Raw genomic sequence first — 54,291 nt, 5'->3', positions numbered from 1 at the left:
GCTGGTGACCCAGTCGACGATCTTGCGCTCGCCGGTGCTGGTCTTCTGAAGCGCCGGGTGGCCGAGGTCGACGCCCGAGTCGAGGACGCCGATGGTGATGCCGCGGCCGTCGGCCTTCGGGTGGTCCTTGACGAAGTCCACCGCGCCCGTCTCGAAGGCGGGCTGGTAGGGGTTCTTCGCCGGGGTCTTCGCATCGGGACCGGGGTACGTGGTGGAGCCGTGGCCGGGGCCCTGGCCGGGGCCGTGACCCGGACCGTGACCCGGGCCCGCCGGGGAGCCCTTGCCGCCGCCGGGCGCCGGGGACGGGTCGTCGAGGACGATCTCCTGCTTGAGGTCGATCGCCTGCACCGACGTCAGCTTCTGCGCCGCCGCGATCGCCGCGTCCGCCGTGCCGATGGGGACCGTGGCGCGGACGTAGCCGAGGCTGTCGTAGGTCCGGTCCACCGACGCGCCCTTGAGGGCGTCGAGCGCGTCCGAGATCTGCTCGGTGGAGCCCTTCTCGGTGGCGATCATGAAGGTGACGGTCTTGTCGCCGCCGGCCTTGGCCTCGGCGAGCAGTCTGGCGTCGGCCGCTCCGAGCTTGTCGTGAGCGGTCTTCACCGCCGCGTCCGCCGGGTCGCCGGCGGTGTCGGCGAATGCGCTGGAGGCCGAGATTCCGGTCGTCGTCAGCGCGGCCACCAGGCCCGCCGCGAGGGCGACTCGGACCACGCGCCCCTTCCCGCGTATGTGGTCGAAGGACATGGGCTTCCTGTTCACGTTGTCGGTGCTGAGAGTTCGACCACTGTGCAACAGAAGGCGGAGTTCTTTACAGGCAGCACAAGTTGGGCGTTCGGGAAACAGCGCCCCTACGGCGTAAATGGACGGCGCCGGGCGTGCCGAAAGGGGGGAAGTGCGGGGAAGCGCCCGATGTGATCACGCCGAGAATTTACAGTTCCGCAACAGTGCCAGATGTGTTCCAAAATTCGGATATCGCCCCACACGCGTCGCGAACGGCGTGCGTCGACGCGGCACTTCACTCCGACTCCGCGAACCGCACACAGGTGCTGCCGCGAACGGCCCCGCGAGCAGGGACGCAGCCCGGTCCGTCCTGCCCGCGGCTTCGTCCGCAAACCTGCCCCGCCGCAAGCGACCGCGCCCTCATCGCAGGCGCCGCAACCGGGGGCCGCTCCACCGTTCTCACTGAACCCCGGACCGGTTTTGCGGTCTCCGCGAGAACAACCACCGCTGATGTGCGCCGTTTGCCGCCAGGTCCGCCCGGAACACGCGTGGACACGACTCCCAACACCCTCCCGGCGCATTCCGTTCGCCACTGAACTCTCATATTCGCGGCGGGAGTTGTGTGCCGATCCGGGCGAGCGACAACCGGCCACCGCCTGGCCGGGCGCGACGCCGAGCCGGCCGCTTGCGGCCGGTTCACGCGCTGTGCGTGCGCGCGGACGGCTCGGACGCCATCCGGGCGCTCCGCACGGCGAACTGACCGACGGTTCGGACCGGGCACCCGTAGGGCCGGCAGTCGGCGGGGAGGGGGACGGTTGCGCACCGGGGTACGTGTCCGGCGACAACCGCCCCGGGAGCGGCGGACGCGAGTCGGCGGTGTCTTGATGGTGTGCGGCCGCCGTGCGGGCCGTCAGGCCACGCTCCGGCGCATCGCGCCGCCACGCCGGGTGAGCAGGCCGCCCTCGGGGAGGCGGCCCCGGATCCTCGGGACGCCGGTGGCCGATCGTCCCGGATCCGAGGGCGGCGACCTCGTCGTGCTCCGGTGGGGCGGGTGGGACTCGAACCCACGACCGACGGATTATGAGTCCGCTGCTCTAACCGGCTGAGCTACCGCCCCGTACGGCGTGCCGTCACCATCTCGTGCACGCCGTCTGCCGCAGCATAGCTGCTCATACGATCTGTCGCCCTCGCGGGTGGCATTCGCACCACCCGGTGGACGCCGCGCGCCACGCGATCGGTTCCCCGGGGTACGAAAAAGGGCCCCCGCGGGGGCCCTTGACCGCTGCTCCCCCGACTGGACTCGAACCAGTAACCTGCCGGTTAACAGCCGGCTGCTCTGCCAATTGAGCTACAGGGGATAGAGGAGCGCGAGCTCCCCCGACTGGACTCGAACCAGTAACCTGCCGGTTAACAGCCGGCTGCTCTGCCAATTGAGCTACAGGGGATCGCTCCGCTTGCACCGAATGCACCCGTTTCCGGCATCCCGGACGGCGTGCGCTCGCTGCGACACATACATTAGCGCAAGGTGGGGGGTGCTCCGCCAACCGGTATCTGCGTGGTTGTCCGCAGGCCACCACGGGTAGGCGCGGAGCACAGCCCCGAGACGAGGAGAGGGTGGAGCCATGCGCTACCGGCTGACGTTCATCAGCGGGGTCGCCGTCGGTTACGTGCTCGGGGCGCGGGCCGGCCGCGACCGGTACGAGCAGCTGCGCAAGAGCGCCCAGCGCCTCGCGCAGAACCCGGCGGTGCGGAACTCCGTGGAGTCCGCGGGGCAGGCGGGGCGCGGGGCGGCCGTCAAGGCCGTGGACGCGGTGACCGCCAAGGTCGGGGACCGGCTGCCACACGCGGTCACGGAGCGGCTGCGCCGGGTGCGCGGCAACGGCTCGGCCGTCGAGGACGACTGGGGCACCAGCAACACCTGACCTCGATCCGGCCCCGGTCCGGCGCGGGCGGGCTTCGGTGCGGACGCCCGGTTTTCCGCCCTCCGCGCCGGGTGCGGCATGATGCCCGCATGGCGATTGTGGCGGGCATCGACAGCTCGGGCACCGGCACGACGGTGGTCGTGTGCGACACCGGCAGCGGAGCCGTGCTCCGTCAGACGCATGCCCCGCACCCCCTGCCGGGCGGTGAGGGCGGCGCCCTGCCGACCGAGATCGACCCCGAGGCGTGGCTGCTGTCGCTGGGGGAGGCGGCCAAGGGCGGGATGCTCGAGGGCGTGGAGGCCATCGGTGTCTCAGGGCAGCAGCACGGGGTGCTGGCGCTGGACGCCGGCGGGGCGCTGGTGCGGCCCGCACTGCTGTGGAACGACAAGCGGGCGCAGATCCAGGCCGCCGACCTGACCGCGGAGCTGGGCGGGCCCGGCGCCTGGGCGGAGGCGGTCGGGGCGGTGCCGCAGGCCGCGTACCCGGTGGCGAAGCTGCGCTGGCTCGCCCGGCACGAACCGGCCTCGGCGCAGCGCACCGCCCAGGTGCTGCTGCCGCACGACTGGCTGGTCTGGCAGCTGATGGGCCGCCCGTCACGGCGTACGACGGACCGCGGCGACGCCTCGGGCACGGGCTACTGGTCGGCGGCGGCGGGCCGGTGGCGCACGGACATCGTGGAGCTGGCCCTCGGCCACCCGGTGCAGCTGCCCGAGGTGCTGGCCCCCGCCGAGGCGGCCGGCCGGACCCCGGAGGGGCTGCTGATCTCGGCCGGCACCGGGGACAACATGGCGGCCGCGCTCGGTCTGGGCGTGGGGCCCGGCGACGCGGTGGTGTCGCTGGGCACGGCCGGGACGGTCTTCGCGGTGCACCACCACGCGCTGAGCGACCCGACCGGCACCATCACCTCCTTCGCCGACGCGACCGGCCGCCATCTGCCGGTGGTGCACACCCGCAACGCCGTGCGGGTGCTGCGCGGCACCGCCGAGCTGCTCGGCACCGACCTGGCCGGCCTGTCGGAGCTGGCGATGCGCTCCACGCCGGGTTCGTACGGCCTGGTGCTGCTGCCGTACCTGGAGGGCGAGCGCACGCCGGACCTCCCGCACACCGCGGGGACGCTGCACGGGCTGCGGCGCGAGAGCATGAAGCCCGAGCACCTGGCGCGAGCGGCGTTCGAGGGGATGCTGTGCGGGCTGGCGGACGCGCTGGACGTGCTGCGGGGGCGCGGGGTGGAGGTGCGCCGGATCTTCCTGCTGGGCCCCGCGGGTGATCTGCCCGCCGTACGGGCCATGGCCCCGGCCCTGCTGGGCGCCAGGATCGTGGTGCCGCCGCCGGGCGAGTACGCGGCGCTTGGCGCGGCGCGGCAGGCTGCGTGGTCGCTGGGTGTGGTGAACGGCACGGCCGGGCCTGACCAGCCGCCGCAGTGGCATCCCGCGGACTTCACCGTCGTCGATCCCGGGCCGGACGACGGGCCGATCGGGCACTCGGTGCGGCAGCAGTACATCGCGGTGCGTGAGCAGACGCATCCGGCGGCTTTCCCAGGTTGAGCCTGGGGTCGGCCATGAGCCGGTAAATCATATGCCTGGGGCAACCATCGGACTATATGCTCGCCCGTTGTGCTGATCCGTCTGCTCCGCCCCCATCTGCTGCCCTACCGGCGCGCCGTGTACGCGCTCGTCGTGCTGCAGCTCGTGGCCACCCTCGCCATGCTCTACCTGCCCACCCTGAACGCCGACATCATCGACGAGGGGGTGGTGAAGGGGGACACCGGCTACATCTTCCGGACCGGCGGCATCATGCTCGCCGTGACCCTGGTCCAGCTCGCCTGCTCGGTGGGCGCCGTCTACCACGGGGCCCGCACCTCGATGGCCGTCGGCCGGGACATCCGCGCCTCCGTCTTCGACCGGGTGCAGCGCTTCTCCACACGCGAGGTCGGACAGTTCGGCGCGCCCTCGCTGATCACCCGGACGACCAACGACGTCCAGCAGGTGCAGATGCTGGTGCTGATGACCTTCACGCTGATGGTCTCGGCGCCGATCATGTGCTTCGGCGGGATCATCATGGCGCTCGGCCAGGACGTGCCGCTGTCCTCGCTGCTGCTCGCGGTGGTGCCGGTGCTGGGCGTGCTGGTGCTGCTGCTGGTGCGCAGGCTGCGTCCGCTCTTCCGTTCCATGCAGACGAAGCTGGACGCGGTGAACCGGGTGCTGCGCGAGCAGATCACCGGCATCAGGGTCATCCGTGCCTTCGTCAAGGACGACTTCGAGCAGGAACGCTTCCGCCGGGCCAACGACGACCTGACGGACGTCGCGCTGCGCGCCGGGCGGACGATGACGCTGCTGTTCCCGGTCGCGATGGCCGTGGTGAACATCACGAGCGTGGCCGTGCTGTGGTTCGGCGCCCACCGCATCGACAGCGGCGGCATGCAGATCGGCGCGCTGACCGCCTTCATCAGCTATCTGATGCAGATCCTGATGTCGATCATGATGGCCACCTTCATGGTGATGATGGTGCCGCGCGCCGAGGTCTGCGCCGAGCGCATCGAGGAGGTGCTGGGCACCGACCCCAGCGTCACCCCGCCCACCGCGCCGGTACGGCTGCCGGCGCGGCGCGGCGAGCTGGAACTGCGCGCCGCGGACTTCGCCTACCCGGGAGCCGAGGCGGAAGTGCTGCGCGGCGTCGACCTGCTCGCCCGGCCCGGTGAGACCACGGCGGTGATCGGCTCGACCGGCAGCGGCAAGACGACCCTGCTGGGCCTGGTGCCGCGCCTGTTCGACGCCACCGGGGGCCAGGTGCTGATCGACGGCACCGACGTCCGCGAACTGGACCCGGTGCACCTCGCCGAGACGGTCGCCCTGGTCCCGCAGAAGCCGTACCTGTTCTCCGGGACGGTCGCCTCCAACCTGCGCTACGGCAACCCCGAGGCCACCGACGAGGACCTCTGGCACGCCCTGGAGATCGCGCAGGCCCGGGACTTCGTGGAGCGGCTCGCCGAGGAGGGCGGCGGCTCCGGACTGGACGCCCCGATCGCCCAGGGCGGCACCAACGTCTCCGGCGGCCAGCGCCAGCGCCTCGCCATCGCGCGGGCCCTGGTGCGCAGGCCCTCGATCTACCTCTTCGACGACTCCTTCTCCGCGCTGGACTACGCCACCGACGCCGCGCTGCGCCGGGCGCTGGCCCGGGAGACGGCGGACGCGACGGTCGTGATCGTCGCGCAGCGGGTCAGCACCATCCGCGACGCCGACCGGATCGTGGTCCTCGACGAGGGCCGTGTGGTGGGCACCGGCACCCACCTCGAACTGATGGACAGCAGTCCCACGTACCGGGAGATCGTGCTCTCCCAGCTCACCGAGCAGGAGGCGGCATGAGCGTCCCCGCGCCCCGGAGGGGGCCAGGACCCGCGGCGGGTCCGATGCGTTTCATGAACGGCCAGCCCACCGAGCGGTCCATGGACTTCAAGGGCTCCGGCAAGCGGCTGCTGGGGCTGATGCGTCCCGAAGGCGCCCTGGTCGTCGCCATGCTGGCCTGCACGACGGTGGGCGTCGCCCTCAACGTCATCGGGCCGAAGGTGCTCGGCAAGGCCACCGACCTGATCTTCGCCGGGGTCCTCGGTCGCTCGCTGCCCGCCGGCACCGACAAGGCCCAGGCGATCGAGCACCTGCGGCAGCAGGGCAGCGGCACCCTCGCCGACCTGCTGCAGTCCGCCGACTTCACCCCGGGCGCCGGGATCGACTTCGACGCCGTGGCCCACGTGCTGCTGACCGCCCTCGCGATCTACGTGGCCGCGGCGGTCTTCGCGATCGTCCAGGGCCGGCTCGCGACGACGGTCATCCAGCGCACCGTGTTCCGGCTGCGCCAGGACGTCGAGGAGAAGCTGGCCCGGCTGCCGCTGTCGTACTTCGACCGGCAGCCGCGCGGCGAGGTGCTGAGCCGGGCCACCAACGACATCGACAACATAGGCCAGACGCTGCAGCAGACGATGGGGCAGATCATCTTCGCGCTGCTGTCGATCGTGGGCGTGCTGGTGATGATGTTCTCGATCTCCTGGCTGCTGGCGCTGGTGGCGCTGGTCACCGTGCCGCTGTCGGTGTTCGTCGCCACCGCGGTGGGCAAGCGCGCCCAGCCGCAGTTCGTGCGGCAATGGGCGACGACGGGCAGGCTCAACGCCCACATCGAGGAGATGTACACCGGGCACACCCTGGTGAAGGTCTTCGGCCGCCAGGAGGAGTCCGCGCAGGCGTTCCGCGAGCAGAACGAGGCGCTCTACCAGTCGGGCTTCCGGGCGCAGTTCATCTCGGGCGTCATCCAGCCCGCGATGATGTTCATCGGAAACGTCAACTACATCCTGGTCGCCGTGGTGGGCGGGCTGCGGGTGGCGAGCGGCGCGCTGTCCATCGGCGACGTCCAGGCCTTCATCCAGTACAGCCGGCAGTTCAGCCAGCCGCTGACCCAGGTGGCGAGCATGTCGAACCTGGTGCAGTCCGGGGTCGCCTCCGCCGAGCGCGTCTTCGAACTGCTCGACGCGCAGGAGCAGAGCCCGGAGCCGAAGTCCCTCGGCCCGCGCGGGGAGCGGCGCGGCGAGGTCCGCTTCGAGGACGTGGCGTTCCGCTACGAGCCGGACAAGCCGCTCATCGAGGACCTGTCGCTGGCCGTCGAACCGGGCCACACCGTGGCCATCGTCGGCCCCACGGGCGCGGGCAAGACCACCCTGGTCAACCTGCTCATGCGCTTCTACGAGGTCACCGGCGGGCGGATCACCCTCGACGGCACCGACATCGCGGCCATGCCGCGGGAGGAACTGCGCTCCGGTATCGGCATGGTGCTGCAGGACACCTGGCTGTTCGGCGGCACGATCGCGGAGAACATCGCGTACGGAACGGAGGGGGCCACCCGCGAGCAGATCGAGGAGGCCGCGCGCGCCGCGCACGCGGACCGCTTCATCCGCACCCTGCCGGACGGCTACGACACCGTCATCGACGACGAGGGCACAGGTGTCAGCGCCGGCGAGAAGCAGCTGATCACCATCGCGCGGGCGTTCCTGTCGGACCCGGTGATCCTCGTCCTCGACGAGGCCACCAGCTCGGTCGACACCCGCACCGAGGTACTGATCCAGCGGGCCATGGCGCAGCTCAGCCACGGCCGGACCAGTTTCGTCATCGCGCACCGCCTGTCCACGATCCGCGACGCCGACGTCATCCTGGTGATGGAGAGCGGCGCCATCGTCGAGCAGGGCGCGCACGAGGAGCTGCTGGCCAAGGGCGGTGCCTACGCCCGGCTGTACGCGGCGCAGTTCGCCCAGGCGGTCGCGGAGGTCGACTGACCGCCCGCCCGGCCACGACGCGAGCCCCCGCCGGCCCGGCCGGCGGGGGCTCGCGTGCTCAGTCCAGGTAGCCGCGCAGCTGGTCGGCGAAGGCGTGGTCGCGCAGCTTGCCGAGGGTCTTGGACTCGATCTGCCGGATGCGCTCGCGGGTGACGCCGAAGATCCGGCCGATCTCCTCCAGGGTGCGCGGCCGCCCGTCGACCAGGCCGTAGCGCAGCTGGACGACCTTGCCCTCGCGTTCGCCGAGGGTGGACAGCACCGCCTCCAGGTGCTCGCGCAGCAGCAGGAAGGAGGCGGTCTCCATGGGCGAGGCGGCGTCGCCGTCCTCGATGAGGTCGCCGAGGGCGACGTCGTCCTCCTCGCCCACCGGGGCGTGCAGGCTCACCGGCTCCTGCGCCAGGCGCAGCACCTCGGTCACCCGCTCCGGGGAGATCTCCAGGTGGGCGCCGACCTCCTCGGCGGTGGGCTCGTACCCGCGTTCCTGCAGCAGGCGGCGCTGGACGCGGACGACGCGGTTGATCAGCTCCACGACGTGGACCGGGACCCGGATGGTGCGGGCCTGGTCGGCCAGGGCGCGGCTCATGGCCTGGCGGATCCACCAGGTCGCGTACGTGGAGAACTTGAAGCCACGGGCGTAGTCGAACTTCTCCACGGCGCGGATCAGCCCGAGGTTGCCCTCCTGGACCAGGTCGAGCATGGTCAGGCCGCGGCCCACGTAGCGCTTGGCGACGGAGACGACCAGGCGGAGATTGGCCTCGATCAGGCGGCGCTTGGCCATCCGGCCGAGGACGACCAGCCGGTCGAGGTCGACGGCCAGTTCGGAGTCGGGGTCGGCGGCGCTGTTCAGCTTCTCCTCGGCGAAGAGGCCGGCCTCGACCCGGCGGGCGAGCTCGACCTCCTCCTCGGCGGTGAGCAGGGGTATCCGGCCGATCTCGCGCAGGTACTGGCGGAACAGGTCGGCGGACGGGCCGGTGACCTCACCGCCGGGCTGCCGCCGCAAGGGGCCCGGGCCGGGATCCGACACGTCGGGATCGGCGTCCGGGTCGGGAGCGGGCACGGGGCCGGAGAGCGCCTCGGCTTCGGCCTCGATGTCGGGCTCGATGTCGGGCTCGGCTTCGGCCTCGATGTCGGGCTCGATGTCGGGCTCGGCTTCGGCCTCGATGTCGGGCTCGGGCGCCGCCTCGGGGTGCACAGCCGCGTGGTTCTGCGCCGGCACGCGCTCCAGCAGGTCGTCGGCCGGGGTCGCCGGGGTCGCCGGGGACGTCAGGGTCCGGATGTGCACGGGAGCGACCTCCACGGTGAGCACGGCCACGGATTCGGAGACGCGCGCCGACGGAACGGTCGCGGCGCCCTCGCCGCGGCCCGTCCGGGAGTTCGCCGTCAGCGGTACCCCGGTGGCGTCACCGTCGACACCGCTCCGCAGCCCGCGCTCCGAGGACTCTTGCACCGCCCCCAGTGTGGCGTACGGCACACCGCGCCCACGAGGGGCGTGCGCGGCTTTTCTGTGACCGAGGGCGGCCTTCTGGTCACCCTCCCGTCGACGGCCGCCCCGCGCGGGCCGGCTCAGAGGGCGGCGGCGCCCTGTTCACGCAGGCGCTGGCCGTACTGCTGGAGCGCCCACAGCTCGCCCTGGACGGCGGAGAGCTGCGCCTCGTCCGCGTGGGGGCCGAGCCGGGCGAGGGAGGCCCGGACCTCGGCGATGCGGCGGTCGACCGCGAGCAGGCGGACCCGGACCAGGACCTCGCCCGCGTAGATGTCGGGGGCCTTGTGCATCACGGCCTCGACGGCGAGTTCGGTCACCATGCTGCGGACCGTGTCGTCCGGCGCGACGTCCCGCACCCGGGCCAGGTAGCCCTCGTCCGCGGACTCGGCGCCGCCCGCGTCGGCGATGGCACGGCGCACGGCGGTGTAGGGCGGGGCGGTGAACTCGTCCTCCCCGTAGGCGTCGAAGGCCGGGGAGACCAGCCCGGGGTGCTGCAGGGCCAGCTTGAGCAGCTCGCGCTCGACGCGGTGTGCCGGGCTGCGCAGGTCCAGCCGGGGGCCGCGCGGCGCCGCGGGTCCGGCGGGGGCCTCCGGCCGGGCCTGCGGCGGACCGCCGCGGCCGACCGGGGCGGCGGGGCCCGTCGGGCCGCCGGACTGGCGGCGTTCGCGTTGCCAGCGGGCGAGCTGGGCGACCCGGCGCACCACGAACTGCGAGTCGAGGATGCCGAGCATGCCGGCGAGCTGCACCGCGTACTCGTGCTGGATGGCGGCGTTCTTGATGCCCGCGACGATGGGCGCGCCGGCCTCCAGCGCGGAGGCGCGGCCCTCGGCGGTGTCCAGGTTGTAGCGCGCGACGGCCGACCGCAGCGCGAAGGCGAACAGCGGAGTGCGGGTGTCCATCAGCCGCTGCACGGCCGCGTCGCCCTCCGCCAGGCGCAGTTCGCAGGGGTCCATGCCGCCGGGAGTGATGGCGATGGAGGTCTCGGCGGCGAACTTCTGGTCGTCCTCGAAGGCGCGCAGGGCGGCCTTCTGGCCGGCCTCGTCACCGTCGAAGGTGAAGACGACCTCGGCGGCCGCGTTGTCCATCAGCAGACGGCGGAGGATCTTGATGTGATCGCCGCCGAAAGCGGTGCCGCAGGTGGCGATGGCGGTGGTGACGCCCGCGAGGTGGCAGGCCATGACGTCGGTGTAGCCCTCGACGACCACAGCGCGGCTGGTGCGGGCGATCTCCTTCTTGGCCAGGTCGATGCCGTACAGGACCTGGGACTTCTTGTAGATCGGCGTTTCGGGGGTGTTGAGGTACTTCGGTCCCTGGTCGTCCTCGCGCAGCTTGCGCGCGCCGAAGCCGATCACTTCGCCGGTGATGTCGCGGATGGGCCAGATGAGCCGGCCGCGGAAGCGGTCGATGGCGCCGCCCCGGCGGCTCTCGCTGGCCAGCCCGGAGACGATCAGCTCGCGGTCGGTGAAGCCCCTGCCCCGCAGGAAGCGGACGAGGTGGTCCCAGCCCGCCGGGGCGTAGCCGACGCCGAAGTGCTCGGCGGCGGCCTGGTCGAAGCCGCGCTCGGCGAGGAACTTCCGGCCGATCTCGGCCTCGGCGCCGCCGAGCTGCTCGACGTAGAACTGCGCGGCCGCCTTGTGCGCCTCGACCAGCCGGATCCGCTCGCCCTGCTGGCGGCCCGGGGTGTAGCCGCCCTCCTCGTAGCGCAGGGTGATGCCCGCCACGGCGGCCAGCCGCTCGACGGCCTCGGAGAAGGACAGGTGGTCGACCTTCATCACGAAGTCGAGGGTGTCGCCGCCCTCCTGGCAGCCGAAGCAGTGGTAGAGCCCCTTGCTCGGGCTCACGTGGAAGGACGGGGACTTCTCGTCGTGGAAGGGGCACAGCCCCTTCAGATTGCCGCCGCCCGCGCTCCTGAGCTGCAGGTACTCGGAGACGACGGCGTCGATCGGGACCGCGTCCCGCACCGCCTTGACGTCCTCGTCCCTGATCCGCCCAGCCACGGAAGGATTCTACGGCGCGGGCCGCGGAGGGTCAGACCGGCTTGGCGACGAAGAGGTAGTGCGGCCCGGCCGGCTCCAGCACGAACTCCTCGCCCACCGCCGTGAAGCCCTGCCCCTCCCAGAAGCCGCGCGCCGAGGTGCGGCCGTTGCACCACACCAGCTCGGCCCCGCGCTGCCGGGCCTGCTCCAGGGCTGCGTGCAGCAGCGCCGAGCCGTAGCCGCGGCCGCGCACCTCGGGTGCGCTGGCCATGCCGCGGATCCGGTAGGCGATCGCGGCATCGCCGGGCAGCTGCTCGGGGAAGAGGGTGACGCACGCCACGACCTCGTCGCCGCCACCGTAGGCCGCCATGTGGAAGGCGAGCGGGTGGCCGTCCTCCAGGAAGATCGCCGACTCCCGCGGGAGCCCCGGCCGCAGCACCCTCCACCGCAGATCGAAGATCTCCTCGACGGGTACGACGGCGGTCCTGGGCTTCATGGCAGTCATGCTAGGCGGTCGCCCCGGCGCTCACTCCAGCAGGGAGGCCAGCGGCACCGTCGGGTCGGCCAGCGCGTCGGTGTCGACCCGGCGGCCGGAGCGGATCAGTTTCTGGACGGTGTCGGTGACGTCCCAGACGTTGACGTTCATCCCGGCCAGCACCCGGCCTTCGCGCAGCCAGAAGGCGATGAACTGCCGCTTGCCCATGTCGCCCCGGGCCAGTACCTGGTCGTAGGTGCCGGGGGCGGCGTGCCCGGAGAACTCCATGCCCAGGTCGTACTGGTCGGTGAAGAAGTACGGGACCCGGTCGTGGACGACGTCCCGGCCGAGCATGGCGCGTGCCGCCGCCGGGCCGCCGTTCAGCGCGTTCGCCCAGTGCTCGACCCGCAACCGGCCGCCCATCAGGGGGTGTTCGGCGTTCGCCACGTCACCGGCGGCGAAGATGTCGGGGTCCGAGGTGCGCAGGGACGCGTCCACCGCGATGCCCCCGCCCGCCGCGTCGTCGGCGAGGGCGAGTCCGGAGGCCTCGGCGAGGGCCGTGCGCGGAGCCGCCCCGATCGCGGCGAGCACGCCGTGGGCGGGGTGCTCCTCGCCGTCGTCGGTGAGCACCGACAGCACCATGCCGTCCTGGCCGGTGATCTCGGTGAGCCGTGCGCCGAAGTGGAACCGCACCCCGTGCTCGCGGTGCAGGTCGGCGAAGACCTCCCCCAGTTCGGGGCCGAGCACCGAGAACAGCGGGCAGGGCTGCGGCTCCACGACCGTCACCTCGACGCCGTAGGTGCGGGCGGCCGCCGCGACCTCCAGGCCGATCCACCCCGCCCCGGCGATGACCAGATGGCCGTTCTCGCGCCCGAGGGAGGTCAGCACGTACTTCAACCGCTCGGCGTGCGCCAGGCGGCGCAGGTGGTGCACCCCCGCCAGATCGGTGCCGGGGATGTCCAGCCGGCGCGGCTCGGCGCCGGTGGCCAGCAGCAGTCTGTCGTACGGGAGCACCGTGCCGTCGCCGAGGATGATCCGCTTGGCGGCCCTGTCCAGGCCGGTGACAGGCTGCCCGAGATGGAGTTCGACGTCGTGCTCGGCGTACCAGGCGGCGGGGTGGACGAAGAGCGAGTCGCGGTCCTCGTTGCCCAGCAGGAAGCCCTTGGAGAGCGCGGGCCGCTCGTAGGGGTGGTCGCGTTCGTCCCCGATCAGTATCACGCGGCCGGTGAAGCCCTCGGAGCGCAGCGTCTCCGCCGCCTTCGCCCCGGCGAGCCCCGCCCCGACGATGACGAATGTGTGGTCTGCGTCCACCACTGTGCGCCTCCTGGTGTCCTCGGGTGCCCTGTGGCCCCTCCCTCTGGCACATGCCAGTCATGTGAGCGTCCCGCACGGCGGGGCCGACGTGAAGAGTGCCGCGCCGACCGGGAGCCGGGGCCGAGCGGCTCGCGGGGGCGGGCGGGGGTCCACCGGGGGCTCACCTCGGGCACACCCGGGAGCTCACCGGGGGGCGGTGAGCCGGGCGTGGAGGGCCGTCGCGGCGGCGTCGGTGAGCGAGGCGATCTGGTCGACGACGGCCCGCTTCCGGGCCCGGTCGTCCTTCGCCGCGTCGAAGATCCCGCGGAACTGCGGGTCCAGTCCCTCCGGCGCCCGCGCCATCAGGGCCTCGGCGAGCTCCCCGATGACCACGCGCTGCTGGGCGCGCCGCCGCTCCTGCGCCGCGCGCTGCATGACGTACCGGTCGGCGACCGCCTTCAGCACGGCGCACTCCAGGCGCTGGTCGCGCGGGACGACCAGTTGGGCGCGGTAGCGGGTGAGCCGGCCCGTGCCGTAGGCGTCGCGGGTGGCGCGCTCGGCGGCCAGGCAGAAGCGGCCGATCAGCTGCGAGGCGGCGTCCTTCAGCCGGGCCTGGGCGATGGCGGAGCCGTCGTAGCCGTGCGGCCACCACTCCATCCCCAGCAGGCGGTCCAGGGCCTCGGCGAGCTCGTCCTCGGCCGCCCCGGGGGCGTAGCGGGCGGCGGCGACGGCGAAGATCTCACGGCGCTCGGGCTGGGCGCGCAGCACCGCCGGGTCCAGATGGCCCGCGTGCAGCCCGTCCTCGACGTCGTGGACGGAGTACGCCACGTCGTCGGACCAGTCCATGACCTGTGCCTCGAAGCACTGCAGATGCGGGCGGCCGGCGGGGGCCGTGCGGCGCAGCCACTCGAAGACGGGCAGGTCGTCCTCGTACACGCCGAACTTCGGGCTGTGGGGGTCGGTGGGGTGTCCGCCGCGCGGCCACGGGTACTTCGTCGCGGCGTCCAGCGCCGCCCGGGTCAGGTTGAGGCCGACGCTGACGAGGGCGCCGTCGTCGGCGTGGGCGAAGCGCTTGGGCTCCAGCCGGGTCAGGATGCGCAGGCTCTGGGCGTTGCCCTCGAAGCCGCCGCAGCCGGCGGCGACTTCGGAGAGCACCATCTCGCCGTTGTGGCCGAAGGGCGGATGGCCGAGGTCGTGGGCCAGGCACGCCGTCTCGACGAGGTCCGGGTCGCAGCCCAGGGCCGCCCCGAGCTCCCGGCCGACCTGCGCGCACTCCAGGCTGTGCGTCAGCCGTGTCCGCGGGCTGACGCCCATCGCCCGGGCGTCGTCGACCGGGTCCACCACCTGGGTCTTCCCGGCCAGCCTGCGCAGTCCCGCGGAGTGCAGCATGCGGGCCCGGTCCCGCTGGAACGACGTGCGGCCCGGCCTCTTGTCAGGCTCGGGCACATAGCGCTCGGTGTCGGCTTCGCTGTAGGGGGCGTGGTCGGCCGCCGCGGGGTGGTTCGCGTCCATACCGCGACGGTAGCGGGCGCGACCGGGCAGCGGCGGCTACACCGTGGCGGCCTGCGCGGCGGCACCCGGGGCAACCCGCTGCCGAGCCGCGCGGAGACGCGGGAGAAGGAGCTGTGCCGTGCTGTCGAAGCGGTCCGGTCCTGGCGCGCCGTGCGGCTCCTCGGCCGTCATGCACCCGAGTGTCGCGACCGGGGGTTGCGGAGCCGTTGCAGCCGGATGACGCCCCTCCGCCGCGTCACAGGCCGCGCGCACCGGTGTGAGGGCCCCGCGCGCGGCGTCTCAGCGGCGCTTCCAGTCGCCGCCGGCGATGGGGCGGCCCTCGGCGCGCAGCTTCCGCTCGCGGTCGCCGACCGCCAGGTACACCCAGGCGGGCAGCGTCTGCCCGGCATAGGTGCGCACGTCGCGGACGACGCGCACGTACAGGTTCCCGGGCGCGTCGGGGCTGTACTCCTCAAGACGGTCGAGGTCCGCGAGCACCTCCTGGTACAGGTCCTCGACCGGATGGATCACGTCGCCGTGGACACGGCCGCGCTCGTCGGCCACGGCATAGGGGTAGCCGGGGCCCTCGAACAGCAACGCGCCGTGCAGCACGGCGGGGGTCTCGGACGTCGTCCGGCCACGCAGCAGCCAGGAGTGGTTGATCTCGCCGGGCCGCAGCGTCCCGTAGACGAAGAACGGGAGGCGGGAGTCGTCGTCAGGCATCACCCTCATGGAACCGCAGGGACGCGCGGAACGTCGACTCGGACGTGGCGGAAGGAAGCGGGAACGGGAGGACACGGGGGGCGTCTGTCAGGGCCGTCCCCGCGCGACGGCCGGGGCCGCGGCGCGCGCGGCTGCGGCGGCTCACGCGGCTGCCGCGGTCCAGGCGGGGCCGGCGGCGCCTGCTGTGGGCCGCCGTGGCGCTGGGCGTGCTGGCCCTGCTGCCCGCGACATGGCTCCGGGTCACCACGGACGACCGGGTCCGCGCGGTGGCCGACGCCCCCGCGGAGCCCGTCGCCGTCGTCTTCGGCGCGGGCCTGTGGAACGGCGAGCCCTCCCCCTACCTGGCCCACCGCCTCGACGCGGCCGCCGAGCTGTGGAGGGCGGGCAGGGTGCGGGCGGTCCTCGTCACGGGGGACAACAGCCGCACCGACTACGACGAGCCGACCGCGATGCGCGACTACCTGGCGGCGCACGGCGTGCCCCGTGACAAGGTCGTCCTCGACTACGCCGGCTTCGACACATGGGACTCGTGCGCACGGGCCCGGCGGGTCTTCGGCGTCGACCGGGCGCTGCTGGTGAGCCAGGGCTTCCACATACGGCGGGCGCTGGCGCTGTGCGGCGCGGCCGGGATCGAGGCGTACGGGATCGGTGGCGACGAGCCGCACGACGCGACCTGGTACTACGGCGGCGCCCGCGAGGTCGCCGGAGCCGTGAAGGCGGCCTTCGACGCGGCGTTCACGCCGGATCCGCGCTTCCTCGGCCCTCGCGAGCGGGGCGTCCAGCGCGCCCTGGGGTGATTCGGGGTCCGTGCTTGCGGTGTGTCGTCGTGTGCGGGTCCGGTGCGCCCGCACGGGCGTCCCCCACCCTCCCGCCGCTCGGAGGTACCGGCGAGACGGGCCCCGGCAGTGACGGAAGTCGCTGCCGGGGCCCGTTTCTCGTGTTCAGCCCGCCGCGACGACCAGGCCGACGCCCTGCACCAGGGTGCGCGCCGCGGACCCGGAGTCGCCGAGGTAGCCCGCGACCATCGCTCCGTCGCGCAGGGCGACCACCATGTCGGCGGACCGCCGGGGGTCCGCGACGCCCATGGTCGCGAAAGTGTCCTCCAGGACGTGGTGGAACCACTCGCGGTGCCGCAGTACGACTTGGTGGATCGGGCACTTCCGATCCGGGTACTCCGCGGCCGCGTTGATGAAGGGGCAGAGGGCGAAGACCGCGCAGGAGGCGAGCAGGAGGACACCGGAGCGGCGCACGGCAGACCGGTGACGGCGCGCGCATACCGCGGTGGGGGGCCGCGCAAGCCTGTGACCTGCGGTTTCGGTCCACCGTGCGTTCCGGATGCGGATCTTCGGCAGGGCGGTGATGCTGAGAGCAGTGCCACTTACGGCGAGGAGGACAGCGATGTCCATGTTCGACAAGATCAAGGCGAAGCTGAAGGGCCACGAGAGCCAGTCCCAGAGGGGCATCGACAAGGGCGGCGACATGCTGGACGAGAAGACCGGCGGAAAGTACCAGCGCCAGGTCGACACCGCCCAGGACAAGCTGGGCGACGAGTTCGGCTCCGGCAGCACCGGCGAGGACCGTCCCCCGCACTCCTGACGCCGAAGGGCCGCCGCGCACCCGTGTGAAGGGCGCGCGGCGGCCCTACGCTGGCGCGCATGGTGTGGACCGCGAACGACATCCCCGACCAGAGCGGCCGCACGGCCGTCGTCACCGGAGCGAACAGCGGCATCGGCTACTGCACCGCCCGCGAGCTCGCCCGCAGGGGCGCGAGGGTGCTGCTCGCCTGCCGCAGCGAGACCCGCGGCAAGGAGGCGGTCGAGCGCCTCAAGGCCGAGGTGCCCGACGCCCGCGCCGGGTACCGCCACCTGGATCTCGGCGACCTGGCCTCGGTGCGCGCCTTCGCCGCCGGGTTCGACGCCACCGGGCTGGACCTGCTGGTCGACAACGCCGGTGTGATGGCCCTGCCGTACGGCACCACCGCCGACGGTTTCGAGACGCAGATGGGCGTGAACCACCTCGGCCACTTCGCCCTGACCGGGCTGCTGCTGCCACGGCTGCTGGCCACCCCCGGCGCAAGGGTCGTCTGCGTCTCCAGCGTCATGCACGCGGTCTCCACGGTCGACCCCCGTGACCTGGGCAGCGAGCGCGGCTACCGGCGGTGGATCGCCTACGCCCGCTCCAAGAGCGCCAACCTGCTCTTCGTCCACGAGTTGTCGCGGCGGCTGGCGGCCGCGGGCGCGGACACCGTCGCGGCGGCGGCCCATCCCGGCTACGCGAACACCGACCTGCAGACCCGCGCCGCCCGCATGGAGCACCGCCGGACCGTGGAACGCCTGGTCGAGCTGGGCAACCGGGTGCTCGCCCAGTCCGCGGACGCCGGCGCGCTCCCGGTGCTGTACGCCGCCACGGCTCCCGGTGTGCTCCCCGACTCCTTCACCGGCCCGCGCTTCCTGGGATGGCGCGGCTCCCCCGCCCCCTCGTGGCGTGCCCCGTGGACCCGTGACGACCGCGCCGGCGAGATGCTGTGGGCGGCTTCCGAGCGGCTCACCGGTGTCCGCTACGGCCTGCCCGGGCGGTCCGAGGGTGCCGGGAGTGAGCTCTGAACAGCACCGGCCGTCGGCCACCTGACGGAACCGCGGACCAGCGGGTGAGGCGGGTCCGAATGGCCCCGGTCGCCCATGTCGCCCCCGGCCGTTCACCGCTCGGCGGGGCGACGGCCGGTTTCGGCATGAGTCAGCGGCGGGGGCGGCCCGGGCATACCTCACTGCCCCTCACCGACCGGAGCGGGAAGTGGGGTATTCGGCCGAAAGCGGGGAGGGCCGGGAGAGCGGGGGAGAACCCCACCCCGGCGACCTGCCCGCGGTGGCTCGATCCGCTGCCTCCCGGCACGTCTGCGCCAGGACGGTGAACGAGGCGGAAAGTAGCGGACTGTTCACTCCACGTTGGCTCGGGGGCCGCGGCGCCCGTCCTAGCCTTCCGGTGCGCGACCCGCCCGCGGCGTTGGGTCCGGGCGGGCCATCCGTCGTCCCTGGAGTGATCGTGGAACGTCGAACCTTCCTGCGCGGAGCCGTGGTCGGCGGCTCGGCTGCCGCATTCGGCGGCACCCTCATGCGCGGGGCGGTCTACGCCGCACCCGCCCAGCCCGGCACCGGCCCCTACGGCGCGCTGCGGGCGCCCGACGCCAACGGCATCGCCCTGCCGAGCGGTTTCACCAGCCGGGTCGTCGCCCGGTCCGGCCAGGCAGTGCCGGGCACCTCGTACACCTGGCACAACGCGCCCGACGGCGGCGCGTGCTTCGCCGACGGCACCGGCTGGATCTACGTCTCCAACTCCGAGATCGACCCCAACGGAGGCGCGAGCGCGGTCCGGTTCGACGCCGCCGGCACCGTCACCGGCGCCTATCGGATCCTCTCCGGCACCCGTCAGAACTGCGCCGGCGGCAGGACGCCCTGGAACAGCTGGCTGTCCTGCGAGGAGGTCAGCCTCGGCTACGTCTACGAGACCGACCCACGCGGCGTGCAGGCAGCCGTCCGCCGCGCCGCCATGGGCAGGTTCAAGCACGAGGCGGCTGCCGCCGACCCCGTGCGCAAGGTGGTCTACCTGACCGAGGACGAGACCAACGGCTGCTTCTACCGGTTCATCCCGGCCGTGTGGGGCGACCTCTCCGCCGGGACGCTGCAGGTGCTGGTCGCCGGCACCGCGACCTCGGGCACCTTCAGCTGGGCGAACGTGCCCGACCCTGACGGCTCCCCGACCGCGACACGCAGCCAGGTCTCCGGCGCGAAGAGGTTCAACGGCGGCGAGGGCTGCCACTACGCCGACGACGCCGTCTGGTTCACCACCAAGGGCGACAACCGCGTCTGGCGGCTCGACCTGGCCGCCGGTACCTACGCGCTGGCGTACGACGACTCCCTCGTCGTCTCCGGCAGCGCCCCGCTGACGGGGGTGGACAACATCACCGGCAGTTCCTCCGGCGACCTCTACGTCGCCGAGGACGGCGGCAGCATGGAGATCTGCCTGATCACCCCGGACGACGTCGTCGCGCCGTTCCTGCGTGTCAACGGCCAGTCCGCCTCCGAGATCACCGGTCCCGCCTTCTCCCCCGACGGCACCCGGCTGTACTTCTCCTCCCAGCGCGGCACGAGCGGCAGCTCGTCGGGCGGCATCACCTACGAGGTGCGCGGCCCGTTCCGGGCCTGACGCGGGCGGAACGGAAAGCGGGGGCGGCGCCTTCACACAAAGGCGCCGCCCCCGGTGAGGGTGGGAGATGGTCTTCGGGGCCGGTGGTTACCGGCTGCCGCTGCTGTGGTCCTGAGCGGCGGCCCGGCCCGCCTCCAGGCGGGCGACGGGGATGCGGAACGGGGAGCAGGAGACGTAGTCCAGGCCCACCTCGTGGAAGAAGTGGACGGACTCGGGGTCGCCGCCGTGCTCGCCGCACACGCCGAGCTTGAGGTCGGGGCGGGTGGCGCGGCCGGCCTCGGCGGCGGAGCGGACGAGGGAGCCGACGCCGTCCTTGTCGATGGTCTCGAACGGGGAGACGCCGAAGATGCCCTTCTCCAGGTAGGCGGTGAAGAAGCTCGCCTCGACGTCGTCGCGGCTGAATCCCCAGACCGTCTGGGTCAGGTCGTTGGTGCCGAAGGAGAAGAACTCGGCGGCCTCGGCGATCTGGGCGGCGGTCAGGGCCGCGCGGGGCAGCTCGATCATCGTGCCGAGGGCGAGGTCGAGCTTGGTGCCCGTGGCGGCCTCGGCCTCGGCGATGACGGACTCTGCCTCCTCGCGGACGATCTCCAGCTCCTGGACGGTTCCCACCAGCGGGATCATGATCTCGACCCGCGGGTCGCCCTTGGCCTTGCGGCGTTCGGCCGCCGCCTCGGCGATCGCCCGCACCTGCATGGCGAACAGGCCGGGGATGACCAGCCCGAGGCGCACGCCGCGCAGGCCCAGCATCGGGTTCTGCTCGTGCAGCTTGTGGACGGCCTGCAGCAGGCGCAGGTCGTTCTCGTTGGCGTCCTTGCGCGCCTCGGCGAGCGCGACGCGCACCGACAGTTCGGTGATGTCGGGCAGGAACTCGTGCAGCGGCGGGTCCAGCAGGCGCACCGTCACCGGCAGCCCGTCCATCGCCTCGAAGAGCTCGACGAAGTCGGCCCGCTGCAGCGGCAGCAGGGCGGCGAGCGCCTCGTCGCGCTCGGAGTCGGTGTCAGCGAGGATCAGCCGCTCCACCAGTTCCCGGCGCTCACCGAGGAACATGTGCTCGGTGCGGCACAGACCGATGCCCTGGGCGCCGAAACGGCGGGCGCGCGCGGCGTCCTCGGCGTTGTCGGCGTTGGCGCGCACCCGCAGCCGGCGGACCCGGTCCGCGTACGCCATGATCCGGTGCACGGCCTTGACCAGCTCGTCGGCGTCGTCGGCGCCGGCGTGCATGCGGCCCTCGAAGTACTCCACGACCGGTGAGGGGACGACCGGCACCCGGCCGAGGTAGACCTTGCCGGAGGAGCCGTCGATGGAGACGAGGTCGCCCTCCTCGACCACGACCCCGCCGGGCGCCGTCATCCGGCGGCGCTTGGTGTCGACCTCGAGCTCCTCGGCGCCGCACACACAGGTCTTGCCCATGCCGCGGGCGACGACGGCGGCGTGCGAGGTCTTGCCGCCGCGTGAGGTGAGGATGCCCTCGGCGGCGATCATCCCGTTGAGGTCGTCGGGGTTGGTCTCGCGGCGGATGAGGATGACCTGCTCACCGGAGCGCGACCACTTCACGGCGGTGTAGGAGTCGAAGACGGCCTTGCCGACCGCCGCGCCCGGCGAGGCGGCGATGCCCCAGCCGATCCGCTGGGCCTTGGCCTTCTCGTCGAAGCGGGGGAACATCAGCTGGGCCAGCTGCGCGCCGCTGACCCGCTGCAGGGCCTCGGCCTCGTCGATCAGGCCCTGGTCGACCAGCTGGGTGGCGATGCGGAAGGCCGCGGCGGCGGTGCGCTTGCCCACGCGGGTCTGCAGCATCCACAGTTTGCCGCGCTCGATGGTGAACTCGATGTCGCACAGGTCCTTGTAGTGCGTCTCGAGGGTCTCCATGATCTGCAGCAGCTGGTCGTAGGACGTCTTGTCCAGCTGCTCCAGCTCGGCGAGCGGCACGGTGTTGCGGATGCCCGCCACGACGTCCTCGCCCTGGGCGTTGCACAGGTAGTCCCCGTAGACGCCCTGGTGGCCGGTGGCCGGGTCGCGGGTGAAGGCGACACCGGTGCCGGAGTCGGAGCCCAGGTTCCCGAAGACCATCGAGCAGATGTTGACGGCCGTGCCCAGGTCGCCGGGGATGCGCTCCTGGCGGCGGTAGAGCTTGGCGCGCTCGCCGTTCCACGAGTCGAAGACGGCGCGCACGGCCATGTCCATCTGCTCGCGCGGGTCCTGCGGGAAGTCCCGCCCGGTCTCCTTGGCGACGACCGCCTTGAACCGGTCGACCAGCGCCTGCAGGTCGCCGGCGTCCAGGTCGACGTCGTCGTGGACGCCCTTGGCCCGTTTGGCCTGCTCCAGCGCGTCCTCGAAGAGGTCGCCGTCGACGCCCAGCACGGTCTTTCCGAACATCTGGATCAGGCGCCGGTAGGAGTCCCACGCGAAGCGCTCGTTGCCGGCCTGCGCGGCGAGGCCCGCGACCGAGGCGTCGGACAGGCCGATGTTCAAAACGGTGTCCATCATGCCCGGCATGCTGAACTTCGCCCCCGAGCGGACGGAGACGAGCAGCGGGTCGTCCGCCTGCCCGAGCTTCTTGCCCATCCCCTTCTCGAGCGCTTCGAGGTGCGCACTCACCTCGTCGCGCAGCGCCGGGGGTTCGGCGCCCGACTCCAGGTAGACCTTGCAGGCCTCGGTAGTGATCGTGAAGCCCGGGGGCACGGGCAGTTCGAGGTTGGTCATCTCGGCGAGGTTCGCGCCCTTGCCGCCGAGCAGGTCCTTGCGGTCCTTGTTGCCCTCGGTGAAGTCGTAGACGAACTTCTGGATTACTTGTTCTTCCGACACGGGACTCGCTCCTCGCGGCCGGGATGCCCTGACGGCGGGGAGCGTACCCATCTCTAAGGCGCTGCAGTACGTCAATCACCAGGTCACACGGTTGTAACCACCCATCCGCCGAGAGATCGAAAGTCAGGGCGTCCCTCCGGGTGAACGAGGGGCACGTTCAAGGGTCGAACACACGCTCTCCTAACGTGGCCGACGCACCCGGGAACCGAGACGCTGCGTGACGGATCACTTGACCAACTGTCGACGAGAGCCCTGGCACCCAGTGCCACTCATTGGAGAGGTGTCACGACACTCCTCGCGCTCATCTGAGCAATGCCACTATCAGACGTGGCGAGAATCACTCGCGGCACGGGCCCTTCACCGCACGCCGGGAACGTCTCGGCGGCCGGGCGGCCGGGCTCGGCGGCGGGCCGGAACATCCGCGAACGTCCTCAGCCGCCCGAGGTGTCCAGCTCGGCGTCGGCGCCGACGACCACCGAGCAGTCGTACGGGTCCTCCAGCCACCCGTCCGGGAGCACCACGCGCTTGCTCCCTGCCGTCCGGCCGCGCGGCCCCTCGGCGCCGTCCGGCCATTCCTGGTCCAGGTCGAGGTCGGCGAGGTGGGCGTCCAGCTCGGCCAGCGACGAGGTCATCGCCAGCTTGCGGCGCATCTCCGAGCCCACCGAGAAGCCCTTGGTGTACCAGGCGACGTGCTTGCGGAAGTCGATGACGCCGCGCTCCTCGTCGCCCAGCCACTCCCCCAGCAGCTCGGCGTGGCGCCGCATGACGGCGGCGACCTCGCGCAGCGACGGGGCGGCCGGGGCGCCGCCTCCCTCGAAGGCCGCCACCAGGTCGCCGAACAGCCAGGGGCGGCCGAGGCAGCCCCGGCCGACCACGACGCCGTCGCAGCCGGTCTCGCGCATCATCCGGACCGCGTCCGCGGCGCTCCAGATGTCGCCGTTGCCCAGCACGGGGATCTCCGGGACGTGCTCCTTGAGACGGGCGATCGCCTCCCAGTCGGCCGTGCCGCCGTAGTGCTGGGCAGCGGTCCTGCCGTGCAGCGCGACGGCGGTGACGCCCTCCTCGACGGCGATCCGGCCGGCGTCCAGGTAGGTGGTGTGGTCGTCGTCGATGCCCTTGCGCATCTTGATCGTGACCGGCAGGTCGCCCGCGTTGCCGACCGCCTCGCGCAGGATCGAGCGGAGCAGGTTGCGCTTGTAGGGCAGGGCCGAGCCGCCGCCGCGGCGGGTCACCTTGGGGACCGGGCAGCCGAAGTTCAGGTCGATGTGGTCGGCGAGGTCCTCGTCCACGATCATCCGCACCGCCTTGCCGACGGTGACGGGGTCGACCCCGTACAGCTGGATCGAGCGCGGCTTCTCGCTGCCGTCGAAGCGGATCAAGTGCATCGTCTTGTCGTTGCGCTCGACGAGGGCCCGGGTGGTGATCATCTCCGAGACGAAGAGCCCCTTGCCGCCGGAGAACTCGCGGCACAGCGTGCGGAACGGCGCGTTGGTGATCCCGGCCATCGGTGCCAGCACCACCGGCGGCCACACGGTGTGCGGGCCGATGCGGAGTGCGGGTGCGGCGGCGTCAGCAGTCATGCGGACCATTCTCCCGTATCGCCCGGGCGGCATTGGGTGTAACGTGAAATGATTACACGCATACAACCAGTGCGTGCGGAACAAGGAGCCCGATGCCCGAGCTGAGCCGGCGCAGACGCCTTCTGGTACTGGCGATCTGCTGCATGAGTCTGCTGATCGTCAGCCTCGACAACACCATCCTCAATGTCGCGCTGCCCTCCATGCGCCGGGACCTGCACACCTCCGTGTCCGGACTGCAGTGGACCATCGACGCCTACACCCTCGTGCTGGCCTCGCTGCTCATGCTCTCCGGCTCGACGGCCGACCGGATCGGCCGGCGGCGGATCTTCCGAACCGGCCTGGTGATCTTCACGGTCGCGTCCGGTCTGTGCAGCATCGCCCCCAGCCTGGAGTGGCTGGTGGTCTTCCGCATGCTGCAGGCGGTCGGCGGGTCGATGCTCAACCCCGTCGCGATGTCGATCATCACCAACGTCTTCACCGATCCGCGCGAGCGCGCGCGGGCGATCGGGGCGTGGGGCGGCGTCGTCGGCATCAGCATGGCCGCCGGGCCCATCATCGGCGGCGCGCTCGTGGAGACGGTCGGCTGGCGCTCGGTGTTCTGGATCAACCTGCCGATCGGGCTGCTCGCCCTGGTGCTGACCACGCTGTACGTCCCCGAGTCCCGCGCGCCCCGGCCGCGCCGGATCGACCCGGTCGGCCAGCTGCTGGTCGTCGCGGTGCTCGGCTCGCTGACGTACGCCATCATCGAGGCGCCCGCGGCGGGCTGGGGCTCCCCCGCCATCGTCGGCTGCCTCGCCCTCGCCGTGTGCTCCGCGGTGGCCCTGGTCGGCTACGAGCGGCGGCGCAGGGAACCCCTCATCGACCCGCGCTTCTTCCGCAGCGCGCCCTTCAGCGGGGCGACGGTGATAGCGGTGAGCGCCTTCGCCGCCCTCGCCGGCTTCCTCTTCCTGAACACCCTGTACCTCCAGGACGTCCGCGGGCTGTCGGCCCTGGACGCGGGTCTGCATCTGCTGCCGATGGCGGTCATGGCCCTGGTCTGCGCCCCGCTCTCCGGACGCCTGGTCGGCAGCCGCGGGCCGCGGCTGCCGCTGCTGCTGGCGGGGCTCGGCTTCACGGCGAGCGGCGTGCTGTTCGCCGCGCTGGACGCGACCGCCTCGGACGCGAAGCTGTTCACCGCCTACGTGCTGTTCGGCTTCGGCTTCGGCTTCGTCAACGCGCCGATCACCAACACCGCCGTCTCCGGCATGCCGCGCAGCCAGGCGGGGGTCGCGGCGGCGGTGGCCTCGACCAGCCGGCAGGTCGGACAGTCCCTGGGCGTGGCCGTCCTGGGCGCGGCGCTCGCCGCCGGACTCGACCTCACCGCCTGGTGGATCGTCACCGGCTGCGGGGTGGCGATCCTCGCGCTGGGGTGGCTGACCTCGGGTCCCTGGGCCGCGGGCACCGCGGCACGCGCCGCCGCGCAGTTCAGCGAGGAGGCCGCCCGCGAGCCGGTGGGCGCCCGGTGAACGAGCCCACGGCCACCCGCGTGTGGCGCAACCTCCGCACACTCGTCCTCGAGCGCAACGAACGCCGCCGCGAGGTCGCCGAGGCCCTCGGCATGAGCTTCTTCCGGGTCAAGGCGCTGCGCCGGATCGCGGCGAGCCCCGTGACCCCCGGCGACCTCGCCGCCGACCTGCTGACCGACCGCCCGTACGCCACGCTGGTCGTCGACGACCTCGCCCGCCGGGGGCTGGTGGAACGCACGCCGCACCCGCGCGACCGGCGCCGCAAGCTCGTGAGCGTGACACCGGCCGGGGCCGCGGCGGCGCAGGAGGCCGAACGCATCCTCGGTACTCCCCCGCCAGGCCTGGTGGGGCTGGACCCGGCGGAACTCGCGCAGCTGGACCGGGTGGTGGCCAAGCTGCTGGGACCGGGTCCCGGGTGAGCGGGGAAAACGGGGGGCCGCTGTCGGTGCCCGGCGCTACCGTCGCAGACATGACGACGCAGATCACCGAGCCTTGCGACGCCCGCTCCAGGGCGGCGCTGACGGAGCTGACCGCGCGCGGCGTACGGCCGAAGTACCTGTTCTTCTGGGGCCACCAGCCGCAGCGCGACGGCGGCGTGGGCGCGGGCTGCCTCAGCCAGTGGTGGCCCGCGGAGTTCACCGTCGACGGCGTCCGATACGCCACGGCGGAGCACTGGATGATGGCCGGCAAAGCCCGCCTCTTCGGCGACGACCGGGCCCTCGCCGCGATCCTCGCCGCCCCGCATCCGCACGCCGCCAAGAAGCTGGGGCGCGAGGTGCGCGGCTTCGACGGCGCGACATGGGAACGGCACCGCGAGGAGCTGGTCGTCGAGGGCAACGTCGCCAAGTTCGGCCAGGACGCGGCCCTACGCGCCTACCTGCTGGGCACCGGCTCGCGCGTGCTGGTCGAGGCCAGCCCGGTGGACCGCATATGGGGCATCGGCCTGACCGCCGAAGACGAGGCCGCCGCCGACCCCGCGCGGTGGCGCGGCCTGAACCTGCTGGGCTTCGCCCTCATGGAGACGCGCCGGCGGCTCCTCACACCGGCAGCGGCATGACGCTCGGCGCGGACCTGGCCGTCTCGTAGAGCCGGTCCAGCCGCTCGCGAGTGTTCGCGTCGGCGACCCGCCGGAACTCGGGTTCCGGCGGGTCGTCAGGATGTCCTGTCGACTTCTCTATCCGCTCCGGCTCGGCCGCATCAGCAGAGACAGGGATCCGCCACCGAGCCCAGGCGCAGCACGTCGTCGTCCCGCAGCGCACCCGCGTAGGCCTGCACCTCGTCCACGTCGCCGTGGAGGTACTCGCCCCAACCGTCACCGGCTTTCGCCCGGCCGATCTGAAGGGCGCCACCGCTGTGCCAACCGTTGGGAAGGATCGCGGTCGCCCCAGCGTGCGTGTATCCGTCCAGATAGAGCTTGATCGTGTCGGTCGCGTCGTCGTAGACCACGGCGAGCCTGCGCCCCTGGCCCTCTCCGCCGTCCGCTCCGGCGATCTGTGAGACCACCCTCTCAGGAGCTCCGGCCTCGTCCTTCTCCGGCATCACCAGTTGCCAGGTGTGCGTGGACGGCTCGTAGCGCACCTTGAACGCATCGGTGTGCTCGCCCGCCTGTGAGAGCACGGTCATCGGGTGGGCCGGCGCGACGTCCGCGAGGCGGACGACGACGCCGATGGTGAAGCTGTCCCCGGTGTCCACGACGGGCCCGTCGGCAACGGCGTACCCGGTCTCGCCGTCCAGGCGCAGATGCCCCTCACCGGCGAGGGGCGGCGGCATGTAGGGGCAGTCGGGGTCGACGTCCGGGATACACGAAGGCTCCCGGTAGATGGAGGCTCCTGTGCCGAGCCGCAGCGGCGCGCCGTCCGCGTGCTCGGGGCTCGCGCCGTCCGTCACGTTCTCCAGCGACCAGTGGCCGATCAGCTGCGGCTTGCGCCGTCCCAGTCCGGCCGCCTCACCGGGCACCACGACCCGGTCGTGGACCTGCACGTCACCGATGTCGCCGTGCCACCGGTCACGGTAGCCGTTGACCCCGCGGGCTCGTCCGATCTGGAACGCACCGCTCGTCGCGGCGGGAGCCGCCTCCGCCGCGGTGCCGACCTCATGGCCGTTGACGTACAACCGCGCGCGACCTGTCTCCGCGTCGTACAGCCCCAGCAGATGTGCCCACTCGCCGATCTCCGGCGCGCCACCGGACACCCGCGCGCCACCCGTCGCGAACGACCAGGCCGCGCCGCCGTCCCCGCTGCGCAGCCCGAGGCTGAAGCCGGGCTTCCCGTCCGCGTCCTGGCTGGCGACGGTCATGTTCCGGCCCGTCTCGGCGGGCCGCACCCAGGCGCTGACGGCGAAGGTCCTGCTGAGGTCGGTGGCGGGGGCGTCCGTGGTCAGGAAGCCGTGGCCGCCGCCGTCGAGGGCGACCGTGGCGGTGCTTTCGGTGCCGGTGGGTGCCGCGCCGCCGAACGTCACGCCGATGCCGGCCCGTGCGGCGGTGCCCGTCTCGGCGGCGGCCGAACGGGAGCCGGCCGGGTCGTCCAGCCTCCAGCGGGCGACAGGGGCGCGCCCGGACGCGACGTTGAACTCGTACCGCGACTCCGCGCTGCTCCGGCCCGCCCTGTCGACGGCGCGGACCGTCAGCCAGTTGGGCCCTGAAGTGAGCGGCAGATACCGGACCGTGACAGCCGCGCCCGGCCGCTCCGCGGAGACGGTCCCGTAAGGGCCGCCCAGGAAGCCATACGTGTACGACACCACGTCGTCGGAAGGCGAGTCCATGGTGAAGTGGCCGTAGACGCCCACCCCGTCCACCCAGAAGACCTCGTCGGGGTTGGGGTATTCGGGAGAGCTGATCGTCGCCTTCTCGGGGTTCACGTCGTCGTACACGAACGAGCAGACCGAGCCGTCGCCCTCATCGCTCCACGCGGAGGTCGCCTTGCCGTCGTTCGCGCGGACGTGCCAGGAGACGACCGTGTCCGCCGGGATGTCGGTCGGCATCGTCCAGTAGAAACGCGACCCCGACGACAAGGTGATAGTTATGTAGCTTCGGCGCTGCTCCGCTCCTGCCGCGTCCGTCCACCACGCCTCGAACTCGCCGCCGAGCGGTTTGGCTTCGTTGGGCCGGTTGTCGTCGTACAGCACGGCACTGAGCCTGGGCGGCTGCGCGACGTACGGCGTGTCGTCGCCGGTCGCGCAGGCCTTGCTCTCCGACTGAAGGTCGTGCACCAGCGGCTGGTGTGGCGGCGCGTCGTCCACCGCTTGCGCCGTGCCGGCGGTCGTGGCCAGCAGCGCCGCCGCACAGATCCCCACCGCCAACGATCTGCGCCTGCCAGGTCTTCCGAACACCGTCAAGTGACCCTCCCCTGTGCGCTCTTGTGTGCGCTTGTGCGTCCTCGCGCTCGTGGATCACACGAGCCGCACGAAGCTAACAGAGGCCACTGACAGCACTGAAAGTGTTTTCTCCCGCCCACCTGTTCGGCCGCGGACGGCGCGCCGGCCCTGCGGCCGCAGCACGCCGGCGGCTCCTCACACCGGGAGCGGCATGACGCTCGGCGCGGACCTGGCCGTCTCGTAGAGCCGGTCCAGCCGCTCGCGGGTGGTCGCGTCGGCCGGGGAGTAGGTGACCAGCCGCGGGCCCGGGCCGGGGCCGAGCCACAGGTGGGTGAAGTGGAAGGTCAGCAGGCCGACCCACGGGTTGAGGAAGCGCTTGGTGCGGTTCTCCGGCTCCTGCACCTCGTGCCGCTCCCACAATTCGCGGAACTCCGGGGAGACCTGCTCCAGCCGCCGCACCAGGGACTTCCACGCCGGTTCCGCGAGGTGCTCAGCCATCGCCGCACGGTACTTGGCGACCATCTGCCGGCTGGTCTCGTGCCAGTCGGGCAGGCCCTCGCGCCAGGCGGGGTCGGTGAAGACCAGCCACATGATGTTGCGGTCCTCGAAGGGGAGGCGGTCGAGGTCGTCGACCAGCCGGGCGTAGGTCCGGTTGTGCGCGATGACGTCGGTGCGGCTGTTGAGCACCGCGGCCGGCAGCGGCTCAAGCTTCGCCAGCATCTCCCGGATCTGGTCGGACATCCCGGGGCAGTGGGCACGCGGGTTGGGGTCCTGCACCCCGGCGAGCAGGAAGAGGTGGCTGCGCTCGTTCGGGTCGAGCATCAGGGCCCGGGCGATGGAGTCGGCCACCTGCGCGGAGATCTGGATCTCCCGCGCCTGCTCGAGCCACGTGTACCAGGTGACCCCGACCGCGGCCAGCTGGGCCACCTCCTCGCGGCGCAGTCCCGGGGTGCGGCGTCGGCGGCCGAGCGGGAGTCCCACCTGCTCCGGCGAGATCCGCTCGCGTCGGCTGCGGAGGAAGGAAGCGAGCTCGCTGCGCGCGGCGGCGCTGGGAGACGTCATGTCTCCAGGGTGCCCGAGGCCCCACACCCTTGCCAGGTGGTTGTGGTACCCGGATAAACGCTGTCTGGTACCCCCTTGGGGCTTGAAGCACTGTGACATACGTGACCGATCCCATGGAAGCCCCGCTCTCCGCCGACATCCGCTCCCGCGCCGAGGTGCGGCCACGCGTCATCCGGGTCGGCGGCGCGGGCCCCGAACCTGCCGTGAGAGCCGCGGCACCAGCCGCCCAGGCGCCGCCAGGGCAGGCCCCGCCGGTGCTCAGTGCGCTGGGCCTGTTCACCGTCCTGGTCGGCGCGGCGCTCCCGCTCATCGACTTCTTCATCGTCAATGTCGCCCTGCCCGCCATCGACACCGACCTGCACGCCGGGCCCGCCCTGCTGGAGCTGGTCGTGGCGGGCTACGGCGTGGCGTACGCGGTGCTGCTGGTGCTCGGGGGCCGGCTCGGCGACTCCTTCGGCCGCCGCCGCCTCTTCCTCGCCGGCATGGCGGCCTTCGGCCTGACCTCGCTCGCCTGCGGGCTGGCGCCGAACCCGTGGCTGCTGGTGGGCGCCCGCGTGGCGCAGGGCGCGGCGGCCGCGCTGATGCTGCCGCAGGTGCTGGCCACCATCCACTCCTCGACGGCCGGCCACCGCAGGGCCAAGGCGCTGAGCCTGTACGGCGCGACCGCGGGCCTGTCGATGGTCGCGGGCCAGATCCTCGGCGGTGTCCTGGTCGCCGCCGACATCGCCGGCAGTGGATGGCGCTCGGTGTTCCTGGTCAACGTGCCGGTCGCGGCGGTCGGTCTGGTGCTCGCGCTGCGCTCGGTGCCGGAGACCCGTTCCGACCGGCCCGCGCCGGTCGACCGGCCCGGCACCCTGCTGCTGGCGGTGTCGCTGGTGACCTTGCTGGCGCCGCTGACCGAGGGCCGGGCGGCCGGCTGGCCGGCGTGGACCTGGCTGTCGCTCGGGGTCTTCCCCTTCGCGGCCCTGGCGTTCTTCCTGGTCGAGCGGCGCGCCGACCGCGCCGGGCGGATCCCTCTGGTGCCGCCCAGCCTGTTCGCGCTCTCCGGTATGCGCCGGGCGCTGCCGCTGCTGGTGCCGTTCTCCATCGGCTTCGGCGGCTTCATGTTCGTGATCGCGGTCGCCCTGCAGCAGGGCCTGAGGTACGGGCCGGTGGAGGCGGGCGCCACGCTGGTGCCGATGGCGGTGGCGTTCTTCATCGCCTCGCTGGCCGGGCCGCGCCTCGTGGGCCGCTACGGAGGACGCGTGATCACCGGGGGCGGCGTCCTGCAAGGTGTCGGCATCGTGGTGCTGGCACTGGCCGTGGCCCGCACGTGGGATTCCGGGATGACGGTCTGGGCTCTGCTGCCGGGCATGGCGATCGCCGGCTTCGGGCAGGGGCTGCAGATGCCGGTGCTGTTCCGGATGGTGCTCGCGGACGTGCCGGGCGAACGAGCCGGGGTGGGCAGCGGCGTCATGGTGACCACGCAGCAGTCGTCGCTGGCCCTGGGAGTGGCCACTCTCGGCACCCTCTTCCTCTCCCTGGCCCCCGGGCACGGCACCCGCGACGCGCTGGTCGTGGTGCTGGTGGTGCAGCTGGCGGCCGTGGCCGTCACGGCGCTGGCCAGCCTGCGGCTGCCGCGCCACGTGGCCTGAGCGGTGAGGGGGCGGCCCACCCACCGGGGCCGCCCCCTCACCTCACCCAGGCGGTGCCGACGCGGGTCCGGAGCCCGGCAGCGCTCCGCGCGACGGCGCCCCTCGGCCTGTCAGCACCTCTCGTCCGCGAGTTCTCGGAAGGCGTCCCCGCTCATGGCGCGCCCGTGGGCCCAGACCTGTCCGGAGCCGGCGACTCGAGGTCGCGCCGGGTGACGTACACATGGTTCGCCACCTATCTGGTGGCTCACCGACGAGCACAGCTCCGTGGTCGCCCAGCACGTCGCCGGCATGGTCGCCCACCTCACCCGCATGATCAAGGACGGCGTGGCCGCCGGCGACTTCTTCGCCGACGACCCCGAAGCGGCCGCGCAGGCCGTGTGGGACGCCACCTGCCGCTTCCACGACCCGGCCTACGCCGCCGAGTGGGCGGCCCCGGGCATCGACGCCGCCTTCAGAGCGGTCAGCGACCTGGTCCTGCGGGGCCTGGAGGCCTGACCCGGGCGCTGAACGCGTGCGAAAGGCGCCCGGCCGCCCCTTGCGGGGGCGGCCGGGCGCCTCTGGCGTACCTCCGGGTCCTGACCTAGCAGCCGAGCAGCCGGCCGCCGAGGTAGGCCTCGACCTGGTCCAGCGAGACGCGCTCCTGCTTCATGGTGTCGCGCTCACGGACGGTGACCGCGTTGTCGTCGAGGGTGTCGAAGTCGACGGTCACGCAGAACGGGGTGCCGATCTCGTCCTGACGGCGGTAGCGGCGGCCGATGGCGCCGGCGTCGTCGAACTCGATGTTCCAGTGGCGGCGCAGGTCGGCCGCGAGGCCCTTGGCCTTCGGCGAGAGCTGCGGGTTGCGCGACAGCGGCAGGACGGCGACCTTGACCGGCGCCAGACGCGGGTCGAGGCGCATGACGGTGCGCTTCTCCATCACGCCCTTGGCGTTGGGCGCCTCGTCCTCGTTGTACGCGTCGAGCATGAAGGCGAGCATGGCGCGGTTGAGACCCGCCGCGGGCTCGATGACGTACGGGAAGTACCGCTCGCCGGCCTCCTGGTCGAAGTACGACAGGTCCTGGCCGCTGGCCTGGCTGTGGGCCTTGAGGTCGTAGTCGGTGCGGTTGGCGATGCCCTCGAGCTCGGAGTACTCCGTGCCGCCGAAGTTGAAGCGGTACTCGATGTCGACGGTGCGCTTGGAGTAGTGGGACAGCTTCTCCTTGGCGTGCTCGTACCAGCGCATGTTCTCCTCGCGCATGCCGAGGTCGCGGTACCAGTCCCAGCGCTGCTGCATCCAGTACTCGTGCCAGGTCTCGTCCTCGCCCGGCTTGACGAAGAACTCCATCTCCATCTGCTCGAACTCGCGGGTCCGGAAGATGAAGTTGCCGGGGGTGATCTCGTTGCGGAAGGACTTGCCGGTCTGGGCGATGCCGAACGGCGGCTTGCGGCGCGAGGTGGTCTGCACCTGGGCGAAGTTGGTGAAGATGCCCTGCGCGGTCTCCGGGCGCAGGAAGGCCACCGAGCCGGAGTCCTGCGTCGGCCCGAGGTGGGTGGACAGCAGGCCCGAGAACTGCTTGGGCTCGGTGAAGGTGCCCTTGTTTCCGCAGTTGGGGCAGTTGAGCTCGGACAGGCCGCCCGCCGGCAGGTGGCCGTGCTTGGCCTCGTACGCCTCTTCCAGGTGGTCCGCGCGGTAACGCTTGTGGCAGGAGGTGCACTCGGTGAGCGGGTCGGTGAACGTGGCCACGTGGCCCGAGGCCTCCCAGACCTCGCGGGCCAGGATCACCGAGGAGTCGAGGCCGACCACGTCCTCCCGGGAGGTGACCATCGCACGCCACCACTGGCGCTTGATGTTCTCCTTCAGTTCGACGCCCAGCGGCCCGTAGTCCCAGGCGGCGCGCTGACCGCCGTAGATCTCGCTGCAGGGGAAAACGAAGCCACGGCGCTTGCTCAGGCTGACGATGGTGTCGATCTTGTCGGCGGCCACGGTGCTCTCTTCAGACGACGAAGCGGTCGGTGAGGTCCGCCGGGTCGCGTGCGGTCCGGCGAATACCTCAGATTACCGGCGGGTGCGGGGCCTGTATCAAATCGGTTCCGCGGTCCGGCGTCGCGGGAGGGGTCGGGCGCAAGGCCAATTGACAATCGTTTCCAGATTTGTTGAAAATGGGTGTCATGAACATAGGTCGTGCAGTGCTCTCCCTGACCGCCGTCACCGGACTGGTCGCCCTCTCCGCCTGCTCCGCCGCGGACGCGAGCGGCGGGGACGGCAGGCTGAAGGTCACCGCCTCGTTCTATCCGATGCAGTACCTGGCCGAGCAGATCGGCGGCGGGCACGTCGACGTGACGGGCCTGACCAAGCCGGGCACCGAACCGCACGACCTGGAGCTCACCCCCCGCCAGACCGGCGAGTTGGGCGAGTCCGACGTCATCGTCTACCTCAAGGGCCTGCAGCCCGCCGTCGACGACGCCATAGCCCAGTCCGGCGTGGCCGACACCGTCGACGCGGCCGCGCTGACCCCGCTCGAGGACCACGGCACCGAGGTCGACGGCCACCACCACACCACCGGGGACAACCACTCGGGAGACGAAGGAGGGGAAGGCGACCACGGGGACGAGGAGGACGCCGGCGCCGACCCGCACATCTGGCTCGACCCGGTCCGCTACGCGAAGGTCGCCGAAGGCGTCGGCAAGGCGCTCGCCAAGGCGGACCCGGACCACGCCGCCGCGTACGCGAAGAACACCACCGCGCTGGTGAAGAAGCTGGACGCGCTCGACTCCGACTTCGTGAACGGGCTGAAGAACCGCACCTCGGACACCTTCATCACCACCCACGCCGCCTTCGGCTACCTCGCCGAGCGCTATGGGCTGGTCGAGGAGGCGATCAGCGGCATCGACCCGGAGTCCGAGCCCAGCGCCGCCCGGATGAAGGAGCTCCACACCCTCGCCGAGGACAAGGGGGTCAGCACCGTATTCTTCGAGACGCTGGCCAGCGACCGGACCGCCAGGACCCTCGCCGGCGACCTCGGCCTGAAGACCGCGGTGCTCGACCCGATCGAGGGCATCACCGACAAGTCCGCGGGCCGCGACTACCTCGAGGTCCAGCACAGCAACCTTCAGGCCCTGCGCGCGGCGCTCGGGGCGAAGTGAGGCAACGATGACGGAGCCCGGTACGGAGGCTGGAATGGACACGGTCATAGCGATGCGGGACGCGACCGCCGCGCTCGGCTCACGGCCGGTGCTGCGCGGCGTGGACCTGACCGTGCGGCGCGGCGAGGTCGTCGCACTGCTCGGCGCCAACGGCTCGGGCAAGTCCACCGCGATCCGCGCGGTGGTCGGCCAGGTGCCGCTCACCTCTGGCGGACTGGAGCTGTTCGGCACCCCGCTGAACCGCTTCCGCGACTGGGCCCGGATCGGCTACGTGCCGCAGCGCACCACAGCCGCGTCCGGCGTCCCCGCCACCGTGCGCGAGGTCGTCTCCGCCGGGCGGCTTGCGCGTACGAGGCTCGGGCTGCCCCGCAAAGCGGACCGCCGGGCCGTCGAGCGCGCCCTGGAACTGGTCGGGATGGCCGACCGGGCCGGGGACCCCGTCGAGGCGCTCTCCGGCGGCCAGCACCAGCGGGTGCTCATCGCCCGCGCGCTGTCCGTCGAACCCGAACTGCTGATCATGGACGAGCCGATGGCCGGCGTCGACCTCGCCAGTCAGGAAGTGCTCGCCGGGACCTTGCGCGAACAGGTCTCGCTGGGCACCACCGTGCTGCTGGTCCTGCACGAACTCGGCCCGCTCGAGCCGCTGATCGACCGCGCGGTGGTGCTGCGCGACGGCTGCGTCGTCCATGACGGCCCGCCGCCGAAGGCCCTGGGGCAGCACGCGCTGCCCGGCCACGACCATGTCCACCCGCACGCGGGCCGCACGGCCGAGCCGATCCGGACGGGGCTTTTGTGATGGAGCTGTTCTCCTACGCCTTCATGCAGCGGGCGCTGATCGCCGCCGTCCTCGTCGGCATCACCGCTCCCGCGATCGGCATCTACCTCGTCCAGCGCCGCCAGTCCCTGATGGGCGACGGCATCGGTCACGTCGCCCTCACCGGCGTCGGCCTCGGCTTCCTGCTCAGCACCAACCCGGTGTGGATGGCGACCGCCGTCTCGGTCGCGGGCGCGGTCGTCATGGAACTCATCCGCTGGTACGGCAAGACGCGCGGCGACATCGCGCTCGCCATGCTCTTCTACGGCGGCATGGCGGCGGGCGTGCTGTTCACCTCGCTCGCGCCGAACGGCTCCAACGCCAACCTGGTCACCTATCTGTTCGGCTCCATCACCACCGTCTCGCCGCAGGACATCACCGCGATCTGCCTGCTGGCCGGCTTCGTGGTGCTGGTCACCGTGGGCCTGCGGCGGCAGCTGTTCGCGGTCTCCCAGGACGAGGAGTTCGCCAGGGTGACCGGCCTGCCGGTGCGGCTGCTCAATCTGCTGGTGGCCGTCACCGCGGCGGTCACGGTCACGGTCGCGATGCGGGTCGTCGGGCTGCTTCTGGTCAGCGCGCTGATGGTGATTCCGGTCGCCGCCTCGCAGCAGATCGTCCGCAGCTTCGCCGGCGCCTTCGCGCTGTCGGTCGTGATCGGCGTGACGGTCTCCTTCTCCGGGACGGTGACCTCGTACTACGCCGACGTTCCCGGCGGGCCGACCATCGTGCTGCTCGCCATCGGCGTCTTCGTCGTGCTGACGCTGCTGGCCGCGCCTCTGTCGAAAAAGCGCGCACGGCGGGCCGAGGGGGACGGGACGCGGTGCACCCTGGAGGTACCCGCGGCGCGTCCCACCGAGGACGACGTCCGGGTATGAGCACCCGGCCTGGCAGAATGACCGACCACCCGACCGAGTAGGAGGCCACCGGTGACGACCGCCAAGCCCCCCGTCCGCGGCCGATCGACGCGGCAGCGTGCCGCCGTCGCCGCGGCCCTCGCCGAGGCCGACGAGTTCCGCAGCGCGCAGGAGCTGCACGACCTCCTGAAGCACCGGGGTGACTCGGTCGGCCTCACCACCGTCTACCGCACGCTGCAGTCCCTCGCCGACGCCGGCGAGATCGACGTGCTGCGCACCGGGGACGGCGAGTCCGTCTACCGGCGCTGCAGCAGCGGTCACCACCACCACCTGGTCTGCCGGGTCTGCGGCAAGGCCGTCGAGGTCGAGGGTCCCGCCGTCGAGAAGTGGGCCGACACCATCGCCGAGGAGCACGGCTTCGTCGACGTCGCCCACACCGTGGAGATCTTCGGCACCTGCGCCGACTGCGCCGGCTGCGGGGGCTCGGCCGCCGGCTGAACGGGGCGCCGGCCGCCGTGCCCGTACCGCTTCAGCCGGACCGGCGGTCAAGGCGGCGGTACGAGCCGCCGCCGTCCCGGGCGAACCGTGTCGTGCGACCAGCAGTGAAGCGCCGGCGCCAGGGGGAACAGCCGCCAGGCCGCGAGCGCCGCGACGCGCACGGCCATCACGGCGGCGGCCCGGGACCGGCACCCCAGGAGGCCGAACACGCCCGCGACCGCCAGGGCCGTGCCGCACAGGGACCCGGCGAACCGCGCCCGGTTCTCCCGCAGACCGGGGAACGACTCCATCTCCGCCGTGTCCGCCAAGGCGGGCAACTGCACGAGCAGGGCCGAAGGGAAGAGCGCCGCCGCGCCGCAGTCGGGTGCGGCGGCGTCCCGGACGCCGCGTCGCCGTCGTGCGTGCCCTGCGTATCTGCCCCTCCCCCGTGGGCGCGGCCGCCCGGTGGGTAACCGCTGGAGGCCTACTCGCTGTCCGCGCCGCTCTCCGCCGCCGGCTGCTGCTCGTTGGGGATCGCGCCGCCGAAGCGGCGGTCGCGGGAGGCGTACTCCAGGCACGCGCGCCACAGGTCGCGGCGGTCGAAGTCCGGCCAGAGCACGTCCTGGAACACCATCTCGGCGTAAGCGGACTGCCAGATCAGGAAGTTGGAGGTGCGCTGCTCCCCGGAGGGACGGACGAACAGGTCAACGTCCGGCATGTCCGGGTGGTACATGTACTTGGCGAGGGTCTTCTCGTCGACCTTGGAGGGGTCGAGACGACCCGCCTTTATGTCCTCGCCCAGGCGCGCCGCCGCGTCGGCGATCTCGGCGCGGCCCCCGTAGTTGACGCACATGTACAGCGTCATCGCGTCGTTGTCGCGAGTCATCTCCTCCGCGACCTGCAGCTCCTTGACGACCGACTTCCACAGCCGGGGCATGCGGCCGGCCCAGCGGACGCGGATGCCCATCTCGTGCATCTCGTCACGGCGGCGGTGGATGACGTCCCGGTTGAAGTTCATCAGGAAGCGGACCTCGTCGGGCGAGCGCTTCCAGTTCTCGGTCGAGAAGGCGTACAGGGAGAGGTTCTTCACCCCCAGCTCCAGGCAGCCCTTGAGGACGTCCAGCACGACCGCCTCGCCGACCTTGTGCCCCTCGGTGCGGGGCAGCCCGCGCTCCTTGGCCCAGCGGCCGTTGCCGTCCATCACGATGGCCACGTGCTGCGGGATCAGCTCGCCTGGGATCTTGGGGGGCTGCGCGCCCGACGGGTGCGGGTCGGGGGCCCGGTACTCGCGCCGGGGGCGGCTGAGAATCCCGCGTACTGCCATGAGCTCGCTCTCCACTTCCTGTGTCTCACACCTGCTGATGCCGGGGCTGCCGGATACCGCTACTTCTCGATGAAGCGCAGACTGCGCAGGCCCCGCTCCAGGTGCCACTGCAGATACGCGGCGACCAGTCCGCTGCCCTCCCGGCAGTGGCGCGGTTCGCACGCGTCGGCGGTCTCCCAGTCCCCTCCGAGCAACGCGCCGAGGAGTTCCAGTGATTCCAGTGAGGGTACGACGCTTCCGGGCGGGCGGCACTCCACGCACACGACTCCTCCCGCGGCGACCGAAAAGAACCGGTTCGGACCGGGCATCCCGCACTTCGCGCAGTCCCCGAAGCTGGGCGCGTAGCCGTTGACCGCCAGGGAGCGCAGCAGGAAGGCGTCGAGCACCAGGCGCGGGTCGCGCTCACCGCCGGCGAGCGTGCGCAGGCCGCCGACCAGCAGCAGGTACTGCTGCACCGCCGGTTCGCCCTCGTGGTCGGTGAAGCGCTCGGCGGTCTCCAGCATCGCCGTGCCCGCGGTGTAGCGGGCGTAGTCGGTGACGATGCGGCTGCCGTAGGGGGCGATCGTCTCGCCCTGGGTGCACAGCGGCAGGCCGCGGCCGACAAGCTCTCCGCCGCGCGCGAAGAACTGCACGTCCACATGGGAGAAGGGCTCCAGCCGCGCCCCGAACTTCGACTTCGTCCGCCGCACGCCGCGGGCCACCGCCCGCACCCGGCCGTGCCGGCGGGTGAGCAGGGTGATGATCCGGTCCGCCTCGCCCAGCTTCTGGGTGCGCAGCACGATGCCGTCGTCGCGGAACAGACTCATGCGCCCATTCTCCTGTACGGGAGAACCGGTCCGGGCCGGGACCGTACGCTACAGCCCATGTCGATCACAGCTACCGTCGCCGTGCTGCTCATAGCGGCCCTCCACGCGTACATCCTGGTTTTGGAGATGTTCCTGTGGACCACCCCCCGCGCCAGAGCGGCCTTCGGGACCACCGAGCAGCTCGCGCGGGAGAGCAAGGCGCTCGCGGCCAACCAGGGGCTCTACAACGGTTTCCTCGCCGCCGGGCTGGTGTGGGGCGCCGTCGCCTCGGACCCGGTGGGCTTCCAGGCGAAGGTGTTCTTCCTCGTCTGCGTGGCCGTCGCCGGCCTCTACGGCGCCGCCACCGCGAGCCGCCGCATCCTCCTCGTGCAGACCGTGCCCGCGCTCGTCGCCCTGGCCCTGGTGCTGGCGGCCCACTGATGCCGTAGGGCCGAGGGGGCGGCGGGCGGACCCTGCCTGCTTCACCTCGCCGCCGCGGTCCTCGTCCGGTCCGTCAGCCGCCGGACCCCGCCGTCCCGCCGGGCGCGACCAGTCCCGACTCGTGGGGCGCGATCACCAACCGGGCGCGGTCGCGGGCATCGGAGCCCGCCCATGATCCGGTCGGCGTGCGTCCCTCGCCGCCGCCCTTGGCGGTCAGCGGGCTGAGGCCCAGCGCCTCGGCGACCTCGGTGTCGTTCAGGCCCCTCGCGACGAGCGCGAGCACCTGCCGCTCCCGACCGGAGAGCGCGGCGAGGCGTTCCGGGGCCGGTCCGCCCGGCGGCGGGCCCCTCCCGGAGGCGCAGCACCCTGGGCCGGCGGTCTGGTCGCGTCAGACGTCCGGCCGCGGAGCCGCGTTCCGTCGGGCCCGAGGGTGAAGCCGCGTTACCGCCCGGGGTGCGGGACGGGCCGCGTTACTGCCCGGGGTGCGCCCGGCGGCGGGGACCGGGGCGGCGGGGACGGCGTTCAGGACGGTGTGCGGGCCGCGGCCTCCAGGACGCGTTCGGTGTCCTCGCCGGCGAGACCGAGGCAGCGGCCCACGGTGCCGAGCACCTCGCGCTCGGCGGGCAGATAGGGGCCGTCGGCGAGGGCGATGAGGGCGCCCTCGAGCAGGATGTGCTCACGCCCCTGGGGCGCGAGGTGGCGGGCGAGGGGTTCCAGTGCCTCGTGCAGCTCGATGGACAGCCAGCTGCCGCAGCCGGCGGGGGCGTCCGCGGGCCCGTCCACCGCCAGGGCGTCGGGAACGACGCCGGGGAAGCGGCCCTCGTCGGCGACGATGGCGGCGAGCAGGCCGAGCAGCTGGTCCTCGGTGCAGTCGGTGAACCCGGCCGAGCGGACCGCGCCCACGGCGGCCTCGCGGGCGCCGCGCCCCATCACGCCGCCCGCGGTGAGCACAGCGAGGGCGACGGTGTGGACGGCGTCGCGGAGCATGGCGGAGAAGAGGGTGGTGGTGGGCTGCTCCAGGACGTCCGGGCGGTGCCGCGTGCGGCACACCGCGCACTCCACGACCGTGCCGGCCGAGCCGCGCGGCAGGAGGGGCAGGCCCAGCACGGTCAGCCGCCGGGTGCCGGTGCGCCGGCGGTAGCCGCGGTCACCGCCGCAGCCGGCGCAGAAGAACTCCCCGTCACCTTCGGTGTGCCAGACCGTCCGCACGCCCAAGAGGCACAAGCCCTTGATCTGGAGCACTTCGCACCCTCCGGCCGCCATCCCGTTTACACCGGTTCGTCCCGTTACGGGCCGTAGGCACGGGTAACGCTCCGGCAACGGCGCCGCAATGACGTGATGTTAGCCACACCAGCGACGCGCAGTCAGTACCACGAGAGGGCCGAATTCCATGAACCGGCCACGGCACCCGGACGGGGGCCGTGGCCGGTTCACCGTCCGCGGTGACTAACGGGCCGCGCGGTTGACGGCGGAGACGACCGCCTTCAGTGAGGCGCGGGTGGTGTTGGCGTCGATCCCGATGCCCCACAGGACCGTGCCGTCGATGGCGCACTCGATGTAGGAGGCGGCCTGGGCGCTGGCGCCCTCGCTCATGGTGTGCTCGGTGTAGTCCAGCAGCCGGGCGTCGACCCCGATCGCGGCCAGCGCGTCGAAGAACGCCGAGATCGGGCCGTTGCCAGTGCCGGTCAGGACCGTCTCGACACCGTCCACGACCGCCTCGAGGGTCAGGGTGTCCGTACCGTCGCTGCTGGTCGAGGTCTGCGCCGAGCGCAGGGCGATGCGCCCCCAGGGGTTGTCCGGGGTGGGCAGGTACTCGTCCTCGAAGATCGACCAGATCTCCTTCGGGGTGACCTCGCCGCCCTCGGCGTCGGTCTTCGCCTGGATGATCTTCGAGAACTCGATCTGCATGCGGCGCGGCAGGTCCAGCTTGTGGTCGTTCTTCAGGACGTACGCGACGCCGCCCTTGCCGGACTGCGAGTTGACACGGATGACGGCCTCGTAGGAGCGCCCCACGTCCTTCGGGTCGATCGGCAGGTACGGGACCGCCCACTCGATCTCGTCGACCGTCTTCCCCTGGGCGGCCGCGTCGGCCTCCATGGCGTCGAAGCCCTTCTTGATGGCGTCCTGGTGGGAGCCGGAGAAGGACGTGTAGACCAGGTCGCCCACATACGGATGGCGCGGGTGGACCTCCATCTGGTTGCAGTACTCGGCGGTACGGCGGATCTCGTCGATCTGCGAGAAGTCGATCATCGGGTCCACGCCCTGGCTGAACAGGTTCATGCCCAGGGTGACCAGGTCGACGTTGCCGGTGCGCTCGCCCTGCCCGAACAGGCAGCCCTCGACGCGGTCGGCGCCTGCCATCACGGCCAGCTCGGCGGCGGCCACCGCCGTGCCGCGGTCGTTGTGCGGGTGGGTGGACAGGCACACGAACTCACGGCGACTGAGGTTGCGGGACATCCACTCGAAGCGGTCCGCGTGCGTGGAGGGGGTGGAGCGCTCCACGGTCGCCGGCAGGTTCAGGATGATCTCGCGGCCCTCCTCGGGCTGCCAGACGTCCATGACCGACTCGCAGACCTCCAGGGCGAAGTCCAGCTCGGTGTCGGTGAAGATCTCCGGGCTGTACTGGTAGCCGAAGACCGTCTCGTCGTCCAGGATCTTGTCCGCGTACTCCATGACCAGCCGCGTGCCGTCCACGGCGATCTGCCGGATCTGCTCCTTGGAACCGCGGAAGACGACCCGGCGGAAGGTCGGGGCGGTCGCGTTGTACAGGTGCACGGTCGCGCGGGCCGCGCCGCGCAGGGACTCCACGGTCCGCTCGATCAGCTCCTCGCGGGCCTGTGTCAGCACGGAGATGGTGACGTCATCGGGGATCGCGCCCTCCTCGATGATGGAGCGCACGAAGGCGTAGTCCGTCTCGCCCGAGGCGGGGAAGCCGACTTCGATCTCCTTGTAGCCCATCCTCACCAGCAGGTCGAACATCGCGCGCTTGCGGGCCGGCGACATGGGGTCGATCAGCGCCTGGTTGCCGTCCCGCAGGTCGGTCGACAGCCAGCGCGGGGCCTTGGTGATGCGCCGGTCGGGCCAGGTGCGGTCCGGGATCTCCACGGCCTCGTACGGCTTGTACTTGTGGACCGGCATGGCGGTCGGGCGCTGGCGCACCGTCGCGGCGGTGATGGGCGTGGGGCGGCCGACGGTGTTCGGGGTGGACATCTGCGGGGGTGCTCCTCGATTGCGGCTGTGAGGCGGCCGACCGGCGCTGGTGCAACGCCAAACCCCGCGGGGAGGGAGTCGACCTGGACTACAGGCCCTCGCCGCGGCAGCTAAGAAGAAGCAGCCCGAAGAACATCGTGCTGTCGACCCTAACCGAGCCGTTGGGGGCCCTGCAGCCTTGGCGGCGTTCTTCTCAGTATGCAAGACCGCCCGCTATGACAGGAAAAGCACACATCTCCCTCCTTCTCGTGGATCATTCTCACAGATAGTGACAGGCCATGAGCGGCGTGCCACATTGCCCTGCATGGAGCAGACACCTGTTTTCTGCACGATCGTGCCGCCGCACATTCTCGACAAGGTCGCCCGCAACGCGGACCGCGTGCTCGCCGCGCCCGCCCGCCGCACCCTGGAACGCGACGCCGCGGAGCGCACCCGCCGCCGGCTGACCACCGTCATCGGCGCCCTGCCGGTGTCAGGGGCGCAGCCGCCGGACCGGCCCCGCCGCACGATCAGCGACGCGCGGCACCGCACGGACCTGCCGGGGCGGCCGGTCCGGCACGAGGGCGACGAGGCCCTCGCCGACGCCACCGTCAACCGGGCCTACGACGGACTGGGGGCCACCTTCGAGCTCTTCCTCACGGCGTACGGGCGCCACTCCATCGACGATGCCGGGCTGCCGCTGGACGCCACCGTCCACTACGACCGCGACTACAGCAACGCCTTCTGGAACGGCGAGCGGATGGTCTTCGGGGACGGCGACGGGGAGCTCTTCCTCGACTTCACCCTCCCGGTGGACGTCATCGGCCACGAACTCACCCACGGCGTCACCCAGTACACCGCCAACTTCGACTACTTCGGCCAGTCCGGCGCCCTCAACGAGTCGGTGTCCGATGTCTTCGGCTCCCTCATCAAGCAGTACGCGCTCGGCCAGACCGCCGGCGAGGCCGACTGGCTGATCGGCGCCGGCCTGCTCGCCCCGCGCGTCACAGGGGTGGCGCTGCGCTCCATGAAGGCCCCCGGCACGGCGTACGACGACGACGTCCTCGGCACGGACCCGCAGCCCGGCCACATGGACGCCTATGTGCGCACCTCGCGTGACAACGGGGGCGTGCACATCAACTCCGGCATCCCCAACCGGGCGTTCCACCTGGTGGCCGCCGCGCTGGGCGGCAACGCCTGGGAACGGGCCGGGCACATCTGGTACGACGTGCTGACCGGCGGCTCCCTGTCGACGCGGGCGACCTTCGCCGAGTTCGCGCAGGCGACGGCCGCCGCGGCCGCGGCGCGCTTCGGCGAGGGCGAGGAGCACGCCGCGGTGGTGGAGGCGTGGTCGGCGGTCGGCGTCCCGCTCTCCGCGGGCGGCACGGAGGTCCCCCGGCAGTCTTCCGTCGCGGAAGGCGCCCGGCCCTCCGCCCAGGGGTAGGCGTCCGCCATGCGCATACAGGTGATCCGCTCCGGCGGTTTCGCGGGGATCGAGCGCCGGGCCGTGCTGGACACCGCCGGCCGGCCCGACGCCCTCCGCCTGGAGGCTCTGGCCCGCGAGGTCCTGGCCGCGGCCGGGAAGCCGGACGAGCCCGCTGCGGGCGTACCGGACGGCTTCCGGTACGCGATCACGGTCGACGGCCGCACGGTGCACTGCGCCGACCCGCGCCTGACGGAGGAGCAGCGCGAACTGGTCCGGCTGGTACTGAAGGAGGGCGCCCGGTCGTAGGGCGGGCGGCGGCACGCTGCGCGGGGCGGGCCGCACGCGGCGCCGTGCGGCATCCCGCGGGGCCGCCGGGGCCGCCCCTGCCGGAGACCCGCCCCGACCGGAGGTCAGAAACCGAGCTTGCGCAGCTGCTTGGGGTCGCGCTGCCAGTCCTTGGCGACCTTCACATGCAGGTCGAGGAAGACCGGCGTGCCGAGCAGCGCCTCGATGTGGCGGCGGGACTTGGTGCCGACCTCCTTGAGCCGGGCGCCCTTGGGGCCGATGATGATGCCCTTCTGGCTGGGCCGCTCGATGTAGATGTTGGCGTGCACGTCCAGCAGCGGCTTGTCCGCAGGACGGTCCTCGCGCGGGAGCATCTCCTCCACCACGACGGCGATGGAGTGCGGCAGCTCGTCCCGCACGCCCTCCAGCGCGGCCTCGCGGATGAGCTCGGCGACCATGACCTGCTCCGGCTCGTCGGTCAGGTCGCCCTCCGGGTAGAGGGCCGGGCCCTCAGGCAGCAGCGGGACGATGAGGTCGGCCAGGAGGGAGACCTGCTTGCCGCCGACGGCGGAGACGGGGATGATCTCGGCCCACTCGATGCCCAGTTCGGCGCCGAGCCGGTCGACGGCCACCAGCTGCTCGGCGAGCTGCTTGGAGTCCACGAGGTCGGTCTTGGTGACGATGGCCACCTTGGGGGTCTTGCGGACCTCGGCCAGTTCCTTGGCGATGTAGCGGTCGCCGGGCCCGAGCTTCTGGTCGGCGGGCAGGCAGAAGCCGATCACGTCGACCTCGGCCCAGGTGGTGCGGACGACGTCGTTGAGCCGCTCGCCGAGCAGGGTGCGGGGCTTGTGCAGACCGGGGGTGTCGACGAGGACGAGCTGCGCGTCGGGGCGGTGCACGATGCCCCGCACCGTGTGCCGGGTGGTCTGCGGCCGGTTGGAGGTGATGGCCACCTTCGTGCCGACCAGAGCGTTGGTCAGGGTGGACTTCCCCGCGTTGGGGCGGCCCACGAAACAGGCGAAGCCGGCCCGGTGGGCGGGGGCGGTGGTCTCGGTGCGAACGCTCATGGCGACCATTGTCCCTGATCCGCCGAGCCCGGCTGACGCCTGAACGGCGGCCGGGGCTCTTCGTGCCCGGTGCGGGGCGGCCCGCGGCGGACGAGGTCGGCGGACCGCGCCGTGGCCTCGGCGCTGACCTGCGTGTTCCGGGCGGGGTTCGCGCCGCGGCACCCCCGGCTGCCACCCGGCCCGGCACGGCGCACACGCCGCGGCCGGCGCGGCTCAGCCCGCGGTGACCGTCGCCCTGACGGCGCCGTCGGGTCCGGCCAGCAGCACGGGGGTGCCGGCGCCGCCCAGGTCGCGCACGGCCGCGCGGTCCGCCTCCGCCACCGCGTCCGCCTCGGACACCACGGCCGCCGCCTCCAGCGACGTGGCGCCACTGGCCACGGCCATGGCGACAGCCGTCTGCAGCGCGCTGAGCGACAGCGACTCCAGCGCGACGGTGCCCGCCACATAGGTGCGGCCCGTCTTGTCGCGGACCGCCGCGCCCTCCGGAACGCCGTTGCGGGCCCGGGTCGATCGGGCGAGAGTGATGATCTTGCGGTCTTCCGGGTGCAGCGCGTCGCTCATGCGGTCAGCGTAGCCGTCGAGGGGGTTCCTCCCGGGACTGGGCATGGCCATGATGCTCGTATGAGGGGGAACCAGGAGGTCGTCCACGAGGCGCGCTTCGGCTTCGACCGCCGGACCGTCGCAGTCCTGGCGGGGGCCGGGCTGTTCACCGCGGTCCTGGTCGTACCGGCCACCGGGATCGCGCCCGTGGTGCGGATCGCGGGGGTCCTGCGCTTCGGATGCGGCGGCCTGGTCATGGCCGCGCGTCACTGACCCGCAAGGTGGCTCTGCGGATCAGCGGCGCCGGGGTGCTTCTCGGCGGATCACCGCTGCGCTACCGGGCCACCACCGCACACGTGCCATGGGGGACACCGCGGCCGTGGTGCTGTGGCGGCAGCGCGTCGCACACGGCCGACGGCTCCTGTGGATCGGGCCGGCCCGCCGCCAGGGGGCTCCGCCGCTGCGGGGCGCCGCACGGGGGCCCATGGCGCGCGCCACGGCCGGAGCGCTGGTCCCCGTGCCGTACGACCTGCTCCTGGCGTCTCGCCGGGTCAACGGCAGGCGACGCCTCGCAGCCGCACTGGAGTAGTTCGCCCCGGCATCCCACTCGTCGACGAGGGCTGATCCGCGCTGCCCCGGCGACAGCGGGGCGGGCGACCGCCACCCGGGGGTACGTGCCGCCTCGTCCCGCCGAACGGCCAGGAACCCGCCGGCCCTACCCGCCCCGCACGGCCCCGTCCGGTTCCGAACCCGCGTCCTCGTCCACGACGGCCCCGACCGGCTCCACGAGGACCGCGCCGATGCGGTTGCGGCGGCCCGACGGGGCCTCGGCGGTGAGCCGCAGCGCGGTCGGCGCGTCCGGGGCCGAGGTGGTCTCGGGCAGCGCGACGACGGCGGAGGCGCCGGGGATGGGCACCCGGCCGAGGGTCTTGGCGAGCAGGCCGCCGACGGTCTCGACGTCCTCGTCGTCGAGGTCCACTCCGTAGAGCTCCCCCAGGTCGCCGAGGTCGAGGCGGGAGGTGACGCGGTAGCGGCCCTCGCCGAGCTCCACGACGGGCGGCAGCTCGCGGTCGTACTCGTCGGTGATCTCGCCGACGATCTCCTCCAGGATGTCCTCGATGGTGACGATGCCGGCCGTGCCGCCGTACTCGTCGATGACGACGGCGACGTGGTTGCGCTCGCGCTGCATCTCGCGCAGCAGGTCGCCGGCGTTCTTGGTGTCGGGGACGAAGAAGGCCGGCCGCATCAGCGAGGACACCGGGTCGGTCTCGGCGTCCCGGTTGATGTGCACCCGGCGGGCGAGGTCCTTGAGGTACACGATGCCCACGATGTCGTCCTCGCTCTCGCCCGTGACCGGGATGCGCGAGAAACCGCTGCGCAGGGCGAGGGTCATCGCCTGGCGGATCGTCTTGAAGCGCTCGATGGAGACCAGCTCGGTGCGCGGCACCATCACCTCGCGCACCAGGGTGTCGCCCAGCTCGAAGACGGAGTGCACCATGCGGCGCTCCTCGTCCTCGATGAGGGACTCGCTCTCGGCGAGGTCCACCAGCGCGCGCAGTTCCGCCTCGGAGGCGAACGGGCCCTGGCGGAAGCCCTTGCCGGGAGTGAGCGCGTTGCCCAGCAGGATCAGCAGCGCCGGGACCGGGCCCATGACCCGGGCCAGCGGCAGCAGCACGTACGCCGCCGCGGTGGCGGTGTTCAGCGGGTGCTGGCGGCCGATGGTGCGGGGCGAGACGCCGACGGCGACGTACGAGACCACGATCATCACGGCGACCGCCACCAGGACCGCCTGCCAGGTGCGCTCGAAGTGGCGGACGCACACGACGGCCACCAGCACCGCCGCCGCCGTCTCGCAGGCCACCCGGACCAGGAGCGCGACGTTGAGGTAGCGGGTCGGGTCCGAGGAGACCGCCAGCAGCTTGTCCGCGCCGCGCCGGCCGGCGCGGACCGCGGCCTCCGCCCGGAAGCGGGAGGTACGGGCGATGCCGGCCTCGGCGCAGGCGGCCAGCCACGCGACGACGACCAGAGAGACGGCGAAGACCACCATCGCGATCAGTGGGTGGTCGTCGGGGCCGGCGACGGGCCCTGGATGCCGCGCTCGGCGCGCCAGCCGTCGAGGATGGCCTTCTGCAGGCCGAACATCTCGGCCTTCTCGTCGGCCTCCTCGTGGTCGTAACCGAGCAGGTGCAGCACCCCGTGGACGGTGAGCAGCTGCAGCTCCTCGTCCATGGAGTGCTTGGTCACGGCCGCGTCGCCCTGCTTCTTGGCCACCTCGGGGCAGAGCACGATGTCCCCCAGCAGGCCCTGCGGGGGCTCCTCGTCCTCCTTCCCGGGACGCAGTTCGTCCATCGGGAAGGACATGACGTCGGTGGGGCCGGGCTCGTCCATCCACTGGATGTGCAGCTGCTCCATGGCGTCGGCGTCGACCGCGATCACCGAGAGCTCGGACAGCGGGTGGATGCGCATGTGCTGCAGGGCGTAGCGGCTGATGTCCAGCACCGCCGCCTCGTCGAAGTCCCAGCCGGATTCGTTGTTGACGTCGATCGCCATAGTGCTTCGGTGGCTACTTTCGGTTGCCGTTGAGGTCGTCGTAGCGCTCGTAGGCGTCCACGATGCGCCCCACCAGCTTATGGCGTACCACATCCGTGCTCGTCAGCCGCGAGAAATGGACGTCCTCGACACCTTCGAGGATGTCCACGACCTGGCGCAGCCCGCTCTTCGTCCCGCCGGGGAGGTCGACCTGCGTGACGTCGCCGGTGATGACGATCTTGGAGTCGAAGCCCAGCCGGGTGAGGAACATCTTCATCTGCTCGGCGCTGGTGTTCTGCGCCTCGTCGAGGATGATGAACGCGTCGTTGAGCGTCCGTCCGCGCATGTACGCCAGCGGGGCGACCTCGATCGTGCCGCTCGCCATGAGGCGGGGGATCGAGTCGGGGTCGACCATGTCGTGCAGCGCGTCGTACAGCGGGCGCAGATAAGGGTCGATCTTCTCGTAGAGCGTGCCCGGCAGGAAGCCGAGCCGCTCGCCCGCCTCGACGGCGGGGCGGGTCAGGATGATCCGGTTGACCTGCTTGGACTGCAGGGCCTGGACGGCCTTGGCCATGGCCAGGTAGGTCTTGCCCGTGCCGGCCGGACCGATGCCGAAGACGATCGTGTGCTTGTCGATCGCGTCGACGTAGCGCTTCTGGTTGAGGGTCTTGGGGCGGATCGTGCGCCCACGGCTGGACAGGATGTTCTGGGTGAGCACCTGCGAGGGGGTCTCCTCCAGGCCGTCGCTTCCGCTGTCCTGGCGGAGCATGGCGATCGACCGCTCCACTGCGTCCTCCGTCATCGGCTGGCCTGTGCGCAGGACCAGCATCATCTCGTCGAAAAGGCGCTGGACCAGCGCGACGTCGGCGGAGGCGCCGCTCGCGCTGATCTCATTGCCTCTTACATGGATGTCGACGGCCGGGAACGCTCGCTCTATCACGCGCAGGAGCGAGTCACCGGACCCCAGGACGGTCACCATGGGGTGCTTCGCCGGTACGACGAAGTGGGCGCTCGCCTGCGGTTGCTGCGTTGTCGGTGTCTGAGTCATGGGCCAGGCTCGACGGCCTGCTCATCCCGCCTTCTGCTGTTCGACATGCCATAGGGCTTGGGGTTCAAGAGTACGTCGGTGGGGCGGGGGTGCCGAGAGGTTTTGCACCGCCTGGGACCCCGGGTGGAGCGGCCGAGGACGGGGCTCGGCGCGGCGGGAGCCGGGTATCCGCCCCTGGGGCCCCGACCTGTGCCGCCGACGCGCCGCCGGCCACCGCAACAGCATGCGTTTCGCACGCAAACATGCGAAACGCATGCCACCATGCCGTCATGGCGAACATCCAGATCAAGGACGTCCCCGACGACGTGCACCGCACCCTCAAGCACCGCGCGATCGAGGCCCACCAGTCCCTGAACGAGTACCTGCGCCAGAGGCTGATCGAACAGGCGAGAACGCCGACGGTCGACGACATACTGGCCGGAGCCCGGAAGTCGGCCACCGCCGACTACACCGTCGAGGACCTGCTGGAACACCTCGATGAGGGGCGCCACCAGTGATCGTCGTCGACGCTTCCGCAGTCGTCCTGGCCCTCACCCACGCCGGTCCGCTGGGCGAACTCGCGCGCAGACGGCTGGCCGGCGAGACCCTCCACGCGCCGGCCCTCATCGAGTTCGAGGCGGCCCGCGCGATCCGCGGCCTGTCACTCGGAGGCAAGCTCGAGCAGACGGCGGCGCAGACGGCGATCACCCTTCTGTCCGCCCTGCCGATCCACCGCATGCCGGGATACGCCCTGCTCGACCGCGTCTGGGAACTGCGCGACAACCTGTCCGCGTACGACGCCTCCTACGCGGCGCTCGCCGAACACCTGGGGTGCGCGCTGGTCACGGGAGACGCCCGGATCGAGCGCGCGAAGGCGGTCCGCTGCCCTGTGGACGTGATCGCCTGACCCCGCTCACGCGGGCGCCTCAGCCCAGCGGCGGGGGCCGGAAGCCGATCGTCGGCACCGCGCGGCGCAGCGGCCAGCGGCGGGTGCCCGTGGGGAGCAGGTCGTCCAGGAAGGCGTAGCGGCGCAGCGCCGTGCGGTCCTGGTCGTCGTAGGCCTTGGCGTGCTGCCACCAGGCCGCGATCTCGATCCAGCCGGGCGCCGAGAGCGAACCGCCGAACTCCTGCACTGACAGTGCGGCGGTGAGGCAGGCGAAGGCCAGCCGGTCGGCGAGCGGCCAGGCGGCCAGGGAACCGGTCAGGAAGCCCGCGACGAAGACGTCCCCGGCGCCCGTGGGGTCCAGGGCCTCCACCGCGAGGCCGGGGACCTCGGCGGTCTGCCCGCTGCCGGAGTCCACCGCGTACGCGCCCTCCGCGCCGAGGGTGACCACCGCCATGGGCACGAGGTCGGCCAGCTTGCGGGCGGCGGCCCGGGGGCACTCGGTGCGGGTGTAGCGCATGGCCTCGGCGGCGTTCGGCAGGAACGCCTCGCAGTGCGCCAGGTCGGCGAGGTCGGCGAGGTCCCAGCGGCCGCTGTCGTCCCAGCCGACGTCGGCGAAGATACGGCAGCCCCGCTCGGCGGCGGTGCCGATCCACTCCTGCCGCGGGGCGCCGGGCACCAGGGACGCCACGCACGCCCGGCTCGGCGGCGGGCAGGCCGGCGCGGGCTCCTCGGGCGGCGGTGCCTCGTGGCCGTGGCTGACCATGGTGCGTTCGCCCTCGTACGCCATGGAGACCGTGACCGGCGAGTGCCAGCCGGGGATCTTGCGGGACAGCGCCAGTTCGATGCCCTCACCGTCGGCGAGGGCGTCCCAGCAGTAGTCCCCGTAGACGTCGTCGCCGAAGGCGGCCGCGAGCGAGGTGCGCAGGCCCAGCCGGGCGAGGGCGGTGGCCATGTTGGCCACGCCGCCGGGAGACGATCCCATGCCGCGCGCCCAGGACTCGGTGCCGCGCACGGGCGCGCTGTCGAGACCGGTGAAGATGATGTCCAGGAAGACCGTGCCGGTCAGGTACACATCGGTCTCCGGGTCGTCCGGCCCGCGCAACCCCGCGAGCGGATCGAGGACGGGCTGGTCTTTCACCCACGCTCCTCCCGGCTGGGTCTGATTCCGATTGATCGTACGGGTACGGGGGTTCCGGGACCGGCGTGTTCCCCCTGCGACGACACGGACGGGGCCGCGGAGCCGCGGACGTCGGGGAGCCTGCCCCGAAAAGGCGCGGCCACATCCGGCGACCGGCCGTGGACGACGCGGCCCGGCTCCCCCTCCCACGGACGGGCTCGGCGCCGAGCCGGCGACGCCGCGGACGCCGGCCGGACGCGGTGCGGCCGGGCCGCCGCGCGCGGCGGCATGCCAAAGCTTTGCCCGTCCTTTCCGCACGTGGCGACCTGGGCTGATCAGCCTTCGAGCGGCGATCCGGGCATCATCGCGCGTAGACGTCCCTTGACCAGCGCGATCAGGGGCACCTAGCGTCACCGCGTCAACGAGCCCCGCTGAGCCGGGCGGCCCGGAACGCGTGGGCCCCGGCCGCGCGTGCCCTCCGGCCGGATCGTAAGGAGCCACCCCATGCCCGCAGCCAAACCGTCCGCGTTCACCCGCGGGCGCCGCCGCACCATCGCCGCCGCCGTCGCGGCCGTGGCGGCGGCCGCCACCCTGTACGGGGTCGGCGCGGCGACCGCGGACACCTCCGCGCCCCGCAGCGACAAGCAGATCCCCAACCTGACCCACGTGGTCGACGACATCAAGGCGTACTACGGCGACACCGTCGACGCCTCCGGCGAGCACCAGGCCTCCGCCGACAGCAACTACGCCAAGCAGGTCGCCGGCGTGGAGAAGAAGGCCCAGGACTACCTGCGGGGCGCCCTCGCCACGTCCGCCCACCACCGCCACGGCAAGCCGGCGATCGTCCTGGACGTCGACGACACGTCCCTGCTGACGTACAACTACGAGCTGGAGGTCGGCTTCAACTACACGCCCGCCTCCAACGACGCGTACATCCAGAACAAGGACATGGCCCCGGTCTTCGGCATGCCCGCGCTGGCCAACTGGGCCGCCAAGCAGGATGTGACGGTCTTCTGGGTCACCGGCCGCCCCGAGTCCCAGCGCGCCGCGAGCGTCCGCAACCTGAAGACCGCCGGCTACACCTCCGTCGCCGACCCGGCCCACTTCTTCCTGAAGAACAAGGTCGCGACCGACTACCTGCCGTGCTCCGCGCCGACGTACACCTGCTCCACCGTCGACTTCAAGGCGGGCACCCGGGCGCACATCGAGGCGGAGGGGTACGACATCGTCGCCAACTTCGGCGACCAGTACAGCGACCTGAGCGGCGGTCACGCCGACAGGTCGTTCAAGCTCCCCAACCCGATGTACTACGTGCCCTGACCCGCGGCGGACCGCCTTCCCGCGGCGCCCGTCCCCCCGCGCGGGGGGCGGGGGCCGCGGCGGCGCGCGCGGGCCGACCGCAGGCCCCGGACGAGCGACCACAGCACCAGCCCGGCGACCACGGGCCCGCCGAACATGATCGCGAGCCCCGCGCCGACGTTGGCCCCGACGACCCCGGCCGTCACCGTTCGCCAGATCGCGCCGGTCAGCGCTCCGGCCGCGACCAGCGGCCCGGTCACCGCCCACCACCGGCCGTCGGGGCGGTCCGGCTGCCCGGGACGCGACGCCCGGCCCAGCACCAGCGCCGCGCCGGCGGCCAGCGCGGCCGCGACCGCGCCGATCGCGGTCTCCGCCTCTTCCGGGACGGCGAAGGGCCGCACCAGGTAGTCCAATTCGGCGGGCTCGAAGCCGGTGGCGTCCTGCCGGCCCATGAGACCCCAGGTGGCGACGGGTGTGGCCACGACCAGCGTCACGGCCGCGGCGGTGCGTATCGGATGCCTTCCCATGCCCCCATGCTCCACCCGCGCGCCACGGCCCGCATGAGTGCGCGTACTCGGACGCGCGGCGCGCCCCACTCAGAACACGTGGGCGTCCACCTCGGCGAGACAGCGGGCGCGCAGTTCCTCCTCGTCGTCGAGGAAGGCGGCCAGGAAGGAGTTGCGGGCGAGCCCGCGCAGGGCGTCCTCGCCGAACGGTAGCGCCGCGGCCACGGCGTCGCAGGTGCCGCCGGCGTAGCTGCCGAAGCAGGCGGGGTCGTCGGAGTTCAGGGTGACGAGCAGCCCCGCGTCGAGCATGGCGGGCAGCGGGTGTGGCCGGCGAGGTGTCCACGCAGCGCAGCCGCACGTTGGACAGCGGGCAGACGGTCAGCGGCACCTGGTCGCGGACCAGCCGGGCAACCAACTCCGGGTCCTCCATGCTGCGGATGCCGTGATCGATCCGGTCGGCGCCCAGCACGAGCGCCTCCCGGACATACGCCGGCGGGCCCTCCTCCCCCGCGTGCGCGACCCGGCGCAGTGCCGCCGCGGCGGCGGCCTCGTACACCGCACGGAACGCCCACGGCGGGTGGCCGACCTCGGCGTGACCGCGGCTCCGGCCTCACTCGAGGCTGAGGGCCACCGGGTCGGGCAACGACCGGCCGCCCTCCCGGTCGTCACCTGACAGCCGGACAAGCCCCCGACGAGGACCAGGAAGGAGAAAACGGCAGCACTCCGGGCCCGTGGAACCCGGCGCACCCACGACGTCACGTGACGGCCACCTCGTACGGCTCGAGGACATCACGGGCGAACCGCTGACCAGATCAGCGACCCAATTCCGATGACGAATCGAGGCCAAGCGGGTAACGGGAAGGTCGTGCCATGACTTCAACCCCTACATGGAATCGAACCTCCACCTGCCCCGGGGCGATTCAGGCCGCGAGCGGAAAGGGCAGGATCATTTCGTCTAACCGGTCAGGCGCCGCTGGCGCTTCTTGGATCTGCGGCCCAAAGCTGCCTTGCCGATCGGGGGGTCAACCGGGCCGATTTCGGTCAGCACAGTCTTGGCATGGACACCGTTACGTGAGTTCCCACTGCCCACCTCGGCCGAATCCTGCTTATCGG

At 72.3% G+C, this 54,291-nt stretch carries 49 protein-coding genes, 3 tRNA genes and 4 pseudogenes; 25 read left to right on the top strand and 31 right to left on the bottom strand.

Going from position 1 to position 54,291, the window contains the following annotated elements:
• The 4 genes and pseudogenes from AC3ET4_RS16955 to AC3ET4_RS16940 form a co-directional block, all read right to left on the bottom strand.
• Positions 1-741: pseudogene (locus AC3ET4_RS16955) on the bottom strand (S8 family serine peptidase); the annotation flags it as partial.
• A gap of 1,019 nt (positions 742-1,760) precedes the next feature.
• Positions 1,761-1,834 (bottom strand) — tRNA-Ile (locus tag AC3ET4_RS16950).
• 168 nt (positions 1,835-2,002) lie between these two features.
• Positions 2,003-2,075, bottom strand: a tRNA-Asn gene (locus AC3ET4_RS16945).
• A 14-nt stretch (positions 2,076-2,089) separates the two neighbouring features.
• Positions 2,090-2,162 (bottom strand) — tRNA-Asn (locus AC3ET4_RS16940).
• A gap of 177 nt (positions 2,163-2,339) precedes the next feature.
• Here AC3ET4_RS16940 and AC3ET4_RS16935 point away from each other — a divergent pair.
• From AC3ET4_RS16935 to AC3ET4_RS16920, 4 genes are all read left to right on the top strand, one after another.
• Positions 2,340-2,639 (top strand): YtxH domain-containing protein, encoded by a 300-nt coding sequence (locus AC3ET4_RS16935; RefSeq protein ID WP_431950102.1) that lies wholly within the window; start codon positions 2,340-2,342, stop codon positions 2,637-2,639.
• 89 nt (positions 2,640-2,728) lie between these two features.
• A complete protein-coding gene (locus AC3ET4_RS16930; RefSeq protein ID WP_431950100.1) occupies positions 2,729-4,183 on the top strand; it encodes an FGGY family carbohydrate kinase in 1,455 nt (484 codons plus the stop codon).
• Between the two features lie 69 nt (positions 4,184-4,252).
• Complete coding sequence (locus AC3ET4_RS16925) at positions 4,253-6,001, top strand: ABC transporter ATP-binding protein (RefSeq protein ID WP_431950098.1); 1,749 nt, start codon at positions 4,253-4,255, stop codon at positions 5,999-6,001.
• A 53-nt stretch (positions 6,002-6,054) separates the two neighbouring features.
• Positions 6,055-7,953, top strand: coding sequence for an ABC transporter ATP-binding protein (locus AC3ET4_RS16920; RefSeq protein ID WP_431950096.1), 1,899 nt, complete (start codon positions 6,055-6,057; stop codon positions 7,951-7,953).
• 58 nt (positions 7,954-8,011) lie between these two features.
• Here AC3ET4_RS16920 and AC3ET4_RS16915 read toward each other — a convergent pair whose 3' ends face one another.
• The 6 genes from AC3ET4_RS16915 to AC3ET4_RS16890 all read right to left on the bottom strand — a co-directional run bounded on the left by AC3ET4_RS16915 (position 8,012) and on the right by AC3ET4_RS16890 (position 15,394).
• Positions 8,012-9,400 carry an RNA polymerase sigma factor gene (locus tag AC3ET4_RS16915; RefSeq protein WP_431950094.1) on the bottom strand — a complete coding sequence of 463 codons (1,389 nt, stop codon included), beginning with the start codon at positions 9,398-9,400 and terminating at the stop codon, positions 8,012-8,014.
• A 116-nt stretch (positions 9,401-9,516) separates the two neighbouring features.
• On the bottom strand, positions 9,517-11,433 hold the full coding sequence (gene dnaG, locus AC3ET4_RS16910) for a DNA primase (RefSeq protein ID WP_431950092.1): 1,917 nt from the start codon (positions 11,431-11,433) through the stop codon (positions 9,517-9,519).
• A 31-nt stretch (positions 11,434-11,464) separates the two neighbouring features.
• Positions 11,465-11,908 (bottom strand): GNAT family N-acetyltransferase, encoded by a 444-nt coding sequence (locus AC3ET4_RS16905; RefSeq protein WP_431950090.1) that lies wholly within the window; start codon positions 11,906-11,908, stop codon positions 11,465-11,467.
• A gap of 30 nt (positions 11,909-11,938) precedes the next feature.
• Positions 11,939-13,201: an NAD(P)/FAD-dependent oxidoreductase gene (locus tag AC3ET4_RS16900; RefSeq protein WP_431950088.1), complete on the bottom strand. Its 1,263-nt coding sequence runs from the start codon at positions 13,199-13,201 to the stop codon at positions 11,939-11,941.
• Between the two features lie 183 nt (positions 13,202-13,384).
• Complete coding sequence (locus tag AC3ET4_RS16895; protein ID WP_431950086.1) at positions 13,385-14,692, bottom strand: deoxyguanosinetriphosphate triphosphohydrolase; 1,308 nt, start codon at positions 14,690-14,692, stop codon at positions 13,385-13,387.
• Positions 14,693-14,971: 279 nt separating this feature from the next.
• Complete coding sequence (locus AC3ET4_RS16890; RefSeq protein ID WP_431950084.1) at positions 14,972-15,394, bottom strand: gamma-glutamylcyclotransferase family protein; 423 nt, start codon at positions 15,392-15,394, stop codon at positions 14,972-14,974.
• Positions 15,395-15,525: 131 nt separating this feature from the next.
• On the opposite strand from AC3ET4_RS16890, the gene AC3ET4_RS16885 reads away from it, so the two are divergent.
• The gene (locus AC3ET4_RS16885; RefSeq protein ID WP_431950108.1) at positions 15,526-16,191 is read left to right on the top strand and encodes a SanA/YdcF family protein; all 666 of its coding nucleotides are present in this window, start codon (positions 15,526-15,528) and stop codon (positions 16,189-16,191) included.
• A gap of 144 nt (positions 16,192-16,335) precedes the next feature.
• Here the strand turns inward: AC3ET4_RS16885 and AC3ET4_RS16880 are convergent, their stop codons facing one another.
• Complete coding sequence (locus AC3ET4_RS16880) at positions 16,336-16,644, bottom strand: hypothetical protein (RefSeq protein WP_431950082.1); 309 nt, start codon at positions 16,642-16,644, stop codon at positions 16,336-16,338.
• Between the two features lie 148 nt (positions 16,645-16,792).
• On the opposite strand from AC3ET4_RS16880, the gene AC3ET4_RS16875 reads away from it, so the two are divergent.
• The 3 genes from AC3ET4_RS16875 (at position 16,793) to AC3ET4_RS16865 (ending at position 19,594) form a co-directional block, all read left to right on the top strand.
• Positions 16,793-16,990: an antitoxin gene (locus tag AC3ET4_RS16875; RefSeq protein WP_431950080.1), complete on the top strand. Its 198-nt coding sequence runs from the start codon at positions 16,793-16,795 to the stop codon at positions 16,988-16,990.
• A 59-nt stretch (positions 16,991-17,049) separates the two neighbouring features.
• Positions 17,050-17,997 carry an oxidoreductase gene (locus AC3ET4_RS16870; protein ID WP_431950078.1) on the top strand — a complete coding sequence of 316 codons (948 nt, stop codon included), beginning with the start codon at positions 17,050-17,052 and terminating at the stop codon, positions 17,995-17,997.
• Between the two features lie 436 nt (positions 17,998-18,433).
• On the top strand, positions 18,434-19,594 hold the full coding sequence (locus tag AC3ET4_RS16865) for an alkaline phosphatase PhoX (RefSeq protein ID WP_431950076.1): 1,161 nt from the start codon (positions 18,434-18,436) through the stop codon (positions 19,592-19,594).
• An 87-nt stretch (positions 19,595-19,681) separates the two neighbouring features.
• On the opposite strand, the gene ppdK is transcribed toward AC3ET4_RS16865, so the two are convergent.
• Both ppdK and dusB read right to left on the bottom strand, forming a co-directional pair.
• Positions 19,682-22,378: a pyruvate, phosphate dikinase gene (gene ppdK, locus AC3ET4_RS16860; RefSeq protein WP_431950106.1), complete on the bottom strand. Its 2,697-nt coding sequence runs from the start codon at positions 22,376-22,378 to the stop codon at positions 19,682-19,684.
• Positions 22,379-22,827: 449 nt separating this feature from the next.
• Entirely contained in the window at positions 22,828-23,976 is a 1,149-nt protein-coding gene (gene dusB, locus AC3ET4_RS16855; RefSeq protein ID WP_431950074.1) for a tRNA dihydrouridine synthase DusB, read from the bottom strand.
• A gap of 92 nt (positions 23,977-24,068) precedes the next feature.
• Between dusB and AC3ET4_RS16850 the strand changes: the two genes are divergently transcribed.
• Genes AC3ET4_RS16850 through ybiA form a run of 3 tightly spaced genes read left to right on the top strand, consistent with a single transcriptional unit; the run spans position 24,069 to position 26,538 of the window.
• Positions 24,069-25,481 (top strand): MFS transporter, encoded by a 1,413-nt coding sequence (locus AC3ET4_RS16850; RefSeq protein ID WP_431950072.1) that lies wholly within the window; start codon positions 24,069-24,071, stop codon positions 25,479-25,481.
• The gene (locus AC3ET4_RS16845) at positions 25,478-25,900 is read left to right on the top strand and encodes a MarR family winged helix-turn-helix transcriptional regulator (protein ID WP_431950070.1); all 423 of its coding nucleotides are present in this window, start codon (positions 25,478-25,480) and stop codon (positions 25,898-25,900) included. The genes AC3ET4_RS16850 and AC3ET4_RS16845 overlap by 4 nt, the downstream gene beginning before the upstream one ends.
• 50 nt (positions 25,901-25,950) lie before the next feature.
• A complete protein-coding gene (gene ybiA, locus AC3ET4_RS16840; RefSeq protein ID WP_431950068.1) occupies positions 25,951-26,538 on the top strand; it encodes a riboflavin biosynthesis intermediates N-glycosidase in 588 nt (195 codons plus the stop codon).
• 140 nt (positions 26,539-26,678) lie between these two features.
• Here the strand turns inward: ybiA and AC3ET4_RS16835 are convergent, their stop codons facing one another.
• On the bottom strand, positions 26,679-28,772 hold the full coding sequence (locus AC3ET4_RS16835) for a LamG domain-containing protein (protein ID WP_431950066.1): 2,094 nt from the start codon (positions 28,770-28,772) through the stop codon (positions 26,679-26,681).
• A 216-nt stretch (positions 28,773-28,988) separates the two neighbouring features.
• The gene (locus tag AC3ET4_RS16830; protein WP_431950064.1) at positions 28,989-29,855 is read right to left on the bottom strand and encodes a helix-turn-helix transcriptional regulator; all 867 of its coding nucleotides are present in this window, start codon (positions 29,853-29,855) and stop codon (positions 28,989-28,991) included.
• 113 nt (positions 29,856-29,968) lie between these two features.
• Between AC3ET4_RS16830 and AC3ET4_RS16825 the strand changes: the two genes are divergently transcribed.
• Positions 29,969-31,489, top strand: a complete 1,521-nt coding sequence (locus AC3ET4_RS16825; RefSeq protein ID WP_431950104.1) for an MFS transporter — start codon at positions 29,969-29,971, stop codon at positions 31,487-31,489.
• Positions 31,490-31,753: 264 nt separating this feature from the next.
• Entirely contained in the window at positions 31,754-31,984 is a 231-nt protein-coding gene (locus AC3ET4_RS16820) for a hypothetical protein (RefSeq protein WP_431950062.1), read from the top strand.
• A gap of 85 nt (positions 31,985-32,069) precedes the next feature.
• Here the strand turns inward: AC3ET4_RS16820 and AC3ET4_RS16815 are convergent, their stop codons facing one another.
• Positions 32,070-33,452, bottom strand: coding sequence for a glycine--tRNA ligase (locus AC3ET4_RS16815; protein ID WP_431950060.1), 1,383 nt, complete (start codon positions 33,450-33,452; stop codon positions 32,070-32,072).
• A gap of 185 nt (positions 33,453-33,637) precedes the next feature.
• Here AC3ET4_RS16815 and AC3ET4_RS16810 point away from each other — a divergent pair, with 185 nt between their 5' ends.
• The 4 genes from AC3ET4_RS16810 to AC3ET4_RS16795 are packed head-to-tail and all read left to right on the top strand — an operon-like array spanning position 33,638 to position 36,778.
• Entirely contained in the window at positions 33,638-34,612 is a 975-nt protein-coding gene (locus AC3ET4_RS16810; RefSeq protein WP_431950058.1) for a metal ABC transporter substrate-binding protein, read from the top strand.
• A gap of 34 nt (positions 34,613-34,646) precedes the next feature.
• Entirely contained in the window at positions 34,647-35,408 is a 762-nt protein-coding gene (locus AC3ET4_RS16805) for a metal ABC transporter ATP-binding protein (protein WP_431950056.1), read from the top strand.
• Positions 35,408-36,301 carry a metal ABC transporter permease gene (locus tag AC3ET4_RS16800; RefSeq protein ID WP_431950054.1) on the top strand — a complete coding sequence of 298 codons (894 nt, stop codon included), beginning with the start codon at positions 35,408-35,410 and terminating at the stop codon, positions 36,299-36,301. Before AC3ET4_RS16805 ends, AC3ET4_RS16800 begins: the two co-directional genes overlap by 1 nt.
• Before the next feature lie 51 nt (positions 36,302-36,352).
• Positions 36,353-36,778: a Fur family transcriptional regulator gene (locus tag AC3ET4_RS16795; protein WP_431950052.1), complete on the top strand. Its 426-nt coding sequence runs from the start codon at positions 36,353-36,355 to the stop codon at positions 36,776-36,778.
• Between the two features lie 47 nt (positions 36,779-36,825).
• On the opposite strand, the gene AC3ET4_RS16790 is transcribed toward AC3ET4_RS16795, so the two are convergent.
• From AC3ET4_RS16790 to recO, 3 genes are all read right to left on the bottom strand, one after another.
• The gene (locus AC3ET4_RS16790; protein ID WP_431950050.1) at positions 36,826-37,086 is read right to left on the bottom strand and encodes a hypothetical protein; all 261 of its coding nucleotides are present in this window, start codon (positions 37,084-37,086) and stop codon (positions 36,826-36,828) included.
• Between the two features lie 155 nt (positions 37,087-37,241).
• Positions 37,242-38,081, bottom strand: coding sequence for an isoprenyl transferase (locus AC3ET4_RS16785; RefSeq protein ID WP_431950048.1), 840 nt, complete (start codon positions 38,079-38,081; stop codon positions 37,242-37,244).
• A 59-nt stretch (positions 38,082-38,140) separates the two neighbouring features.
• On the bottom strand, positions 38,141-38,887 hold the full coding sequence (gene recO / locus AC3ET4_RS16780; RefSeq protein ID WP_431950046.1) for a DNA repair protein RecO: 747 nt from the start codon (positions 38,885-38,887) through the stop codon (positions 38,141-38,143).
• Between the two features lie 57 nt (positions 38,888-38,944).
• On the opposite strand from recO, the gene AC3ET4_RS16775 reads away from it, so the two are divergent.
• Complete coding sequence (locus AC3ET4_RS16775; protein ID WP_431950044.1) at positions 38,945-39,307, top strand: DUF1304 domain-containing protein; 363 nt, start codon at positions 38,945-38,947, stop codon at positions 39,305-39,307.
• A gap of 73 nt (positions 39,308-39,380) precedes the next feature.
• On the opposite strand, the pseudogene AC3ET4_RS16770 reads toward AC3ET4_RS16775, so the two are convergent.
• From AC3ET4_RS16770 to leuA, 3 genes and pseudogenes are all read right to left on the bottom strand, one after another.
• A pseudogene (locus AC3ET4_RS16770) lies at positions 39,381-39,650 on the bottom strand (helix-turn-helix domain-containing protein); the annotation flags it as partial.
• A gap of 179 nt (positions 39,651-39,829) precedes the next feature.
• A complete protein-coding gene (locus AC3ET4_RS16765; RefSeq protein WP_431950042.1) occupies positions 39,830-40,570 on the bottom strand; it encodes a TerB family tellurite resistance protein in 741 nt (246 codons plus the stop codon).
• Positions 40,571-40,753: 183 nt separating this feature from the next.
• A complete protein-coding gene (gene leuA / locus AC3ET4_RS16760; RefSeq protein ID WP_431950040.1) occupies positions 40,754-42,517 on the bottom strand; it encodes a 2-isopropylmalate synthase in 1,764 nt (587 codons plus the stop codon).
• 304 nt (positions 42,518-42,821) lie between these two features.
• Between leuA and AC3ET4_RS16755 the strand changes: the two genes are divergently transcribed.
• Both AC3ET4_RS16755 and AC3ET4_RS16750 read left to right on the top strand, forming a co-directional pair.
• Positions 42,822-43,940 (top strand): M4 family metallopeptidase, encoded by a 1,119-nt coding sequence (locus AC3ET4_RS16755; RefSeq protein ID WP_431950038.1) that lies wholly within the window; start codon positions 42,822-42,824, stop codon positions 43,938-43,940.
• Positions 43,941-43,949: 9 nt separating this feature from the next.
• The gene (locus tag AC3ET4_RS16750) at positions 43,950-44,228 is read left to right on the top strand and encodes a protealysin inhibitor emfourin (RefSeq protein ID WP_431950036.1); all 279 of its coding nucleotides are present in this window, start codon (positions 43,950-43,952) and stop codon (positions 44,226-44,228) included.
• 104 nt (positions 44,229-44,332) lie between these two features.
• Here AC3ET4_RS16750 and era read toward each other — a convergent pair whose 3' ends face one another.
• The gene (gene era / locus AC3ET4_RS16745; RefSeq protein WP_431950034.1) at positions 44,333-45,283 is read right to left on the bottom strand and encodes a GTPase Era; all 951 of its coding nucleotides are present in this window, start codon (positions 45,281-45,283) and stop codon (positions 44,333-44,335) included.
• A gap of 204 nt (positions 45,284-45,487) precedes the next feature.
• Entirely contained in the window at positions 45,488-45,835 is a 348-nt protein-coding gene (locus AC3ET4_RS16740) for a cytidine deaminase (RefSeq protein WP_431950032.1), read from the bottom strand.
• Positions 45,836-45,895: 60 nt separating this feature from the next.
• Between AC3ET4_RS16740 and AC3ET4_RS16735 the strand changes: the two genes are divergently transcribed.
• Together AC3ET4_RS16735 and AC3ET4_RS16730 are read left to right on the top strand one after the other, a co-directional pair.
• Positions 45,896-46,087, top strand: coding sequence for a hypothetical protein (locus AC3ET4_RS16735; RefSeq protein WP_431950030.1), 192 nt, complete (start codon positions 45,896-45,898; stop codon positions 46,085-46,087).
• Positions 46,088-46,175: 88 nt separating this feature from the next.
• Positions 46,176-46,403 carry a hypothetical protein gene (locus AC3ET4_RS16730; RefSeq protein WP_431950028.1) on the top strand — a complete coding sequence of 76 codons (228 nt, stop codon included), beginning with the start codon at positions 46,176-46,178 and terminating at the stop codon, positions 46,401-46,403.
• Between the two features lie 126 nt (positions 46,404-46,529).
• Here AC3ET4_RS16730 and AC3ET4_RS16725 read toward each other — a convergent pair whose 3' ends face one another.
• Genes AC3ET4_RS16725 through AC3ET4_RS16715 form a run of 3 tightly spaced genes read right to left on the bottom strand, consistent with a single transcriptional unit; the run spans position 46,530 to position 49,391 of the window.
• Positions 46,530-47,861, bottom strand: a complete 1,332-nt coding sequence (locus tag AC3ET4_RS16725; RefSeq protein ID WP_431950026.1) for a hemolysin family protein — start codon at positions 47,859-47,861, stop codon at positions 46,530-46,532.
• 5 nt (positions 47,862-47,866) lie between these two features.
• Entirely contained in the window at positions 47,867-48,364 is a 498-nt protein-coding gene (gene ybeY / locus AC3ET4_RS16720; RefSeq protein WP_431950024.1) for an rRNA maturation RNase YbeY, read from the bottom strand.
• Between the two features lie 13 nt (positions 48,365-48,377).
• Complete coding sequence (locus AC3ET4_RS16715) at positions 48,378-49,391, bottom strand: PhoH family protein (protein ID WP_431950022.1); 1,014 nt, start codon at positions 49,389-49,391, stop codon at positions 48,378-48,380.
• Between the two features lie 269 nt (positions 49,392-49,660).
• On the opposite strand from AC3ET4_RS16715, the gene AC3ET4_RS16710 reads away from it, so the two are divergent.
• Both AC3ET4_RS16710 and AC3ET4_RS16705 read left to right on the top strand, forming a co-directional pair.
• Complete coding sequence (locus AC3ET4_RS16710) at positions 49,661-49,888, top strand: FitA-like ribbon-helix-helix domain-containing protein (RefSeq protein ID WP_431950020.1); 228 nt, start codon at positions 49,661-49,663, stop codon at positions 49,886-49,888.
• Positions 49,885-50,277, top strand: coding sequence for a type II toxin-antitoxin system VapC family toxin (locus AC3ET4_RS16705; protein ID WP_431950018.1), 393 nt, complete (start codon positions 49,885-49,887; stop codon positions 50,275-50,277). The genes AC3ET4_RS16710 and AC3ET4_RS16705 overlap by 4 nt, the downstream gene beginning before the upstream one ends.
• A 19-nt stretch (positions 50,278-50,296) precedes the next feature.
• Here AC3ET4_RS16705 and AC3ET4_RS16700 read toward each other — a convergent pair whose 3' ends face one another.
• Entirely contained in the window at positions 50,297-51,394 is a 1,098-nt protein-coding gene (locus tag AC3ET4_RS16700) for a carbohydrate kinase family protein (protein ID WP_431950016.1), read from the bottom strand.
• Between the two features lie 483 nt (positions 51,395-51,877).
• On the opposite strand from AC3ET4_RS16700, the gene AC3ET4_RS16695 reads away from it, so the two are divergent.
• The gene (locus tag AC3ET4_RS16695) at positions 51,878-52,693 is read left to right on the top strand and encodes an HAD family acid phosphatase (protein ID WP_431950014.1); all 816 of its coding nucleotides are present in this window, start codon (positions 51,878-51,880) and stop codon (positions 52,691-52,693) included.
• Here AC3ET4_RS16695 and AC3ET4_RS16690 read toward each other — a convergent pair.
• The 3 genes and pseudogenes from AC3ET4_RS16690 to AC3ET4_RS16680 form a co-directional block, all read right to left on the bottom strand.
• A complete protein-coding gene (locus AC3ET4_RS16690; protein ID WP_431950012.1) occupies positions 52,681-53,199 on the bottom strand; it encodes a hypothetical protein in 519 nt (172 codons plus the stop codon). The two genes, AC3ET4_RS16695 and AC3ET4_RS16690, sit on opposite strands and share 13 nt — an antisense overlap.
• A 69-nt stretch (positions 53,200-53,268) precedes the next feature.
• Positions 53,269-53,770 (bottom strand): annotated as a pseudogene (locus tag AC3ET4_RS16685) (adenosine deaminase family protein); the annotation flags it as partial.
• 329 nt (positions 53,771-54,099) lie between these two features.
• A pseudogene (locus AC3ET4_RS16680) lies at positions 54,100-54,291 on the bottom strand (transposase); the annotation flags it as partial.

The sequence above is a fragment of the Actinacidiphila sp. bgisy167 genome, assembly GCF_057707665.1.
Note: the sequence above shows the minus strand (reverse complement) of the source record. Positions and strands in the feature narration are given on the sequence as shown.

Excerpts from the sequence above, each read along its gene's own strand:
- AC3ET4_RS16905 (WP_431950090.1), bottom strand. The coding sequence starts at position 11,908 with ATGAAGCCCAGGACCGCCGTCGTACCCGTCGAGGAGATCTTCGATCTG.
- AC3ET4_RS16830 (WP_431950064.1), bottom strand. The coding sequence starts at position 29,855 with ATGACGTCTCCCAGCGCCGCCGCGCGCAGCGAGCTCGCTTCCTTCCTC.
- AC3ET4_RS16730 (WP_431950028.1), top strand. The coding sequence starts at position 46,176 with ATGGGGGACACCGCGGCCGTGGTGCTGTGGCGGCAGCGCGTCGCACAC.
- AC3ET4_RS16800 (WP_431950054.1), top strand. The coding sequence starts at position 35,408 with ATGGAGCTGTTCTCCTACGCCTTCATGCAGCGGGCGCTGATCGCCGCC.
- AC3ET4_RS16870 (WP_431950078.1), top strand. The coding sequence starts at position 17,050 with ATGGTGTGGACCGCGAACGACATCCCCGACCAGAGCGGCCGCACGGCC.
- AC3ET4_RS16810 (WP_431950058.1), top strand. The coding sequence starts at position 33,638 with ATGAACATAGGTCGTGCAGTGCTCTCCCTGACCGCCGTCACCGGACTG.
- AC3ET4_RS16695 (WP_431950014.1), top strand. The coding sequence starts at position 51,878 with ATGCCCGCAGCCAAACCGTCCGCGTTCACCCGCGGGCGCCGCCGCACC.
- era (WP_431950034.1), bottom strand. The coding sequence starts at position 45,283 with ATGGTCGCCATGAGCGTTCGCACCGAGACCACCGCCCCCGCCCACCGG.
- AC3ET4_RS16765 (WP_431950042.1), bottom strand. The coding sequence starts at position 40,570 with ATGGCGGCCGGAGGGTGCGAAGTGCTCCAGATCAAGGGCTTGTGCCTC.
- AC3ET4_RS16735 (WP_431950030.1), top strand. The coding sequence starts at position 45,896 with ATGAGGGGGAACCAGGAGGTCGTCCACGAGGCGCGCTTCGGCTTCGAC.
- leuA (WP_431950040.1), bottom strand. The coding sequence starts at position 42,517 with ATGTCCACCCCGAACACCGTCGGCCGCCCCACGCCCATCACCGCCGCG.
- AC3ET4_RS16825 (WP_431950104.1), top strand. The coding sequence starts at position 29,969 with ATGGAAGCCCCGCTCTCCGCCGACATCCGCTCCCGCGCCGAGGTGCGG.
- recO (WP_431950046.1), bottom strand. The coding sequence starts at position 38,887 with ATGAGTCTGTTCCGCGACGACGGCATCGTGCTGCGCACCCAGAAGCTG.
- ybeY (WP_431950024.1), bottom strand. The coding sequence starts at position 48,364 with ATGGCGATCGACGTCAACAACGAATCCGGCTGGGACTTCGACGAGGCG.
- AC3ET4_RS16785 (WP_431950048.1), bottom strand. The coding sequence starts at position 38,081 with ATGGCAGTACGCGGGATTCTCAGCCGCCCCCGGCGCGAGTACCGGGCC.
- AC3ET4_RS16775 (WP_431950044.1), top strand. The coding sequence starts at position 38,945 with ATGTCGATCACAGCTACCGTCGCCGTGCTGCTCATAGCGGCCCTCCAC.
- dusB (WP_431950074.1), bottom strand. The coding sequence starts at position 23,976 with ATGACTGCTGACGCCGCCGCACCCGCACTCCGCATCGGCCCGCACACC.
- AC3ET4_RS16750 (WP_431950036.1), top strand. The coding sequence starts at position 43,950 with ATGCGCATACAGGTGATCCGCTCCGGCGGTTTCGCGGGGATCGAGCGC.
- AC3ET4_RS16875 (WP_431950080.1), top strand. The coding sequence starts at position 16,793 with ATGTCCATGTTCGACAAGATCAAGGCGAAGCTGAAGGGCCACGAGAGC.
- AC3ET4_RS16805 (WP_431950056.1), top strand. The coding sequence starts at position 34,647 with ATGGACACGGTCATAGCGATGCGGGACGCGACCGCCGCGCTCGGCTCA.
- AC3ET4_RS16930 (WP_431950100.1), top strand. The coding sequence starts at position 2,729 with ATGGCGATTGTGGCGGGCATCGACAGCTCGGGCACCGGCACGACGGTG.
- ybiA (WP_431950068.1), top strand. The coding sequence starts at position 25,951 with ATGACGACGCAGATCACCGAGCCTTGCGACGCCCGCTCCAGGGCGGCG.
- AC3ET4_RS16920 (WP_431950096.1), top strand. The coding sequence starts at position 6,055 with ATGAACGGCCAGCCCACCGAGCGGTCCATGGACTTCAAGGGCTCCGGC.
- AC3ET4_RS16755 (WP_431950038.1), top strand. The coding sequence starts at position 42,822 with ATGGAGCAGACACCTGTTTTCTGCACGATCGTGCCGCCGCACATTCTC.
- AC3ET4_RS16850 (WP_431950072.1), top strand. The coding sequence starts at position 24,069 with ATGCCCGAGCTGAGCCGGCGCAGACGCCTTCTGGTACTGGCGATCTGC.
- AC3ET4_RS16895 (WP_431950086.1), bottom strand. The coding sequence starts at position 14,692 with ATGGACGCGAACCACCCCGCGGCGGCCGACCACGCCCCCTACAGCGAA.
- AC3ET4_RS16935 (WP_431950102.1), top strand. The coding sequence starts at position 2,340 with ATGCGCTACCGGCTGACGTTCATCAGCGGGGTCGCCGTCGGTTACGTG.
- AC3ET4_RS16715 (WP_431950022.1), bottom strand. The coding sequence starts at position 49,391 with ATGACTCAGACACCGACAACGCAGCAACCGCAGGCGAGCGCCCACTTC.
- AC3ET4_RS16890 (WP_431950084.1), bottom strand. The coding sequence starts at position 15,394 with ATGCCTGACGACGACTCCCGCCTCCCGTTCTTCGTCTACGGGACGCTG.
- AC3ET4_RS16690 (WP_431950012.1), bottom strand. The coding sequence starts at position 53,199 with ATGGGAAGGCATCCGATACGCACCGCCGCGGCCGTGACGCTGGTCGTG.
- AC3ET4_RS16710 (WP_431950020.1), top strand. The coding sequence starts at position 49,661 with ATGGCGAACATCCAGATCAAGGACGTCCCCGACGACGTGCACCGCACC.
- AC3ET4_RS16740 (WP_431950032.1), bottom strand. The coding sequence starts at position 45,835 with ATGAGCGACGCGCTGCACCCGGAAGACCGCAAGATCATCACTCTCGCC.
- AC3ET4_RS16725 (WP_431950026.1), bottom strand. The coding sequence starts at position 47,861 with ATGGTGGTCTTCGCCGTCTCTCTGGTCGTCGTCGCGTGGCTGGCCGCC.